This is a genomic window from Methylobacterium durans, assembly GCF_003173715.1.
Classification (GTDB): Bacteria; Pseudomonadota; Alphaproteobacteria; order Rhizobiales; family Beijerinckiaceae; genus Methylobacterium; species Methylobacterium durans.
Genome location: NZ_CP029550.1, coordinates 3,059,930 through 3,116,685, shown reverse-complemented (window position 1 = coordinate 3,116,685; position 56,756 = coordinate 3,059,930). Strand labels below are relative to the sequence as shown.

Annotated in this window: 45 protein-coding genes, 3 tRNA genes and 4 pseudogenes (2 of these 52 running past the window's edge); 16 read left to right on the top strand and 36 right to left on the bottom strand. The window is 69.2% G+C overall.

Annotated features, from left to right (window positions below):
* On the bottom strand, window positions 1–170 hold the 5' portion of the coding sequence (locus DK389_RS14370; protein ID WP_109890541.1) for an XdhC family protein. The gene continues 154 nt to the left of window position 1, outside the view; only the first 170 of its 324 coding nucleotides appear in the window; it begins with the start codon at window positions 168–170; the stop codon falls past the left edge of the window.
* 195 nt (window positions 171–365) lie between these two features.
* On the opposite strand from DK389_RS14370, the gene DK389_RS14365 reads away from it, so the two are divergent.
* Together DK389_RS14365 and infA are read left to right on the top strand one after the other, a co-directional pair.
* Window positions 366–1,478 (top strand): branched-chain amino acid ABC transporter substrate-binding protein, encoded by a 1,113-nt coding sequence (locus DK389_RS14365; RefSeq protein WP_109890539.1) that lies wholly within the window; start codon window positions 366–368, stop codon window positions 1,476–1,478.
* 201 nt (window positions 1,479–1,679) lie between these two features.
* A complete protein-coding gene (gene infA, locus DK389_RS14360) occupies window positions 1,680–1,952 on the top strand; it encodes a translation initiation factor IF-1 (RefSeq protein WP_109890537.1) in 273 nt (90 codons plus the stop codon).
* A 76-nt stretch (window positions 1,953–2,028) separates the two neighbouring features.
* Here infA and parC read toward each other — a convergent pair whose 3' ends face one another.
* Complete coding sequence (gene parC, locus DK389_RS14355) at window positions 2,029–4,275, bottom strand: DNA topoisomerase IV subunit A (RefSeq protein WP_109890535.1); 2,247 nt, start codon at window positions 4,273–4,275, stop codon at window positions 2,029–2,031.
* Window positions 4,276–4,324: 49 nt separating this feature from the next.
* Window positions 4,325–5,056 carry a DNA repair protein RecO gene (recO, locus tag DK389_RS14350; RefSeq protein WP_109890533.1) on the bottom strand — a complete coding sequence of 244 codons (732 nt, stop codon included), beginning with the start codon at window positions 5,054–5,056 and terminating at the stop codon, window positions 4,325–4,327.
* A gap of 102 nt (window positions 5,057–5,158) precedes the next feature.
* On the opposite strand from recO, the gene DK389_RS14345 reads away from it, so the two are divergent.
* Both DK389_RS14345 and DK389_RS14340 read left to right on the top strand, forming a co-directional pair.
* Window positions 5,159–5,581, top strand: a complete 423-nt coding sequence (locus DK389_RS14345; RefSeq protein ID WP_236960875.1) for a hypothetical protein — start codon at window positions 5,159–5,161, stop codon at window positions 5,579–5,581.
* A 44-nt stretch (window positions 5,582–5,625) separates the two neighbouring features.
* The gene (locus DK389_RS14340) at window positions 5,626–6,312 is read left to right on the top strand and encodes a gamma-glutamylcyclotransferase (protein ID WP_109896386.1); all 687 of its coding nucleotides are present in this window, start codon (window positions 5,626–5,628) and stop codon (window positions 6,310–6,312) included.
* Window positions 6,313–6,655: 343 nt separating this feature from the next.
* On the opposite strand, the gene dnaE is transcribed toward DK389_RS14340, so the two are convergent.
* The 23 genes and pseudogenes from dnaE to DK389_RS14225 form a co-directional block, all read right to left on the bottom strand.
* A complete protein-coding gene (gene dnaE / locus DK389_RS14335) occupies window positions 6,656–10,198 on the bottom strand; it encodes a DNA polymerase III subunit alpha (protein WP_109890531.1) in 3,543 nt (1,180 codons plus the stop codon).
* 463 nt (window positions 10,199–10,661) lie between these two features.
* A pseudogene (locus tag DK389_RS14330) lies at window positions 10,662–11,374 on the bottom strand (ABC transporter ATP-binding protein).
* A 21-nt stretch (window positions 11,375–11,395) separates the two neighbouring features.
* Window positions 11,396–12,703 carry a lipoprotein-releasing ABC transporter permease subunit gene (locus DK389_RS14325; protein WP_109890529.1) on the bottom strand — a complete coding sequence of 436 codons (1,308 nt, stop codon included), beginning with the start codon at window positions 12,701–12,703 and terminating at the stop codon, window positions 11,396–11,398.
* A gap of 7 nt (window positions 12,704–12,710) precedes the next feature.
* Complete coding sequence (gene proS / locus DK389_RS14320) at window positions 12,711–14,036, bottom strand: proline--tRNA ligase (RefSeq protein WP_109890527.1); 1,326 nt, start codon at window positions 14,034–14,036, stop codon at window positions 12,711–12,713.
* 542 nt (window positions 14,037–14,578) lie between these two features.
* Window positions 14,579–15,901, bottom strand: coding sequence for a sugar MFS transporter (locus DK389_RS14315; protein ID WP_109890525.1), 1,323 nt, complete (start codon window positions 15,899–15,901; stop codon window positions 14,579–14,581).
* 95 nt (window positions 15,902–15,996) lie between these two features.
* Complete coding sequence (locus DK389_RS14310; RefSeq protein ID WP_109896384.1) at window positions 15,997–16,320, bottom strand: DUF1467 family protein; 324 nt, start codon at window positions 16,318–16,320, stop codon at window positions 15,997–15,999.
* Window positions 16,321–16,337: 17 nt separating this feature from the next.
* Complete coding sequence (mce, locus tag DK389_RS14305) at window positions 16,338–16,742, bottom strand: methylmalonyl-CoA epimerase (protein WP_109890523.1); 405 nt, start codon at window positions 16,740–16,742, stop codon at window positions 16,338–16,340.
* Window positions 16,743–16,807: 65 nt separating this feature from the next.
* On the bottom strand, window positions 16,808–18,481 hold the full coding sequence (locus DK389_RS14300; protein ID WP_109896382.1) for a ribonuclease J: 1,674 nt from the start codon (window positions 18,479–18,481) through the stop codon (window positions 16,808–16,810).
* A 4-nt stretch (window positions 18,482–18,485) separates the two neighbouring features.
* Window positions 18,486–19,306 (bottom strand): annotated as a pseudogene (locus DK389_RS14295) (biotin--[acetyl-CoA-carboxylase] ligase).
* 7 nt (window positions 19,307–19,313) lie between these two features.
* A complete protein-coding gene (gene nuoN, locus DK389_RS14290) occupies window positions 19,314–20,759 on the bottom strand; it encodes an NADH-quinone oxidoreductase subunit NuoN (protein WP_109890521.1) in 1,446 nt (481 codons plus the stop codon).
* Window positions 20,760–20,773: 14 nt separating this feature from the next.
* Window positions 20,774–22,294, bottom strand: coding sequence for an NADH-quinone oxidoreductase subunit M (locus DK389_RS14285; protein ID WP_109890519.1), 1,521 nt, complete (start codon window positions 22,292–22,294; stop codon window positions 20,774–20,776).
* Between the two features lie 34 nt (window positions 22,295–22,328).
* Window positions 22,329–24,440: an NADH-quinone oxidoreductase subunit L gene (gene nuoL / locus DK389_RS14280; protein ID WP_109890517.1), complete on the bottom strand. Its 2,112-nt coding sequence runs from the start codon at window positions 24,438–24,440 to the stop codon at window positions 22,329–22,331.
* 77 nt (window positions 24,441–24,517) lie between these two features.
* Window positions 24,518–24,823, bottom strand: coding sequence for an NADH-quinone oxidoreductase subunit NuoK (gene nuoK / locus DK389_RS14275; RefSeq protein ID WP_003598182.1), 306 nt, complete (start codon window positions 24,821–24,823; stop codon window positions 24,518–24,520).
* 133 nt (window positions 24,824–24,956) lie between these two features.
* A complete protein-coding gene (locus DK389_RS14270) occupies window positions 24,957–25,577 on the bottom strand; it encodes an NADH-quinone oxidoreductase subunit J (protein ID WP_109890515.1) in 621 nt (206 codons plus the stop codon).
* 123 nt (window positions 25,578–25,700) lie between these two features.
* Window positions 25,701–26,189, bottom strand: coding sequence for an NADH-quinone oxidoreductase subunit NuoI (nuoI, locus tag DK389_RS14265; RefSeq protein WP_109890513.1), 489 nt, complete (start codon window positions 26,187–26,189; stop codon window positions 25,701–25,703).
* Between the two features lie 25 nt (window positions 26,190–26,214).
* Window positions 26,215–27,237: an NADH-quinone oxidoreductase subunit NuoH gene (nuoH, locus tag DK389_RS14260; RefSeq protein WP_109890511.1), complete on the bottom strand. Its 1,023-nt coding sequence runs from the start codon at window positions 27,235–27,237 to the stop codon at window positions 26,215–26,217.
* 11 nt (window positions 27,238–27,248) lie between these two features.
* On the bottom strand, window positions 27,249–29,330 hold the full coding sequence (gene nuoG, locus DK389_RS14255; RefSeq protein ID WP_109890509.1) for an NADH-quinone oxidoreductase subunit NuoG: 2,082 nt from the start codon (window positions 29,328–29,330) through the stop codon (window positions 27,249–27,251).
* A gap of 40 nt (window positions 29,331–29,370) precedes the next feature.
* On the bottom strand, window positions 29,371–30,672 hold the full coding sequence (gene nuoF, locus DK389_RS14250; RefSeq protein WP_109890507.1) for an NADH-quinone oxidoreductase subunit NuoF: 1,302 nt from the start codon (window positions 30,670–30,672) through the stop codon (window positions 29,371–29,373).
* Between the two features lie 17 nt (window positions 30,673–30,689).
* Entirely contained in the window at window positions 30,690–32,006 is a 1,317-nt protein-coding gene (gene nuoE, locus DK389_RS14245; RefSeq protein WP_109890505.1) for an NADH-quinone oxidoreductase subunit NuoE, read from the bottom strand.
* 14 nt (window positions 32,007–32,020) lie between these two features.
* Complete coding sequence (locus DK389_RS14240; protein WP_109890503.1) at window positions 32,021–33,211, bottom strand: NADH-quinone oxidoreductase subunit D; 1,191 nt, start codon at window positions 33,209–33,211, stop codon at window positions 32,021–32,023.
* 10 nt (window positions 33,212–33,221) lie between these two features.
* Window positions 33,222–33,869 carry an NADH-quinone oxidoreductase subunit C gene (locus tag DK389_RS14235; RefSeq protein ID WP_109890501.1) on the bottom strand — a complete coding sequence of 216 codons (648 nt, stop codon included), beginning with the start codon at window positions 33,867–33,869 and terminating at the stop codon, window positions 33,222–33,224.
* Window positions 33,870–33,881: 12 nt separating this feature from the next.
* Window positions 33,882–34,469, bottom strand: coding sequence for a NuoB/complex I 20 kDa subunit family protein (locus tag DK389_RS14230; RefSeq protein ID WP_109890499.1), 588 nt, complete (start codon window positions 34,467–34,469; stop codon window positions 33,882–33,884).
* A gap of 49 nt (window positions 34,470–34,518) precedes the next feature.
* Window positions 34,519–34,884, bottom strand: coding sequence for an NADH-quinone oxidoreductase subunit A (locus tag DK389_RS14225; protein ID WP_109890497.1), 366 nt, complete (start codon window positions 34,882–34,884; stop codon window positions 34,519–34,521).
* Window positions 34,885–35,230: 346 nt separating this feature from the next.
* Here DK389_RS14225 and DK389_RS14220 point away from each other — a divergent pair.
* A tRNA-Asp gene (locus DK389_RS14220) sits at window positions 35,231–35,307 on the top strand.
* Window positions 35,308–35,470: 163 nt separating this feature from the next.
* Here DK389_RS14220 and DK389_RS34240 read toward each other — a convergent pair.
* Both DK389_RS34240 and DK389_RS34235 read right to left on the bottom strand, forming a co-directional pair.
* Complete coding sequence (locus tag DK389_RS34240) at window positions 35,471–35,998, bottom strand: catalase (RefSeq protein WP_236960976.1); 528 nt, start codon at window positions 35,996–35,998, stop codon at window positions 35,471–35,473.
* 95 nt (window positions 35,999–36,093) lie between these two features.
* Window positions 36,094–36,453 (bottom strand): annotated as a pseudogene (locus tag DK389_RS34235) (catalase); the annotation flags it as partial.
* A 302-nt stretch (window positions 36,454–36,755) separates the two neighbouring features.
* Here DK389_RS34235 and DK389_RS14210 point away from each other — a divergent pair.
* A complete protein-coding gene (locus DK389_RS14210; protein WP_109890495.1) occupies window positions 36,756–37,256 on the top strand; it encodes a CAP domain-containing protein in 501 nt (166 codons plus the stop codon).
* 4 nt (window positions 37,257–37,260) lie between these two features.
* Here the strand turns inward: DK389_RS14210 and DK389_RS14205 are convergent, their stop codons facing one another.
* From DK389_RS14205 to DK389_RS14175, 7 genes are all read right to left on the bottom strand, one after another.
* Window positions 37,261–37,524, bottom strand: a complete 264-nt coding sequence (locus DK389_RS14205; protein ID WP_109890493.1) for a hypothetical protein — start codon at window positions 37,522–37,524, stop codon at window positions 37,261–37,263.
* A 137-nt stretch (window positions 37,525–37,661) separates the two neighbouring features.
* Window positions 37,662–37,737 (bottom strand) — tRNA-Val (locus tag DK389_RS14200).
* 142 nt (window positions 37,738–37,879) lie between these two features.
* Window positions 37,880–40,303, bottom strand: coding sequence for an endopeptidase La (gene lon, locus DK389_RS14195; protein WP_109890491.1), 2,424 nt, complete (start codon window positions 40,301–40,303; stop codon window positions 37,880–37,882).
* 282 nt (window positions 40,304–40,585) lie between these two features.
* Window positions 40,586–41,857, bottom strand: coding sequence for an ATP-dependent Clp protease ATP-binding subunit ClpX (clpX, locus tag DK389_RS14190; protein WP_109890489.1), 1,272 nt, complete (start codon window positions 41,855–41,857; stop codon window positions 40,586–40,588).
* A gap of 245 nt (window positions 41,858–42,102) precedes the next feature.
* Window positions 42,103–42,729: an ATP-dependent Clp protease proteolytic subunit gene (locus DK389_RS14185; RefSeq protein ID WP_109896380.1), complete on the bottom strand. Its 627-nt coding sequence runs from the start codon at window positions 42,727–42,729 to the stop codon at window positions 42,103–42,105.
* 127 nt (window positions 42,730–42,856) lie between these two features.
* Window positions 42,857–44,248 (bottom strand): trigger factor, encoded by a 1,392-nt coding sequence (gene tig / locus DK389_RS14180; protein WP_109890487.1) that lies wholly within the window; start codon window positions 44,246–44,248, stop codon window positions 42,857–42,859.
* 219 nt (window positions 44,249–44,467) lie between these two features.
* A tRNA-Leu gene (locus DK389_RS14175) sits at window positions 44,468–44,552 on the bottom strand.
* Window positions 44,553–45,064: 512 nt separating this feature from the next.
* Here DK389_RS14175 and DK389_RS14170 point away from each other — a divergent pair.
* A complete protein-coding gene (locus DK389_RS14170; protein WP_335645549.1) occupies window positions 45,065–46,264 on the top strand; it encodes a multicopper oxidase family protein in 1,200 nt (399 codons plus the stop codon).
* On the opposite strand, the gene DK389_RS14165 is transcribed toward DK389_RS14170, so the two are convergent.
* Entirely contained in the window at window positions 46,257–47,771 is a 1,515-nt protein-coding gene (locus tag DK389_RS14165) for an NAD(P)H-hydrate dehydratase (protein WP_109890485.1), read from the bottom strand. The genes DK389_RS14170 and DK389_RS14165 overlap by 8 nt on opposite strands.
* A 201-nt stretch (window positions 47,772–47,972) precedes the next feature.
* On the opposite strand from DK389_RS14165, the gene DK389_RS14160 reads away from it, so the two are divergent.
* From DK389_RS14160 to DK389_RS14120, 9 genes and pseudogenes are all read left to right on the top strand, one after another.
* On the top strand, window positions 47,973–48,311 hold the full coding sequence (locus DK389_RS14160) for a P-II family nitrogen regulator (protein WP_109890483.1): 339 nt from the start codon (window positions 47,973–47,975) through the stop codon (window positions 48,309–48,311).
* Between the two features lie 122 nt (window positions 48,312–48,433).
* Window positions 48,434–49,846, top strand: coding sequence for a type I glutamate--ammonia ligase (gene glnA / locus DK389_RS14155; protein ID WP_109890481.1), 1,413 nt, complete (start codon window positions 48,434–48,436; stop codon window positions 49,844–49,846).
* Window positions 49,847–50,557: 711 nt separating this feature from the next.
* Window positions 50,558–50,848: a hypothetical protein gene (locus tag DK389_RS32380; protein WP_162560650.1), complete on the top strand. Its 291-nt coding sequence runs from the start codon at window positions 50,558–50,560 to the stop codon at window positions 50,846–50,848.
* On the top strand, window positions 50,827–51,405 hold the full coding sequence (locus tag DK389_RS14145; RefSeq protein WP_109890479.1) for an NADPH-dependent FMN reductase: 579 nt from the start codon (window positions 50,827–50,829) through the stop codon (window positions 51,403–51,405). The genes DK389_RS32380 and DK389_RS14145 overlap by 22 nt, the downstream gene beginning before the upstream one ends.
* A gap of 64 nt (window positions 51,406–51,469) precedes the next feature.
* Window positions 51,470–51,814, top strand: coding sequence for a hypothetical protein (locus tag DK389_RS14140; RefSeq protein WP_109890477.1), 345 nt, complete (start codon window positions 51,470–51,472; stop codon window positions 51,812–51,814).
* 137 nt (window positions 51,815–51,951) lie between these two features.
* Window positions 51,952–54,250 (top strand): annotated as a pseudogene (gene rnr / locus DK389_RS14135) (ribonuclease R).
* A 187-nt stretch (window positions 54,251–54,437) separates the two neighbouring features.
* Window positions 54,438–54,866, top strand: a complete 429-nt coding sequence (locus DK389_RS14130; RefSeq protein ID WP_109890475.1) for a DUF983 domain-containing protein — start codon at window positions 54,438–54,440, stop codon at window positions 54,864–54,866.
* Window positions 54,811–55,566, top strand: coding sequence for an NUDIX hydrolase (locus DK389_RS14125; protein ID WP_109890473.1), 756 nt, complete (start codon window positions 54,811–54,813; stop codon window positions 55,564–55,566). The genes DK389_RS14130 and DK389_RS14125 overlap by 56 nt, the downstream gene beginning before the upstream one ends.
* 99 nt (window positions 55,567–55,665) lie before the next feature.
* Window positions 55,666–56,756 carry the 5' portion of an MFS transporter gene (locus DK389_RS14120; protein WP_109890471.1) on the top strand. It continues 82 nt past the right edge of the window, so the window shows 1,091 of its 1,173 coding nt (coding positions 1–1,091); the start codon lies at window positions 55,666–55,668; its stop codon lies off the right edge, out of view.

Sequence of the window (56,756 nt, the reverse complement as noted above, 5' to 3'; positions counted from 1 at the left end):
CCGCCCGAGACCGAACCCAGGAAATGGCCCGCGCCGTCGACGACGAGGTGGCTGCCGACCGGTCGCGGTGCCGAGCCCCAGGTCTCGATCACGGTGGCGAGGGCGACGTCGCGCCCGTCGCGCCGCCAGCTCTCGGCGGCGGCGAGGATGTCGGTGTCGGTGGCGAGCATGGCGCGGGATCCCGCAACGGGCGGCGGGCCGCCCTCCGGCCGCGCCCGAACGTGTGGACAGGCAGGCAGTTAGGCGGTCCGCCCGCGGGCGCAAGGCGATGAGGTCCCGCGATCCGGCAACACGTGCCTTTCCGCACCGCGCGGCAGGGATTATCACCCTTCATCGTCGGACAGATCTCAGCAGCGCGAGTATCGATGAGACACCTCGCAGCCGCCCTTCTCGCCCTCCTCGCGGCCTGCGCCCCGGCCCTCGCTCAGGCGCCCGTGAAGATCGGGCTGTCGCTGCCGCTGACGGGGCCCGACGCGGCCTACGGTCAGGGCCTGCGCCTCGGCGCGGAGCAGGCGGTGGCGGATCTCAACCGGAGCGGCGGCCGCAAGCTCGCCCTCGTGGTGGCGGACGATGCCGGCGATCCGAAGCAGGGGGCGGCCCTCGCCCGGAAATTCGCGGCCGAGGGCGTGAGCCTCGTCGTCGGCCCCTTCGCCTCCTCGGTCGCGGCCCTCGCGCAGCCGGCCTACGAGGAGGCCGGCATCGTGCTGGTGACCCCCGGCGCCACCTGGACGCCGCTCACCGGCCGCGGCGCCTGGAACCTGTTCCGCCTCGCCCCGAGCGATGCCCAGCAGGCTGCCTTCGCAGGATCCTACCTGGCCGACCGCTACGGCACGCGCCGCATCGGCCTCGTGCATGACCGCACCACCTTCGGACGGGGCCTCGCCGACGAGGTCGCCCGAACCCTGAAGGCGCGGGGCCGGCGCGAGGTCCTGTTCGAGAGCCTGCCCCGCGGCTCGAAGGACGCCGCCGACCTCGCCGAGCGGCTGAAGCGGGCGGCCGTCGAGGCCGTCTATTTCGGCGGCCTCGCGCCGGAGGCCGCCCTGCTGATCAAGGCGATGCGGGAGGCGGGCCTCGACGCGCCCCTCGTCGGCAGCGATGGCCTCCTCGACAAGGACTTCGCGCAGGCGGCGGGCCCCGGCGCCGAGGGCACGGTGATGACGATGGAGCCGGAGCCGCGCCGCCTGCCGGAGGTGCGGGGGACGAAGGCGCCGCCGCCCCGCACGCCCGAGGCGGAGGCCGTGGCGGCGCGCGCCTACGCGGCGGTGGAGCTCCTGGCACAGGGAATCGTCCGGGCGCGATCGACGCAAGGCCAGAAGGTCGCCGCGGCGCTGCGGCAGGAGGCTCCGATCCGGACGATCGTCGGCGACCTCGCCTTCGACGCGCAGGGCGACACGCGCTATCCCGATCTCGTCCTGCGGACCTGGCGCCGCACGCCGGACGGGCGGATCGACTATCTCGGGCCCGAGACCGGCCCCTGAGAGGCGCTTTCCTGTCGATGGCGATCCGCGACGGGGCGCACGCGCTTGCGTCGCCCGCCGCCCGCCACTACATGCGTGCTACGCTTGACGGCTTCGCGCATCCGACGGGATCGGACCCGCCGCCCCGGCGTTTTGCTGATTGGCTGGTGATTTTGGTCCCCGATCGCCGCGCATGTCGGGCGATCCGGCTGGAGTGGATGGATGGCGAAAGAAGAATTGATGCAGTTCGACGGTCTCGTTCTCGAGATCCTTCCGGATGCCCGCTACCGCGTGCAGCTCGACCAGGGTCACGAGATCGTGGCCTACACGGCCGGCAAGATGAAGAAGAACCGCATCAAGACCCTCGCCGGCGACCGCGTCACGGTCGAGATGTCGCCCTACGACCTGGAGAAGGGCCGCCTCGTCTTCCGTCACAAGGACGAGCGCTCCGGCCCCCGTCCGCCGGTCCGTGGCGGCCAGTTCCGGCGCCGCTGACGCGTCTTCCAGAACCAGCCCCGCCCCAGGCGCCGGCCCGCTCCCCGCGTGGCCGGCGTTGTCGTGTCCGGGTGCCTCAGCGCCCGAACCGCTCGAATTTCGGGAAGCTGCGCGTCATCAGGGTGCCGGCCTCGGCGCGGTGGCCCATCCACTTCTCGAGGATCTGCGCGTTGGCGAGCCGCGCCTGCCCCGAGCCGTCCCGCCAGGGCAGGCCCTCGGCGAGGGTGAAGATGCAGGCATCCGCGAGGCTCGCCGCCCGGCAGCGCTGCAGGCGCACGCCCTTGCCGCGGGCGAGTTCCGGCAGTTCCGAGACGGGGAAGACGAGGAGCAGCTTGTCCGAGGAGCAGACCGCCACGTGGTCGCCCTCGCCGGCCGGCACCAGCACGGCCGCCACAGCCGTGCCGTCGAGGCCGAGGATGCCCTTGCCCTTGCGGGTGTTGGCGATGAGCGCGTCCGCCGGCGCCAGGAAGCCGCGCCCGTCCGAGCCCGCGATCAGCAGCCGGCTGCCCGCCTGGTAGGGCAAGGCCGCGACGATCTCGGTGCCGTCGTCGAGATCGACCATCAGGCGGATCGGGTCGCCGAAGCCGCGCCCGCCCGGCAGCTTCGAGGCTTCGAGGGTGAAGACCTTGCCGTTCGAGGCGAGGACCAGGATCTTGGCCGTCGTCTCGGTGGGGAAGCCGATCTTGAGGCTGTCGTCGCCCTTGAAGGCGATGCCGGAGAGGTCGGCGACGTGGCCTTTCAGCGCCCGCAGCCAGCCCTTCTGCGAGACGATCACGGTGATCGGCTCGCGCTCGACCATCGCGGCCGTGAAGTCGATGCCGGCGGTGTCCGGCGGGTTCTCCAGGGTGGTGCGGCGGGCGCCGAGCTTGGTCTCCGGCCCGAAGGTCTTCTTCACCGCCCGGATCTGCTGGGTGATCGTCTTCCACTGGAGCGGTTCGGAGCCGAGCAGCCCCTCGAGCCCCTCCTTCTCGGCGGTGAGCGATTCGAGCTCGCGCTTCAGCTCCATCTCCTCCAGCTTGCGCAGGGAGCGCAGGCGCGTGTCGAGGATGGCGTTCGCCTGGATCTCGGTCAGCGTGAAGCGGGCGATGAGCGCCGCCTTCGGCTCGTCCTCCTCGCGGATGATGCGGATCACCTCGTCGAGGTCGAGATAGACGATGAGCAGGCCGCCCAGGATCTCCAGGCGCCGCTCGATCTGGCCGAGGCGGAAGCGCGAGCGGCGCTGGAGCACGACCCGGCGATGGTCGAGCCACTCGCGCAGGGCCTCGGCGAGGCCGATCACCCGCGGCACCTGCCCGCCCACGAGGACGTTCATGTTGAGCGGGATGCGGGCCTCGAGCTCCGAGAGCCGGAACAGCGATTCCATCAGCACGACCGGATCGACGCTGCGCGAGCGCGGCTCCAGCACGACGCGCACGTCCTCGGCCGATTCGTCGCGCACGTCGGCGAGGAGCGGCAGCTTGCGCTCCTGCAGAAGCTCCGCGAGCTTCTCGATCAGCCGCGCCTTCGGCACGCCGTAGGGGATCTCGGTGACGACGATGTTCCAGGTTCCGCGGCCGAGATCCTCCTTGGCCCAGCGGGCGCGCACGCGGAAGGCGCCGCGGCCGGTGCGGTAGGCCTCGGTGATGGTCTGGGCCGAGTCGATCAGGATGCCGCCGGTGGGGAAGTCCGGCCCCTTCACGAAGCTGTTGAGCTGCTCCGAGGTCGCCGCCGGGTGGCTGATCAGGTAGAGGGCCGCGTCGCAGAGCTCGGCCGCGTTGTGGGGCGGGATCGAGGTCGCCATGCCGACCGCGATGCCCTGGCTGCCGTTGGCGAGCAGGTTCGGGAAGGCCGCCGGGAGGACCGAGGGCTCCTCCTTCTCGCCGTTGTAGGAGGGCCGGAAATCGACCGTGTCCTCGTCGATCCCGTCGAGGAGGAGCCGCGCCACCTCGGTCAGCCGCGCCTCGGTGTAGCGGTAGGCGGCCGGGCCGTCGCCGTCGATGTTGCCGAAATTGCCCTGGCCGTCGACGAGCGGGTAGCGCTGCGCGAAATCCTGCGAGAGCCGCACCAGCGCGTCGTAGATCGCCTGGTCGCCGTGCGGGTGGAAATCGCCCATCACGTCGCCGACGATCTTGGCGCATTTCTTGTGCACCGTGTTCGGGTCGAGGCGGAGCAGGCGCATGCCGTAGAGGATGCGCCGGTGCACCGGCTTCAGGCCGTCGCGGGCGTCGGGCAGGGCCCGATGCATGATGGTCGAGAGGGCGTAGGCGAGGTAGCGCTCTTCCAGCGCGGTCTTCAGCTCGACGCTCTCGACGTCGCCGGTCGGCGGCTCGAAGGGCTGGCCCATGAAAGCTCCGGAGGGAATCGCTCAAAGAAAGAACATAGCACGAACAGACTCACGCGGGCGCGAGACCGAGTGCGACGAATCGCGTCCGCTCCTCGGGGACCGCGAGGCCGCGGGGCTCCCAGAGGTGGCGAGCCAGGAAATACCCCGTCAAGGTAAATCCCTGGCGAACGTCCTCCGGCCCGGGTACGCGGTTGGCGCCCACGCGCTCGCCGAGGAAGGCCGGAAGCGGCAGGAGGCGGTCGCGGTAGGGCTCGCCGGCCGAGGCGCTGACCGCGCGGCCGGTCTTGGGCGAGACGTAGATCAGGGCGTCGTTGCCGCCCGTCGCCGCGCAGGCGTCGAGATCGAGGCCGAAGCCGAGTTCGGACAGCACCGCGAGCTCGAAACGCACCATGAGCGCGGAAGCGATGGCCCTGTCGTCGAGGTGGTCGAAGAGCACCTGCGCCGCCTCGTAGAGGGCGGGGTGCGGGTCGCGCTCCGGCAGGAGCCGCAGCAGGCCCGCCATGTGGTTGACCCCGTAGAGGGCGAGGCCCGATCCGATCAGGCGGGAGGCGACGAGGTCGAGGGGCTCGACCACGTAGGAGCCGAGGCCCTCGTCGATCCGTGCGCGCCAGCTCACGCGAATGCGGTTGCCGGGCTGCAGGACTGGCTGCATCCGGCGCGAGCGGCCGCCATGGACGAGCCCGAGATGGCGCCCGTGCCCGGCCGTCATCGCTTCCAGGATCACCCCCGTCTCGCCGTGCCGGCGCAGGCCGATCACGAAGGCGTCGTCGCTCCAGTGCATGGGAGACAGATAAGCATCCGGACGCGAAAATGTGAGCGCCCGAACCGGTTTGATGGTTGCGCCGGCAACGGTATCGTCGCCGTTCGCCGGAGGCGAGCGCTCGTGATTGAAGATCATCCCACCGCCCATCTCGGCGCCGCCCTGGCCCTCTTCTGGCTCGGCGGCTGCACGGGCGCGTCGAGGCCACCGATCGCCGCGACGGAGGCGGTGCCGGCGGGCTTTCGGGAGCGCGTCGCGGCCGTGGCGCTCGCCCAAGTGCCATTCGGCGCCGTCTCGCTCCTGCCCGTCTCCTTCGAGAAGAGCCGCATCGCCGGCCCCTTCGAGGATGGCGGGCGCACCCTCTACTGCGTGACGAGCCGGATGCGGGGGCGCAGCCTCCTCGGCACCGAGCGCGCGAAGGTCGTGATCCGGGAGGAGATCGGCAGCGAGCGGCTGAGCGTGGTGCGGGACGAGCCGGAGGTCTGCGAGGGACACCGCTCGGTGCCCTTCCCCGAACTCGAAGCCTACGCGGCGCGGCGAAGCTGAGCCCGGGCTTGATCCTGCGCCGCGGCGATGGTCCCCTCGGGACCATGTCGGCCTCGAACCTCGCCCTCACCCTGGACCTAATCGCCCGCGCCCATCCCGAGCCCGTCGCGGACGATGCCACGGCGCTGCACCTCCTCACCGACGACGAATTGCGGCCCGGCCTCGCGAGCGCGGTCGGGGGCAAGCCCGGACCCGCCGACGAGATCTGGGTCTTCGCCTACGGCTCGCTGATGTGGCAGCCGGAATTCGCGGTGGCCGAGCGCCGGATCGGGCTGGTGCGGGGCTTCCACCGGCGCTTCTGCCTGCTGCAGCGGCGCTTCCGCGGCACGGTCGAGCGGCCGGGCTTCGTGCTGGCGCTCGACCGCGGCGGCACCTGCAAGGGCGTCGCCTTCCGCCTCGCGGGTACGGATCCGATGGCGACGCTGATGCCGGTCTGGCGCCGGGAGATGAAGGGCAACGGCTACGCGTCCCGCTGGCTGCCGGTCGAGACGGAGTGCGGCGTCGTCCACGCCCTCGCCTTCATCGTGAACCGCCTCGGCGACCGCTACGCGGGCCGGCTGAGCGAGCCCGAGATCGCCGAGAAGATCGCGGCGGCCTGCGGGCATCTGGGCCCCAGCGCCGAGTACCTGCTGCGCACGGCCCAGGCCTGCGCCGAACTCGGCATCCGCGACCGGCACCTGACGCGGCTGCAGGCGCTGGTGGCGGAGCGGCTGCGGGGGTGCGATGCCTGATCCCGGAGGATCGCGCGGCATGGCACACGCGTCACCTCTCCCGTCCGGGAGAGGTCGAGTCCGCAGGATGCGGACCGGGTGAGGGATGCAGGTCTGTCCGGAGCGGTCGCACCCCTCACCCCAACCCTCTCCCGAACGGGAGAGGGTGCGCGTCGTGCCTCCCGTGCCGACGGGGCGACGTCGTCGCCTGAGAAGCGGAACCCACCTCTCCCGTCCGGGAGAGGTCGAGTCCGCGGAACGCGGATCGGGTGAGGGATACAGGTCTGTCCGGAGCGGTCGCACCCCTCACCCCAACCCTCTCCCGAACGGGAGAGGGCGCGCGCAGCGCCAACCCGGCGCCCGCTCAGTTCACCTCCACCTGCACCACCCCGGGCACGGCCCGGAGGGCGCCGGCCACCTGCGGGCTCGCCTGGTACTTGCCCGGCAGCTTCACCTCCACCTCGCGCTCGCCCCCGTCGAGGATCAGGATCAGCGAGACCTCGCCCTCGCCCCGCAGGGACAGGCGCTGCTGCACGGAGCCGATCGGGCGCTCGTCGCGCAGGTAGATCCGCATGCCCTTCTGGTAGCGGGCCACTGCCTGGTCGAGGGGTTCGGCCGTCTGGATGCGGGCGCGCACGTCCTCGCCCTCCAGATTCGCCTGGAGCTGCAGCACCAGCGGGCGGCCGGGCTCCAGGATGTCCCGGTAATGGCCGAGCCCTTCCGAGAAGATGATCGCCTCGAAATGCCCGGTCTGGTCCGAGAGGGTGACGATGCCGAGCTTGTTGCCGGTCTTGGTGCGCCGCTCCGAGCGGTCGAGCACCGAGGCGGCGACGCGCCCGACGCTGGTGGAGCCGGAGCGCACAGCGCGGCAGAACTCGGCCCAGGTCTGGACGCGCAGCTTCTCCAGCAGGTGGCCGTACTCGTCGAGCGGGTGGCCGGAGAGGAAGAAGCCGATCGCGTCGTATTCCTTCTTCAGCTTCTCGGCCATCGGCCAGGGGTCATAGGCCGGGATGCGCAGGGACACGTCCGCCGAGGCGACCCCGCCGAACATGTCGGCGATGCCCGTCGTCTCGGCCTCCGCCGCCCCTTGCGCCAGCTTCATCATCGGCTCGACCGCCGCGAAGGCCCGGGCCCGGTCCGGCTCGATGCAGTCGAGGGCGCCGGCCGCGATCAGGTTCTCCAGCGTCCGCTTGTTGACGTGGCGCGGGTTGAGGCGGCGCGCGAGGCAGGCGAGGTCGCGGAACGGGCGGTTCCCGCGCGCCTCGACGATCGCCTCCACGGCCGCACGCCCGACGCCCTTGATCGCGGCCAGCGCGTAGCGGATGCGGCCCGCATCCTCGTCGACCTGGACCTCGAACACGACGCCGGACGAGTTGATCGAGGGCGGCTCGACCACGATCTTCAGGCGCTGCGCGTCCTGGCGGAATTCGGCGAGCTTGTCGGTGTTGTCGATGTCGAGGGTCATCGCGGCGGCGAGGAACTCGACGGGGTAATTCGCCTTCAGGTAGGCCGTCTGGTAGGTCAGCAGCGCGTAGGCCGCCGCGTGGCTCTTGTTGAAGCCGTAATCGGCGAACTTGGCCAGGAGATCGAAGATCTCGTCCGCCTTCGCCTTGGTCAGGCCCCGCTCCACGGATCCCTTCACGAAGCGGTCGCGCTGGGCGTCCATCTCCGCCTTGATCTTCTTGCCCATGGCGCGGCGCAGGAGGTCGGCGTCGCCGAGCGAATAGCCGGCCAGCACCTTGGCCACCTCCATCACCTGCTCCTGGTAGACGATGATGCCGAAGGTCTCCTTCAGGATCGGCTCCAGCTTCGGGTGCGGGTACCAGCTCGCCTCGTTGCCGGCGTCGCGACCGAGCTTGCGCTCGCAATAGACCGGGATGTTGGCCATCGGGCCCGGCCGGTAGAGGGCGACGAGGGCGATGATGTCCTCGAAGCGGTCGGCCTGCATCTCGCAGAGCGCCTTGCGCATGCCGGCCGATTCCACCTGGAACACGCCGACCGTCTCGCCGCGCTTCATCGGCTCGTAGGTCTTCGGGTCGTCGAGCGGCAGGCTCGCGAGGTCGACCTCGATGCCGCGCAGCTTCAGGAGGTCCGTGCAGCAGCGCAGCATGGTGAGCGTCTTGAGGCCGAGAAAGTCGAACTTCACGAGCCCCGCCTGCTCGACCCACTTCATGTTGAACTGGGTCACCCGCATGCCCGTCTTCGGGTCGCGGTAGAGGGGCACGAGCTGCTCCAGCGGCCGGTCGCCGATGACGACACCGGCGGCGTGGGTCGAGGCGTGGCGGTGCAGGCCCTCCAGCTTCTTCGAGATCTCCATGAGCCGGGCGACGATCGGCTCCTCCTCGATCGCGCTCTGGAGCTTCGGCTCGCCCTCGATCGCCTGGGCGAGCGTCACCGGGTTCGCCGGGTTCTGCGGCACGAGCTTCGTCAGCTTGTCGACCTGCCCGTAGGGCATCTCCAGCACGCGGCCGACGTCCCGCAGCACGCCGCGGGCGAGCAGCGTGCCGAAGGTGATGATCTGGGCGACCTGCGCATGCCCGTAGCGCTCCTGCACGTACTGGATGACGCGCTCGCGGCCCTCCACGCAGAAGTCGATGTCGAAATCCGGCATCGAGACGCGCTCGGGGTTGAGGAAGCGCTCGAACAGCAGGCCGAACCGGAGCGGGTCGAGGTCGGTGATGAGGAGCGACCACGCGACGAGGGAGCCGGCGCCCGAGCCGCGGCCCGGCCCGACCGGGATGTCGTGGTCCTTGGCCCACTTGATGAAGTCCGAGACGATCAGGAAGTAGCCCGGGAACTTCATCTTGACGATGACGTCGAGCTCGAAGGCGAGGCGCTCCCGGTAGACGTCCTCCGACATGCCCGGCGCGGTGCCGTGCTGCTTCAGGCGCAGCTCCAGCCCGGCCTCGGCCTGGCGCCGCAGCTCCGCCGGCTCGTCGAGGGCGATGACCTCGGCGACCGCGTTCGCGGCCTCGGCGCGGGCCTCCGCCGTCCCGGCGAGCGCGGCCTCCCTGTCGGCGGCGGCGACGCTGCCGAAATTCGGCAGGATCGGCTTGCGGGTGCGCACCCTATAGGCGCAGCGCATGGCGATCTCGACGGTGGCCGAGAGCGCATCCGGCAGGTCGCGGAACAGCTCCGCCATCTCGGCGCGGGTCTTGAAGGCGTGGCGCGGCGTCAGGCGCCGGCGGCGCTCGTCCGAGACGAGGCGGCCTTCCGCGATGGCGAGCAGCGCGTCGTGCGCCTCGTAATCGCCGGTCTTGCCGAAGAAGGGCTCGTTCGTTGCGGCGATGGGGAGCCCGTGGCGTTCGGCGAGGCGCAACAATTCGCGCTCGACCCGGCGCTCGTCGTCGAGCCCGTGGCGCTGCAACTCGACGTAGAGCCGATCCTCGCCGAAGGCCGCCAGGAGCTGCCCGAGACGCGCGGACGCAAGTTCAGGGCGGCCGGCGCGCAACGCCAGGTCGAGCGGACCGGTCGCGCCGCCGGTGATCGCGATCAACCCGTCGACGTCGTGTTTGAGATCGCTCGCCGAGACCCGCGGCGCCTCGCCGAGCGGCCCGTCGAAATAGGCGCGGCTCGCCAGCCGCAGCAGGTTGCCGTAGCCCGCCTCGTCCTGGGCCAGGATGACGATGTTGCAAGCGGGCACGCTCAGGCGGGCCAGCGGGTCCGGCGCCTCGAAGGCGACCGAGAGCTGCATGCCGGCGATCGGCTGGATGCCGGAACCCGCCGCCTTCTCGGAAAACTCCAACGCGCCGAACAGGTTGTTGGTGTCGGTCAGCGCCAGGGCGGGCTGCCGGTCGGCGATGGCCGCCTTCACGAGGTCGCCGACCTTGAAGGCGCCCTCGAGCAGGGAATAGGACGAGTGAACGTGGAGGTGGACGAATCCGACCTCCCTGAGCTGGCGCGCCATGACCGACCTTGTTCGTGGTCGGCCAGGATTCCGGCTCGGGCTTAAGGTGTCATCCGCAAAGGCGGGGCTCTTCGCAGATGTCCACCGCCATGTGCCCTCCGGGCATCACCGGCCCCGCCGATCCGCCCGAAACCGCACCTCACGCGCGCTTTCCTGTGGGCGGCACCCGTGGGGCGGGAACTTTTCGCGAACGGAGAGGGGCCGTTAATGCAGCGGCGCCAAGGCTACGGCCCAGAGCGCCACCGCGCTCGACAGGAGCCCGAAGGCCGTGAACTCGATCAGCCCCGTCAGGACGTTCCGCTTCGTGCTCGTCGCGTGCATCTGCGCCTCCTTCTGATGGCCTGAGTTTTGTTCCTGTTTTGTTCTAAGTAAAGCGGGGATAGCGGGCAGACGCGCGGGGTGGTTAGCAGAAGGTTAAACGTCCGAGACCGCCTGGCTCGGGCGGCGCGCCGGTTTAATCTCTTCAGGCCAGCTGTTCGATCAGCCCGTCTCGGATCGTGACCCGCCGGTCCATGCGGGCGGCGAGGTCGAGGTTGTGGGTCGCGATCAGCGCGGCGAGACCGGAGGCCCGCACCAGCGCCGTCAGGATCGAGAAGACGTGGTCGGCCGTGTGCGGGTCGAGGTTGCCGGTCGGCTCGTCGGCCAGCAGCAGGCGCGGGCCGTTGGCGACCGCGCGGGCGATGGCGACGCGTTGCTGCTCGCCGCCGGACAACTCGGCCGGGCGGTGCTGCAGGCGGTCCTTGAGGCCGAGGAAGCTCAGGAGCTCGGCCGCCCGCGCCTTCGCTTCGGCCCGCGACAGGCCGCGGATGAGCTGGGGCATCACCACGTTCTCCTGCGCCGAGAACTCGGGCAGCAGGTGGTGGAACTGGTAGACGAAGCCCATCTCCTCACGGCGCAGCCGCGTGCGCTCGCCATCCCCATCGCGGCGGTGGGCTGGCCGCCGATATAGACCTCGCCGCCGTCCGGCTTCTCGAGGAGGCCGGCGACGTGCAGGAGCGTCGACTTGCCGGCACCCGAAGGGGCCACCAGGGCGACGAGCTCGCCCGGCCAGATCGCGAGGTCGGCGCCCCGCAGGATCTCGAGGGCGCCCTCGGCCTGCGGGTAGCGCCGCTCCACGCGGGCGAAGAACAGGGCCGGCACCGGCTGCGCGCCGGCGGGCTCGGGCGTCGTACTCATGACCGTGACCCCTCTCGCGCCTCAGCCGTACCGCAACGCCAGGACCGGATCGAGCCGGGCGGCGCGCCAGGAGGGATAGAGCGTCGCGGCGAGCGACAGCAGGAATGCGGTGATGACGACCACCGTGATCTCGGTGGCGTTCATCTCGGCCGGGATCTCGGCGAGGAAGCGCACGGTCGGGTCCCAGGCGGAGGGGAAAAGGAAGCGCTGGATCGGCTTGATGTTGAGCGTGATCAGGATGCCGAGCCCGAGGCCCGAGAGCGTGCCCACGAGGCCGATCAGCGCGCCGTTGATCAGGAACACCCGCATCACGGTGCCGGGCGTGGCCCCCATGGTGCGCAGGATCGCGATGTCGCTCGACTTGTCGCGCACCAGCAGGATCAGGCCGGAGATGATGTTGAGCGTCGCCACCACCACGATCAGGCTGAGGATCAGGAACATCACGTTCCGCTCCACCTCCAGGGCGCCGAAGAAGGTGCGGTTGCGCTGGCGCCAATCGGTCAGGAGCACCGGACGCTCGGCCGCCATCTCCAGGGGCTCGCGCATCTCGGCGACTGCGTCGGCGTTGTCGAGGTAGATCTCGATGAGGCTGACGTCGCCCTCGCGGTTGAAGAAGGCTTGCGACTCGGCGAGCGGCATGAACACGAAGGTCGCGTCGAACTCCGTCATGCCGATCTCGAACACCGCCTTGACGGTGTAGGCCTTGGTGCGCGGTGCCGTGCCGAAGGGCGTGGTCGCCCCCTTCGGGGTCGAGAGGGTGATCTGGTCGCCGGCCTGGAGCCCGAGGGATTCCGCGAGACGCCGGCCGATCGCGACGCCTGCCCCGTCGTCGAAGCCGTTGAGCGTGCCGCCGCGCAGGTTCTTGGAGATTGCGGCGATGCCGTCGAGGTCCTGCTCGCGCACGCCGCGCACCAGCACGCCGCTGCCTCCGTAGGGTGAGGAGGCGAAGGCCTGCCCCTCGACGAGGGGAATGGCCGCGCGCACGCCCGCGACCTTCGAGAGGCGGTCCGAGAGGTCGGTGTAGTCGGTGAACAGCTTGTCGATCGGCGTGACGAAGACGTGGCCGTTGATGCCGACGATCTTCGAGAGGAGTTCCGCCCGGAAGCCGTTCATCACCGAGAGCACGATGATCAGCGTCGCGACGCCGAGCGCAATGCCGAGCACCGAGAAGAACGCCACGACCGAGACGCCGCCGCCCCGGCGGCGGGCGCGCAGATACCGGCCGGCGATGATCCACTCGAAGGGCGCGAAGGGCGCCGTCGAGCCGGCGCGCAGGGTGGCGCCGACACCCCGCACCCGATCACCCAATCTCCCCGCGAGCCCCGACATCGCCGCCTCAGATCCGCTTGAGGCGGGCAAGGAGATCGACCGGCGCCAGCGTCTCGCGCTCGCCCGTGGCGCGGCGCTTCAGCTCCACCCTGCCCTCCGCGAGTCCCTTCGGCCCGACGATGACCTGCCAGGGCAGGCCGATCAGGTCGGCGGTGGCGAATTTGGCGCCCGGCCGCTCGTCGCGATCGTCGTAGAGCACGCTCATCCCGGCGGCCTCGAGCTGGGCCTGGATCTCGGCGCAGGCGCCATCGGTGGCGGCATCACCCACCTTCAGGTTGATCAGCGCCACGTCGAAGGGCGCCACCGCGTCCGGCCAGACGATGCCGGCCTCGTCGTGGCTCGCCTCGATGATCGCGGCGACGAGGCGGCTCGGCCCGATGCCGTAGGAGCCCATGTGCACCGGGCGCTCGATACCGTCCGGCCCGGTCACCTTGGCGCCCATCGGCTCGGAATACTTGGTGCCGAAGTAGAAGATGTGCCCGACCTCGATGCCGCGGGCCGAGAGGCGGCTCGCCTCCGGGACCTCGGCGAAGGCGTCGGGCTCGTGCATCTCGTCGGTCGCCGCGTAGTGGGAAGTCCAGGCATCGACGATGCCCTGCAGCCCGGGAACATCCTCAAAATCGGTCGTGGCCGGCGGGATCTCGAAATCGAGATAGGCGCGGTCGCAGAAGACCTCGCTCTCGCCGGTGCTCGCCAGAATGATGAACTCGTGGCTGAGGTCGCCGCCGATCGGCCCGGTATCGGCCCGCATCGGGATCGCCTTGAGCCCGAGCCCGGCGAAGGTGCGCAGATACGCCACGAACATGCGGTTGTAGGCGTGCCGCGCCCCGGCCTGGTCGAGGTCGAACGAGTAGGCGTCCTTCATCAGGAACTCGCGCGAGCGCATGGTGCCGAAGCGCGGACGCACTTCGTCGCGGAACTTCCAGGAAATCTGGTAGAGGTTCTTCGGCAGGTCCTTGTAGGAGCGCACGCTCGCCCGGAAGATCTCGGTGATCACCTCCTCGGCGGTGGGGCCGTAGAGCATCTCGCGCTCGTGCCGGTCGGTGATGCGGAGCATCTCCTTGCCGTAGGCCTCGTAGCGGCCGGATTCCCGCCAGAGCTCGGCCGACTGAACGGTCGGCATCAGGAGCTCGACCGCGCCGGAGCGGTCCTGCTCCTCCCGGATCACCGCGCAGACCTTGTTCAGCACGCGCAGGCCCAGCGGCAGCCACGCATAGATGCCGGCCGATTCCTGGCGGACGAGGCCCGCGCGAAGCATCAGCCGGTGCGAGACGATCTCGGCTTCCTTCGGCGTCTCGCGCAGGGTGGGCAGGAAATAGCGGGAAAGGCGCATGGGAAGCCCAAGTCGTGTCCGAAAGCTCGCTGGCCGGGGGTGTCCCCGGCGCGCCGGGGCACACAACACATTGCATCGGGAAAACACAAGCGCCGCAGACGCCTGCGAGGGCCGCCGGCCGCGCCGGGGCGGCCAGTCGCGATCCGGACTCGGCCTTTGTTCGCGGTCCGGATGGTTGCTTCGGGACGGTTTGCCGCATCGCCGGCAAAAAAACGCAGATTTCTGCTCCAGCCCCCGTGACAGCACGAAATCTTATTCCTATAAGCGACGCCGCGATGGTCGCGCAGCCGTCCAGAGGCAGCGCACGGTCCGAGTCTTGGGAGGAACATTCAGCCGCCACGCAGGCAATGCGTAGGATAATTCAAGGCTGAGACGAGCAACAGCTCTTCAAGCAAGGCGTATCGCCTTGCTTTTTTGTTTTTCGGGCCCCCTCGACCTAGCCTGCCGACCTGACCGGCACCTCCCTTTTGCTTGAATCCGAGCGGCCGCCGCAATTTCAGCGGGCGCGGGGCCGTCCCGACCTTGGAGCCGGGGCCACCGCGTCAGGCGATCGCCCCGCTCGGCGACGTGGCGCCCTCCTGCGCGGGCTCACGCAGGTTGGCGAGGGCGTAGGCCGCGATGCAGAGATAGCAGAGAACCGGCGCGCCGAGCGCGAAGCTGAGGCCGACGTGGTCGGCGAGATACCCTGTCACGACGGGGATGATGGCGCCTCCGACGATGGCGACGCAGACGATGCCCGCGCCCTGCGCCGTGCGCTCGCCGAGCCCGTCGATCGCCAGAGCGAAGATCGTCGGGAACATGATGGCGTTGGCGAGCCCCACGGCGAGCAGCGTCCAGGCGGCGAGCGGCCCCTCGGACAGGCCCGACACGGTGGCTAGCAACCCCGCTGCGACGGCGCAGGCCGCGAGCGCGGCGCCGGCCCGGACGTAGCGCAGGGCGAAGCTGCCGACGATGCGCCCGACGAGCGCCCCACCCCAGTAGAAGCTGAGGAGGTGACCGGCGGTCGCGGGGTCCGCCCCGAGCACCCGCGGCTGCTCGAGGTAGCTCACCATCAGCGTGCCGATCGCGACCTCGGCGCCGACGTAGAGGAAGATGGCCGCCGCCCCGAGGGCGAGGCGCGGCCTCCGCAGGAGGTCGAGGCCGAGCCCGCGCACCGACCCGGCCTGCACGTCCTCCCGGACCCAGGAGCGCACGGACCAGAACAGGATCGCGAGGCCGATCAGGCCGCCCGCGATGACGAGGAACGGCGTCTGCAGCACGGCGGCCTCCGCCTGCCGCGCTGCGGCGAGTGCCTCGGGCGCGAGCGCCGCCGGGTCGGGCGGCGTCGCCGGCCCGTGCGAGAGGATCGCCCAGGCGCCGATCGCCGGACCGACCGTGGTGCCGAGCGAGTTGAAGGTCTGGGCGAGCGTCAGCCGGCTCGGCGCCTGTGCGGCGGGGCCGAGCTTCGTCACCAGGGGGTTGGCCGCCACCTGCAGGACGGCGATGCCGGAGGCCATCACGAAGAGGGCGAGGAGGAAGAGCGGGTAGAGCCCGACCCTCGCGGCCGGCGCGAACATCAGTCCGCCCGCCGCCATCACGACGAGGCCGAGCACGAGGCCGCGCATGTAGCCGATGCGGGCGACGAGCAGGCCCGCCGGCAGGGAGACGATGGCGTAGGCGAGGAAGAAGCAGAACTGGGTGAGCGTCGCCTCGGCGTAGCTCAGGGCGAACAGGCTCTTCAGCTTCGGCGTGATGATGTCGACGAGGACGGTGGCCAGCCCCCAGGTGAAGAACAGGGCCAGCATGGTGGGCAGGAGCCAGCGCCTACGTCCCGCGCCGGCCTCGCCCGCTTCGCTGCTCCGCACCTGTCCGGCCTGCGGCAGCATAGGCTCCTCCCGATCCACGTGACGCGTCGGGTGCACCCGCACGTCTTGTCATGGGTTGTCGGGAGGGCCTTGCGGCCTGTCAATCGAAGGGCCGGTTACAAACCCGCGAGCGGGAAGACGGCCAGCGCCGCGAGGAAGGCCCCGCCCGCGAACAGGCTCGTCCAGATCGCCTTCTCGCGCAGCCGCGGCAGGGCCGGCGCGCCGGGATCCTGGCCCGGCACGATGTGCTCGGGCCGGGTCTCGGGCTGGTTGCGGATGGGCAGGATTGCGAAGAGCAGCGTCCACCACAGCACGAAGTAGAGGGCGGCCGCACCGCCGATCGTGAGCTTGAACAGGCTCACGGCCAGCGCCACGAAGCCGCTGGCCAGCACCATCACGGCCGCGACGGTGAGCGGCGTCGAGCGGCTCAGCGCGTGCATCGTCCCGCCCACCGCTCTCAGACCTGCTCCAGCTCGACGAGGGTGCCGAGGAAGTCCTTGGGGTGCAGGAACAGCACGGGCTTGCCGTGCGCGCCGATGCGCGGCTCGCCGGTGCCGAGCACCCGCGCGCCCTGGCCCTTGAGGCGGTCCCGGGCCGCGATGATGTCGTCCACCTCGTAGCAGACGTGGTGGATGCCGCCGCCCGGATTGCGCTCGACGAAGCTCTCGATCGGCGAGCCCTCGCCCAGCGGCTCCATCAGCTCGATCTTGCTGTTGGGCAGCTCCACGAACACGACGGTGACGCCGTGCTCGGGCTGCGGCAGCGGCTCGGAGAGCTTGGCGCCGAGCGTGTCCCGGTAGACGGCCGAAGCCGCTGCGAGATCGCGCACCGCGATGGCCACGTGGTTGAGCCGCCCGATCATGTCGTTTCCTCCCGGTCCCAGATTCCGCCCTCCCCGCAAGGGGGAGGGGGTTCATCGCTTTCCTATCACACCTCGACCACCTGCACGTGGCAGGCGGGCTTCTTGCCCCAGGCCTCGTTGACGCCGGAGCGGATGGCGCGATCGACCGCCTTCTCGACCGCGTCGGCGTCCCGGCGCTTGCCCTTCGAGAGGCCGGACAGCGTCCGCGAGACGATGTCGACCACCGTGTCGATCAGGGGCTCGCCGTCGCGGCCGCGGTTCGGCAGGCCGATGATGTCGACGGCCGGCTCGCCCGCGACGTCGCCGTCCTCGTCGATGGCGATGGCGACCGAGACCAAGCCGGCCATCGCGAGCTTGCGCCGCTCGGGGATCGCCCGGTCCTTGTCGTCGACGAGGACGTTGCCGTCCTTGAACAGGCGCCCGGCCTTGACGTGCTCGACCACTTCGGGCGTGCCGGGCGCGAGGCGGATCAGGCTGCCGTTGCGCGCCTTGACCACATTTTGGACGCCCTGCGCCCGGGCGAAGCGGGCGTGCTCGTCGAGGTGGAGCGCCTCGCCATGGACGGGGATTGCGGTGCGCGGCCGGGTCCAGGCGTACATCTCGACCATCTCCTCCCGGCGCGGATGGCCGGAGACGTGGACGAGCTCGGTCCGGTCGGTCACCACCTCGACGCCCTGCTCGATCAGGTCGTTGATGATCGAGCCGACGTCCCGCTCGTTGCCGGGGATGGCACGCGAGGAGAAGATCACCCGGTCTCCGCCCGCGAGCGTGACGTTCGGGTGATCCCGACGGGAGACCCGCGCCAGCGCCGCCCGCGCCTCGCCCTGCGAGCCCGTGAGCAGAGCGACCACCCGGTCTCGGGGAATGTTGCCGTAGGAATCCTGGTTCAGGAAGTCGGGCAGGCCGTCGAGGTAGCCGCATTCCCGGGCGACGGCGATGACGCGGTCCATGGCCCGGCCGACCGCGACCACCTGGCGCCCGCAGGATTGCGCCGCCTCCGCCACCGCGCGGATGCGGGCGACGTTCGAAGCGAACGTCGTCACCGCGACCCGGTGGGGCGATTCCGTGATCAGGCGCTTCAAGGTCGCGGCGACTTCGGCCTCGCTCGGAGAGCGGCCCTCGCGCACGACGTTGGTCGAATCGCAGACGAGTGCCAGGATGCCCTCGTCGCCGAGCTTGCGGAACGAAGCCTCCTCGGTGACGTCGCCGAGGATCGGCGTCGCGTCGAGCTTCCAGTCGCCCGTGTGGACGACGAGACCGTGGGCGGTGCGGATCGCCACCGCGTTCGACTCGGGGATCGAGTGCGAGACCGGCACGAACTCGATGTCGAAGGGGCCGACCGTGACGCGGCGGCCCGGCACGACCTCCTTGAGCTCCACCTTCGGAGCGCCCGGCTCGCCGAGGCGGCGCGTCTCCAGGAGGTTCTTGGCGAAGCGGGTGGCGTAGACCGGCGCGCGCAGGCGCGGCCACAGCTCGCTGATTGCCCCGATGTGATCCTCGTGCGCGTGCGTGATGAAGATCCCGAGGAGATCGGCCTTGCGCTCCTCGATGAAGCTGAGATCGGGGAACATGAGGTCGATGCCCGGCATCGCCTCCTCGCCCGCGAAGCCCATGCCGCAATCGACCATGATCCATTTCCGGCGCTTCTCCGGGCCGAACCCGTAGAGCCCCGCATTCATCCCGATCTCGCCCACGCCGCCGAGCGGCAGGAAGACGAGCTCGTCTTGCCCTGTCGTCATCAAGTCAAACCCAAACTCTCGCCGCCGTCGCGGCCGTCCCGAAATGCACCTCGCCCGCCGTCACGGTCCTGCGCGTGCCGTCCGGGGCGAGGATCACGAGCCGCCCCCCCTCGTCGATCGTGTCGAACAGGCCTTCCAGCGTCTCGGCGCCGGTACGGACCGCGATCCGCGATCCGAGCCCGGCCGCCCGCGCCAGCCAGCGCGCGCGAATGCCCGCAAAATTCCGTCCGCCCTCCCAGAGGCGCGCCGCCTCGGTGACATGGCCGGAGAGGAATTCAAGAACTTTCTCCGCCCCGGCCCCGCTTCCCAGTGCGGAGAGCGACGTCGCCGCGTAGGGCAGGCCTTCGGGGAAGCCGCGACGTTGACGCCGAAGCCGATCACTACCGCCCGCCGCCCGCCGGGCAGCACCTCCGCCTCGAGCAGGATGCCGGCGAGCTTGGCGCCCTTCGCCAGCACGTCGTTCGGCCATTTCAAGGCGATAGATCGGGAGCCGCCGTCCGAATCGCAGCCCGGCACGGTGCCGCAGGCATCCGCGATCGCGGCCGCCAGCGAGACGCCGGCCACGAAACCGAGGGTCGCGACCCTGTCCGGCTCGACGCCCGCGACCGGCCAGAGCAGGCTGGCGGCGAGGTTGCCGGGCAGCGTCGTCCAGGCATTGCCGCGGCGGCCGCGCCCGGCCTCCTGACGGCGGGCGACGACCCAGAGTGGGCCGGTCTCGCCCGCGCGCGCACGCTCCAACGCCTCCGTGTTCGTCGAGCCGAGGCTCTCGTGGACGTGGAGGCGATGCCCCGCCGCCCGGGCCGCCTCGCTGAGCCGGTAGCTCAACGGAGGCTCAGAACAGCGACTTCGCCGCGGCGTCCGCAGCGCCCCGGAGAGGGCCCGGCAGCAGGAAGAACAGGATCACGACGACGCTGGAGATGGCGAGCACGATCCGGAGACCCGGCGCCATCGATTCGTAGGGCGCCTTCGCCTCGTCGAAATACATCACCTTGACGATGCGCAGGTAGTAATAGGCGCCGACCACGCTCGTCACCACGCCGATCACGGCGAGGGTCACGAGGCCCGCCTTGATGGCGGCGGCGAAGACGTAGAACTTCGCGAAGAAGCCGGCGAGCGGCGGGATGCCGGCGAGCGAGAACATCATCATCGCGAGGCAGAAGGCGAGCACCGGGTGCGTGCGCGAGAGCCCCGAGAGATCGTCGATCGTCTCGAACATCTCGTCGCGCCGCCGCAGCGAGAGGATGATCGCGAAGGCGCCGAGCGTCATGGCAAGGTAGATGATCATGTAGATCACCACGCCCTGCACGCCCTCCTGGGAGCCGGCGGCGAGGCCGATCAGCGCGTAGCCGATGTTGCCAATCGACGAGTAGGCCATCAGGCGCTTGATGTTGCGCTGGCCGATCGCCGCGAAGGAACCGAGCGCCATCGAGGCGATCGCGACGAACACGATGATCTGCTGCCAGATCGCGGTGACGTCCGGGAAGGCGCCGATGAAGACGCGCACCGTCATCGCGACCGCGGCCATCTTGGGCGCGGAGGCGAAGAACGCGGTCACCGGCGTCGGCGAGCCCTCGTAGACGTCGGGCGTCCACATATGGAACGGCACCGCCGACATCTTGAAGGCGACGCCCGCGGCCACGAACACGATGCCGAGGACGATGCCGAAGCCCGCCTCGCCGTGCAGCGCCGAGACGATGCCCGGGAAGGAGACGGTGCCGGTGAAGCCGTAGACCAGCGAGGCGCCGTAGAGCAGCATGCCGGAGGAGAGCGCGCCGAGCACGAAGTACTTCAGCCCGGCCTCCGTCGACCGCAGGTTGTCGCGGTGGAAGGCGGCGATGACGTAGGCGGCGAGCGATTGAAGCTCCAGACCGAGATAGAGGGCGATGAGGTCGTTGGCCGAGGCCATCACCATCATGCCGATCGTGCACAGGACGATCAGGATCGGGTACTCGAACCGGTCGATGCGCTCGCGCTGGAAATAGTCGCGCGAGAGCAGGATCGTGGCGGACGATCCGAGCAGGATCAGCCCCTTCATCACCCGCGAGAAGGCGTCCGAGATGAAGGCGCCGGACAGCGTCGTAACCTTCATGCCGGCGGGCTGCGAGACCACCACGAAGAAGGCCAGCAGCAGCAGGAGCAGCGCGCCGACGTTGACGCCCTCCACCGAGCGCTCGCCGCGAAAGGCGCCGTAGAGGATCAGCACCATGACGCCGATGGCGAGGATCAACTCGGGCAGGAGCGGCGCGAGGGTCGGAAGGACGGTCTGGGCGGCGGTCATGATTCCGTTTGCCTTCAGCGCGCGACGGGCAGCGCGGCGGCCGCGGTCTGCGTGTTCGAGAGGGCGGTCTTGATGCTCGCCATCAGCGCCTCGGTGGAGGGCGCGAACGTGTCGAGGATCGGGGCCGGGTGCACGCCGTAATAGATCGTCAGCGCGACGAGCGGCGCGAGGATCAGCTTCTCGCGGTTGTCGAGATCGAGGATGCCCTTGAGCGAGGGCTTCTCGAGATTGCCGTAGATCACCCGGGCGTAGAGCCAGAGCGCGTAGCCCGCCGACAGGATGATGCCGAAGACCGAGAAGAAGGCGACCGTCGGATTCGCCTTGAAGGCGCCGGTCATCGCCAGGAACTCGCCGACGAAGCCCGACGTCCCCGGCAGGCCGACATTGGCCATCGTGAAGACCATCATGGCCACCGCGTAGAGCGGCATCCGGTTCACGAGGCCGCCATAGGCAGCGATCTCGCGGGTGTGCATCCGGTCGTAGATCACGCCGACGCAGAGGAAGAGCGCGCCGGACACGATGCCGTGCGAGATCATCAGGAACAGCGCGCCCTGGATGCCCTGCTCGTTCATCGTGAAGAGGCCCAGCGTCACGAAGCCCATATGGGCAACCGACGAGTAGGCGATCAGCTTCTTGATGTCGGTCTGCATCATCGCGATCAGCGAGGTGAAGATGATCGCGATCACGGAGAGGGCGAACACGAGGGGCGCGAAGCTCTGCGAGGCGTCCGGGAACATCGGCAGCGAGACCCGGATGAATCCGTATCCGCCCATCTTCAGGAGGATGCCGGCCAGGATCACCGAGCCCGCGGTCGGCGCCTCGACGTGGGCGTCGGGGAGCCAGGTATGGACCGGCCACATCGGCATCTTCACGGCAAACGAGGCGAAGAAGGCGAGCCAGAGCCAGGTCTGCATCTGCGTCGGGAAGCGCGTCTGCAGGAGCGTCGGGATGTCGGTGGTGCCGGCGTGCCAGTACATCGCCATGATGGCGAGCAGCATCAGCACCGACCCGAGCAGCGTGTAGAGGAAGAACTTGAAGCTCGCGTAGATGCGCCGCTTGCCGCCCCAGATGCCGATGATCAGGAACATCGGGATCAGGCCGGCCTCGAAGAACAGGTAGAACAGCACCAGGTCGAGGGCCTGGAACACGCCGATCATGGTCGTCTCGAGGACCAGGAAGGCGACGAAGTACTCCTTCACCCGGCTCTCGATCGCGTGCCACGAGGCGCCAATGCAGAACGGCATCAGGAAGGTCGTGAGCAGGATCAGCGGCATCGAGAAGCCGTCGACGCCGAGCTTGAAGCGGATCGTGTCAGTGAGCCATGCGTGGCTCTCGACGAGTTGGAAGCTCGACGAGGTCGCGTCGTAGCGGCCCCAGGCCACGAGCGAGAGGAGGAACGTGACGATCGTCGTCGCGAGCGCCGCCCAGCGGGCGTTGCGCTTCACGCTCTCCTCGTCGCCGTTCAGCGTGAGGATGAAGGCCGCGCCGGCGAGGGGCACGATCAGCAGGCCGGAGAGGATGCCGAGGCCGAACATCAGCGGAGGTTCCCGTTCTTCTCGTTGACGGCCATCAGTGCCCGCCCTTCGGCAGGCCGGACATCAGGTACCAGCTGATCAGGCCGGCGACGCCGACGAGCATCACGAAGGCATAGTGGTAGACGTAGCCGGTCTGGAGGCGGACCACGCCGCGAGTCACGTCCACCACGCGGGCGGCGATGCCGTTCGGGCCCATCCCGTCGATGACGCGGCCGTCGCCCTCCTTCCAGAGGAACAGGCCGAAATCCTTGGCCGGCCGCACGAAGATGCGGTCGTAGATCTCGTCGAAGTACCACTTGTTGAGGAGGAACCGGTACAGGACCGGCTGCTGCGCGGCGAGGCGGCCCGGCAGTTCCGGCCGGCGGATGTACATCCAGAAGGCGAGCAGGAAGCCGAGCACCAGCATGATGAAGGGCGAGGACACGACCCAGCCCGGGACGTGATGCATCTCGTGCATGATGTGGTTGTCCGGCCCGTGCGCGAGCGCGTGGCCCCAGAACGCCTCCATGCCCTCGCCGATGAAGCGGTCCTTGAAGATCAGGCCGGCGAACAACGCCCCGAAGGCGAGGATCGCCAGCGGGATCGTCATCGTGAGCGGGCTCTCGTGCGGCGTGTGCGGGTGGTGGTCGTGGTGCTCGATGGCGCTGTGCGAGGCGGGCTCGACGTCGTGGCCCTTATCGTCGTGCGCGACGCCCTCGTGATGGCCGGGCAGCCCGTCCGCCTGATGCGCGTCGGCATGGCCGTGAGCGCCCGCATGCGCGACGGCCGCGTGGTGGTCGTCATGCCCGTGCGCGCCGTGGTCGACCCAGCGGGCCGGGCCCTCGAAGGTCATGAAGAACAGGCGCCAGGAATAGAACGAGGTGAAGAAGGCGGCGATCACGGTCGCCATGAAGGCCAGCGTGTGGCCCGGCCGCGTCGAGGCGTAGGCCGCCTCGATGATCGCGTCCTTCGAGTAGTAGCCGGCCGTGAAGGGGAAGCCGATCAGAGCGAGCGTGCCGATCGCCATCATGGCGGTGGTGAAGGGGATGTAGGGACGCAACGCCCCCATGTTCCGCATGTCCTGCTCGTGGTGCATCGCGTGGATGACCGAGCCGGCCCCGAGGAAGAGCAGCGCCTTGAAGAAGGCGTGCGTGAACAGGTGGAAGATGCCGACCGAGTAGGCGCCGACGCCCAGCGCCACGAACATGTAGCCGAGCTGCGAGCAGGTCGAGTAGGCGATGACCCGCTTGATGTCGTTCTGCACGAGGCCGACGGTCGCGGCGAAGAAGGCGGTGATGCCGCCGATGACCGTGACGACGATGAGCGCGTTCGGGGCGAGCTCGAACAGCGGCGAGAGGCGCGCCACCATGAAGACACCGGCCGTCACCATAGTGGCGGCGTGGATCAGCGCCGAGACCGGTGTCGGTCCCTCCATGGCGTCGGGCAACCACGTGTGCAGCAGGAACTGCGCCGACTTGCCCATCGCGCCCATGAACAGGAGCAGGCAGGCGAGCGTCAGGGCGTGCCAATCGTAGCCGAGGAAGTGGAAATGCGCGTCCTTGAGCTCGTTCACGCGGGGGAAGATGCCGTCGAAGGCGACCGAGTTGAACAGAACGAAGACGAGGAAAATGCCGAGGGAGAAGCCGAAATCGCCGACGCGGTTGACGATGAAGGCCTTCATCGCGGCGGCGTTCGCGGAGGGCTTCTCGTACCAGAAGCCGATCAGCAGGTAGGAGGCGAGTCCGACGCCTTCCCAGCCGAAGAACATCTGCACGAGGTTGTCGGCCGTCACCAGCATCAGCATGGCGAAGGTGAACAGCGACAGGTAAGCGAAGAAGCGCGGCCGGTGCGGATCCTCCTCCATGTAGCCGATGGAGTAGAAGTGCACGAGGGTCGAGACCGTGGTGACGACGACGAGCATCACCTTGGTCAACGTGTCGATGCGGAAGGCCCAATCGACGACGAGGTCGCCTGCCGTGAACCAGGTCGCGACCTGCACGCGCGTCGCGTGGTCGCCTCCCTCGAAGAAGACGCCCCAGGAGAGCAGCGCCGCGAAGGCGAGGCAACTCGTGGTGATGTACTCGCAGACCCGCGCGCCGAGGTAGCGGCCGAACAGGCCGGCGACGAGCGCGCCGATGAGGGGGAAGAAGACGATCGCGTGATACATCGTTCTCTAGCGTCCGGCCTCGCGCGGCGTCGTCGGCCGCGCGTCGAGTCCAAGGGGGTCCAGGCGGCGACTTCGCGTCAGCCCTTCATCATGCTCACGTCCTCGACCGCGATGGAGCCGCGGTTTCGGAAGAACACGACGAGGATGGCGAGGCCGATGGCGGCCTCCGCGGCGGCGACCGTGAGGACGAACAGCGCGAAGACCTGCCCCGTGATGTCATTGAGATGGGTGGAGAACGCCACGAGGTTGATGTTCACGGCGAGCAGGATCAGCTCCACCGACATCAGGATCACGATGACGTTCTTGCGGTTGATGAAGATGCCGAGCACGCCGAGCGTGAACAGGATCGCGGCGACCGTGAGGTAGTGGCTCAGTCCGATCATCGTTTCCTCAAGCTCCGACCTGCTCTCCTCCCCCTGCGGGGGAGGCGGAGGCGGGGATCGTTTTCGGAGGCACCGCCGAGCCTCGTCCGGCGCCGCCACCCTTCGGTCCCTCCCCGCACGGGGAGGGAGGATTTCAGACCTCGACGCCCTGGCGCGAGGGCACCTTGCGGGTCTCGACGGCCATGCCCTGCGTGCGAGCGTTCTGGACCGCGATGTTCTGGCGCTTCACGCCCGGCCGGTCGCGCAGCGTCAGCACGATCGCGCCGATCATCGCGACGAGGAGCACGAGGCCCGCGATCTGGAAGAAGTAAGCGTATTCCGTGTAGAGCACGCGGCCGAGCGCGGCGGTGTTCGTGAAGCTCTCGCCCGCCGCGACGTTGCCGAGCGGCGCCTGGACGAGGCCGGGATCGATCGTCCAGGAGCCGACCACGAGGACGAGCTCGATCAGGAAGATCGCGCCGATCAGCGCACCGACCGGCAGGTATTGCTGGAAGCCCTGGCGCAGCTCCGCGAAGTCGACGTCGAGCATCATCACGACGAACAGGAACAGCACCGCGACCGCGCCGACGTAGACGACGACGAGAATCATGGCCAGGAACTCGGCGCCCATCAGCACGAACAGACCGGCCGCGTTGACGAAGGCCAAGATCAGGAACAGCACCGAGGCGACGGGATTGCGGGAGGCGATCACCATGAAGCCCGAGGCGATGGCGACGCTCGCGAACAGGTAGAAGAAGGCGGCGGCTGCAGTCATCGGATTGTCGGCGTCAGCCGCGTGGCGCGGCCCCTTCTGCCTCGTGAACGATCAGGTCGCGCGGGCGGCCCGTCTATAGGCCCCGCTGCTGCACGGCACAACAGCGTGGGCTTCGGTTTGGCTCTAGCGATAGGGGGCGTCCATCGCGATGTTGCGAGCGATCTCGCGCTCCCAGCGGTCCCCGTTCAGGAGCAGCTTCTCCTTGTCGTAGAGAAGCTCCTCGCGGGTCTCGACCGAGAACTCGAAATTCGGCCCCTCGACGATGGCGTCCACCGGGCAGGCCTCCTGGCACATGCCGCAATAGATGCACTTCACCATGTCGATGTCGTAGCGCGTGGTGCGCCGCGTGCCGTCGTTGCGGCGGGGGCCCGCCTCGATGGTGATGGCCTGGGCCGGGCAGATCGCCTCGCAGAGCTTGCAGGCGATGCAGCGCTCCTCGCCGTTCGGGTAGCGGCGCAGCGCATGCTCGCCCCGGAAGCGCGGGCCGCGGTGGCCCATCTCGAAGGGGTAGTTGATCGTGGCCTTGGGCTTGAAGAAGTACTTCATGGCGAGGGCGAACCCCGACACGAACTCCTTGAGCAGAAGGCCCTTGGCGACCTGATCGAGCTTCATGGCGCGATCTCCGATTGGCTGTGGCTCAGGCGCCCGGCGCGAGGCCGGTGAGCTTGAGGACGAAGGCGACGACGACGACCGAGATCAGCGAGAGCGGCAGGAAGACCTTCCAGCCCAGCCGCATGAGCTGGTCGTAGCGATAGCGGGGCACCATGGCCTTCACCATGGCGATCATGAAGAACAGGAAGCTCGCCTTGATCGCGAACCAGATCACGCCCGGCACCCAGGTGAAGGGCGCGAACGGGATCGGCGAGAGCCAGCCGCCGAGGAAGAGCACGGTGCCGAGCGCGCACATGGTCATGATCGCCACGTACTCGCCGAGCATGAAGAGCAGGTACGGGGTGGAGGAGTATTCGACCATGTAGCCGGCCACGAGCTCGGATTCGGCCTCCGGCAGGTCGAAGGGCGGGCGGTTCGTCTCGGCGAGCGCCGAGATGAAGAACACCACGAACATCGGGAACAGCCAGAGCCAGTACCAGCCGAGGATGCCGAGGCTCGTGTCCTGCGCCATCACGATGCGCGAGAGGTTGAGGCTTCCCGCGCAGAGCAGCACGCAGATGATCACGAAGCCGAGGGAGACCTCGTAGGAGATCATCTGGGCGGCCGAGCGGAGCGCGCCGAGGAAGGCGTATTTCGAGTTCGAGGCCCAGCCACCCATGATGACGCCGTAGACGCCGAGCGACGAGATCGCGAAGATGTAGGTGATGCCGACGTTGATGTCGGCGATGGCCCAGCCCTCGGCCAGCGGGATCACCGCCCAGGAGGCGAGCGCCAGCGTCGCGAAGACGAGGGGCGCCAGGAGGAAGATGGCCTTGTTGGCGCCCGCCGGGATCACGGGCTCCTTGAGGACGAACTTCAGCAGGTCGGCGAAGGATTGCAGCAGGCCCCAGGGCCCGACCACGTTCGGGCCGCGGCGCAGTTGCACGGCCGCCCAGATCTTCCGGTCGGCCAAGAGCGCGTAGGCGATGAAGACGAGGAGCGCGGCGAGCAGCACGAAGCTCTTCAGCGCGATCAGGAGGACGGTGCCGAGCACTTCCCAGAAGGTCATCGGTGCGGGCCTTATTCCGCGGCCTCGAGCGCGCGCCCGCGGGCGAGGCTCGAGCACTCGGCGAGCACCCGCGAGGCGCGGGCGATCGGGTTGGTGAGGTAGAAGTCGAGGATCGGCGAGCGGAACGGCTCGCGACCGGGCGTGCCGCCGAGACCGGCCAGGGTATCGACCGCAGCGACTGCGTCGGACGGCTCCACCGCGTCGACCGCCGCGAGATGCGGGTGGTCGGCGTAGAGCGCCCGGCGGAGCGCGGTCAGCGAGTCGTAGGGCAGGCGTTGGCCCAGCACGTCGGAGAGGGCGCGCAGGATCGCCCAATCCTCACGGGCGTCGCCCGGCGGGAAGGACGAGCGGTTCGCCCATTGCACGCGGCCCTCGAGGTTGACGTAGGTCGCGTTCTTCTCGGTGTAGGCGCCGCCCGGCAGGATCACGTCGGCGCGGGAGGCGCCGCGGTCGCCGTGGGTGCCCTGGTAGACCACGAAGGCGCCCGCGCCGATCTCGACCTCGTCGGCGCCGAGATTGAAAATCACGTCGAGGGCGCCGGGCGCGACCATCCCGGCGACGTCGAGGCCGCCATCGCCCGGCACGAAGCCGAGATCGAGGGCGCCGACGCGGGCGGCCGCCGTGTGCAGCACACCGAAGCCGTGCCACTCCGGGCTCACCGCGCCGACATCCTTCGCCAGTGCCGCGGCGGCGGCGAGGATCGCGGCGCCGTCCGGGCGCGCGAGCGCGCCCATGCCCACGATCACGACCGGCTTCGCGGCCGCCTTCAGCGTCTCGGCGAAGCTGTGCCTGCCCGCGGCGATGTCGGCCAGCGTCTCAGGGCCGGCGCCGAGTTGGATGTGGGGATAGGTGAGGTCCGCCGGCTCGCCGATCAGTCCGACCGGCAGCGGGCCCATGCGCCAGCGCTTGCGGATGCGGACGTTGAGGAGCGACGCCTCGAGGCGCGGGTTGGCGCCGACGAGCAGGATCGCATCCGCCTCCTCGATGCCGGGAATGGTCGGCCCGAACGTGTAGGCGGCCCGGCCCCAGGCCGGATCGAGCTTCTCGCCCGCCTGCCTGCAGTCGAGGTTCGCCACGCCCAGTGCCGTCATCAAGGCCTTCAGCGCGAAGGTCTCCTCCACGGCCGCGAGGTCGCCGACGAGGGCGCCCACCCGCTTCGGGTCCGCACCCTTCATCCGGGCGGCGATGGCGCCGAAGGCCTCGCCCCAGGTGGCGGGACGAAGCCGCCCGTTCTCGCGCAGATACGGTCGGTCGAGGCGCTGCAGGCGCAACCCGTCGACGGAGTGGCGGGTCTTATCGGAGATCCACTCCTCGTTGATCGCCTCGTTGACGCGCGGCTCGATCTGCATGACCTCGCGGCCGCGGGAATCGACGCGGATCGCCGAGCCGACCGCGTCCATCACGTCGACCGAGTCGGTCTTGGTCAGCTCCCAGGGGCGGACGTTGTAGCTCTGCGGCTTGTGCACGAGCGCGCCCACCGGGCAGAGGTCGGCGACGTTCCCCTGCAGCTCGGAATGCATCGCCTGCTCAAGGTAGCTCGTGATCTCCATGTCCTCGCCGCGGCCGATCGCGCCGAGATCCGGAACGCCGGCCACCTCCGCGAGGAAGCGCACGCAGCGGGTGCAGTGGATGCAGCGGTTCATGGCCGTCCGCACCAGCGGGCCGATGTACTTCTCCTCGACGGCGCGCTTGTTCTCGCCGTAGCGGGTCGAGTCGACGCCGTAGGCCATCGCCTGATCCTGCAGGTCGCAATGGCCGCCCTGGTCGCAGATCGGGCAATCCAGCGGGTGATTGATGAGGAGGAACTCCATCACCCCCTCGCGGGCCTTCTTGGTCTGGCCGGAGCGCGTCAGCACCTCCGGCGGCTCGCCGTTCGGGCCCGGCCGGCAATCCTTCACCGCGTAGGCGCAGGAGGCGACCGGCTTCGGCGCGCCTTTCAGCTCCACGAGGCACATGCGGCAATTGCCGGCGATCGACAGCCGCTCGTGGAAGCAGAAGCGCGGGATCTCCGCGCCCGCGACCTCGCAGGCCTGGAGCAGGGTGTACTCGGCCGGGACATCGACCTCGGTGCCGTCGACGACGATCTTGGTCATACGTGCTTCTCAGTCTCGAACTGCATCGCGGCGGGCGTGATCACTCCGCCGCCATCGGCACGGGGTCGCTGTGCGGGTTGGCGCTGTAGCGGTCGATCCGCTTCTCGATCTCGGGACGGTAGTGCCGGATCAGGCCCTGGATCGGCCAGGCCGCGGCGTCGCCGAGCGCGCAGATCGTGTGGCCCTCGATCTGCTTCGTCACGTCGAACAGCATGTCGATCTCGCGCTTCTGGGCGCGCCCTTCCGCCATGCGCAGCATCACGCGCCACATCCAGCCCGTGCCCTCGCGGCAGGGCGTGCACTGGCCGCAGCTCTCGTGCTTGTAGAAATAGGCGATGCGGGCGATCGCCTGGACGATGTCGGTGGATCTGTCGAGGACGATCACCGCCGCGGTGCCGAGGCCGGAGCCGAGGTTGCGCAGGGTGTCGAAGTCCATCTTGGCGTCGATGATCTGCTCGGCCGGCACCAGCGGCACCGAGGAGCCGCCGGGGATCGAGCAGAGCAGGTTGTCCCAGCCGCCGCGCATGCCGCCGCAATGCTTGTCGATCAGCTCGCGGAAGGTGATCCCGAGCTCCTCCTCGACGTTGCAGGGCTTGTTGACGTGGCCGGAGACGCAGAACAGCTTCGTGCCGGTGTTGTTCTTGCCCCCGAGGCCCGCGAACCACGCGCCGCCGCGGCGCAGGATGGTGCCGGCCACCGCGATCGACTCGACGTTGTTGACCGTCGTGGGGCAGCCATAGAGGCCCATATTGGCCGGGAACGGGGGCTTGAGGCGCGGCATGCCTTTCTTGCCCTCGAGGCTCTCGATGAGCGCCGTCTCCTCGCCGCAGATGTAGGCGCCCGCCCCGTGGTGGACGTAGATGTCGAAGGGGTAGCCGTGCACGTTGTCCTGGCCGACGAGGCGGGCCTCGTAGGCCTCGTCGACGGCGCGCTGCAGGGCATGCTTCTCGGCGACGTACTCGCCGCGGATGTAGACGTAGCAGGCATGCGCGTTCATCGCGAACGAGGCGAGCATGCAGCCCTCGATCAGGAGATGCGGGTCGTGCCGCATGATCTCCCGGTCCTTGCAGGTGCCCGGCTCCGACTCGTCGGCGTTGACCACGAGGTAATGCGGGCGCCCGTCGGACTTCTTGGGCATGAAGGACCATTTGAGCCCGGTCGGGAAGCCGGCGCCGCCGCGGCCGCGCAGCCCCGAAGCCTTCATCTCCTCGATGATCCAGTCGCGGCCCATTTCCAGGAGGAACTTGGTGCCGTCCCAGGCCCCGCGCTGCTTGGCAGCCTCCAGGCCCGGCGAGTGCAGGCCGTAGAGGTTGGTGAAGATGCGATCCTGATCGGAGAGCATGTCGACGTCCCCCTGCCCTAGCGGCTCAGCGCCTTGGCCTGCCCCACCCAATCCTCGCGGTCGATCCGGCCGGGGAAGGCGAGGTAGGTGCCGACCCAGGCGATCTCGTCACGGGTCCAAGCGGCGATCTGGTCGAAATGGTAGATACCGAGCGCGTGCAGGCGGCGCTCGTTGCCGGGTCCGATGCCCCTGATGCGCGTCAGCGCGTCGGGCTGACCGGCCCGCGCCGCGTCGAGACCCGCGGGCCTCGTGCCGACGGCATCCGCCCTCTGCTCGGGGCTCGCGTCCTTCGGCAGTTCGGCGAGCTTCGCCTCGATGCGGCTCTCCTCGGCCTCGGCCGCGATCTCGCCCTCGCTCGCGCCGGAGGCGGCAGGCTGGGGCGGAACCTCGTCGCGCCTGAGGGCCGATTGCGCGCCGGCCTCGGCCGCCGCCGGCTCGTCCGCGGCGGCGCGCTCAGCCGGCTTCGCTGCCCCGTGCTGGGCGGTCGATTGCGACCGGTCGGCCGCATCCGCCTGATCACCGGATTTCACGGGCGTCTCACCCTCGGCGGCACGCTGGGCGGGCGCGTCGGCGATCGGCCGCTCGACTGGCCGGCCGGCATCGGGTTTCGCCGGCTTCGGCTCGCTGGCGGCCCGATGCTCGCTGGAGGCGGCCTCGTCGTTGGCCGCGATGCCGTCGTGGCCGTTCTCGAAGCGCTTGCGCCACGCGCCGATGCGGGAACCGTCGAAGAGGCCGGGGTCCTGCAGCGTGTTCACCGCGCCCTGCGGCTCGGACGAGGTGCGCCCGATCTGCGAGCCCACCTTCACGGGGCGCCCGGCCGCGAGATCGTCCATCAGCTTGCCGAGGGATTCGGGCGTCAGATCCTCGAAATAGTCGTGGTTGATCTGCGCCATCGGCGCGTTGCAGCAGGCGCCGAGGCACTCGACCTCGAGCCAGGAGAAGTTGCCGTCCGGGCTCACGTGGCCGGGAGGCCCGAGCCGCTCGTGCAGCATCGCCTTCAACTCGCGGGAGCCGCAGGAATCGCACGGCACCGTACCGCAGACCTGGATCCAGTAGCGGCCGACCGGCTCCAGCGCGAACATCGTGTAGAAGGTCGCGACTTCGAGCACGCGGATATGCGGCATGCCGAGCTGGTCCGCGACCGACTCGATCGCGGCTCGGGGCAGCCAGCCGCCGTTCTGCTCCTGCGCCTTCCAGAGGAGCGGGATGACGGCGGAGGCCTGGCGGCCTTCCGGGTACTTGGCGATCTGCCCCTGCGCCCACTCGGCGTTCTCCGGGGTGAACGCGAAGCTCGCGGGCTGCTCGGCGGCGGGGGCTAGTCTGCGGTTTGCCATCTCTCAAATAGCCTTCAGCGGTCCACTTCGCCGAACACGATGTCGAGCGTGCCGAGCACGCAGGAGACGTCGGCCAGCATGTGGCCGCGGCACATCCAGTCCATCGCCTGGAGATGGGCGAAGCCGGGCGCGCGGATCTTGCAGCGGTAGGGCTTGTTGGTGCCGTCGGAGACGAGATAGACGCCGAACTCGCCCTTGGGCGCCTCGACGGCGGCGTAGACTTCACCCTCCGGCACGTGGAAGCCCTCGGTGTAGAGCTTGAAGTGGCGGATGAGCGCTTCCATCGAGCGCTTCATCTCGCGCCGCGGCGGCGGCGCCACCTTGCCGTCGAGGGCCGCGATCGGACCCTGGCCGGCAGGCTCGCGGAGCTTGGCGATGCACTGCTTCATGATGCGCACGGATTCGCGCATCTCCTCCATGCGGATCACCTGGCGATCGTAGGTGTCGCCGTTCTTCCCCACGGGGATGTCGAACTCCATCTCCTCGTAGGCCTCGTAGGGCTGCGATTTGCGCAGGTCCCACGGGATGCCGGAGCCGCGCACCATCACGCCCGAGAAGCCCCATTGCATCGCCTCGTCCACCGTCACGATGCCGATGTCGACGTTGCGCTGCTTGAAGATGCGGTTGGCCATGACGAGGTTGTCGAGGTCGTCGACGACCTGCGGGAAGGTCTCGCAGAAGGCCTCGATGTCGTCGATGAGCTTCGGCGGCAGGTCCTGGTGCACGCCGCCCGGCCGGAAGTAATTGGCGTGGAGCCGCGCGCCTGAGGCTCGCTCGTAGAAGATCATCAGCTTCTCGCGCTCCTCGAAGCCCCACAGGGGCGGCGTCAGCGCGCCGACGTCCATCGCCTGCGTGGTGACGTTGAGGAGATGGGAGAGCAACCGCCCGATCTCGCAGAACAGCGTCCGGATGAGCTTCGCCCGCCGCGGCACCTCGAGCCCGAGGAGCTTCTCGATGGCGAGGCAGAAGGCGTGCTCCTGGTTCATCGGCGCGACGTAGTCGAGCCGGTCGAAATAGGGCGTCGCCTGCAGGTAGGTCTTGTACTCGATCAGCTTCTCGGTACCCCGGTGCAGGAGCCCGATATGCGGGTCGACGCGCTCGACGATCTCGCCGTCGAGCTCGAGCACGAGGCGCAGCACGCCGTGCGCGGCCGGGTGCTGCGGCCCGAAATTGATCGCGAAGTTGCGGATGTTGTGCTCGGTCATCGGGATCTCCTCAGACCGACTTCTTCTCGTCGCCGGGGAGCACGTACTCGGTGCCCTCCCACGGCGACAGGAAGTCGAAGTTGCGGAATTCCTGGGTGAGCTTCACGGGCTCGTACACGACGCGCGCCTCGTCCTGGTCGTAGCGGACCTCGACGAAGCCGGTCAGCGGGAAGTCCTTGCGCAAGGGGTGTCCCTCGAAACCGTAATCGGTCAGGAGGCGGCGCAGGTCCGGGTGGCCCGAGAACAGGATGCCGTAGAGGTCGTAAGTCTCGCGCTCGTACCAGTTGGCGGCCGGGAAGACCTCGATCACGGAGGGGACCGGCGTCGTCTCGTCGGTCTGAACCTTCACGCGGATGCGGCTGTTATGCCGGAGCGAGAGCAGGTGGTAGACGACGTCGAAGCGCTTCGCGCGGGCCGGATAATCGGCGCCACAGATGTCGATGAAGCAGCGGAAGGCGCAGGCCGGGTCGTCGCGCAGGTAGGTCAGCGCGTAGACGATGTCGCTCGCCTGCACGATCAGGGTCAGCTCGCCGAAGGCGATGCGCCGCTCGACGATCGCGGGGCCCAGCGCCGCCGCGACGCGGTCGCTGAGGGCCTGGAGCGCGGCGTCGCCGCTCTCCGGCTGGGTGTGCGGAAGGATCGAGATGCCGTTCGTCATCGCGGCCGTGCCTCAGCGCTCGATCGTGCCGGTGCGGCGGATCTTCCGCTGCAGCAGGAGCACGCCGTAGAGCAGCGCCTCCGCGGTCGGCGGACAGCCGGGCACGTAGATGTCGACGGGCACGACGCGGTCGCAGCCGCGCACCACCGAGTAGGAATAATGGTAGTAACCGCCGCCGTTCGCGCAGGAGCCCATCGAGATAACGTAGCGGGGCTCCGGCATCTGGTCGTAGACCTTGCGGAGCGCGGGAGCCATTTTGTTCGTGAGCGTGCCCGCCACGATCATCACGTCGGATTGGCGCGGCGAGCCGCGGGGCGCGAAGCCGAAGCGCTCGCAATCGTAGCGCGGCATCGACATCTGCATCATCTCGACCGCGCAGCAGGCGAGCCCGAAGGTCATCCACATCAGCGAGCCGGTGCGGGCCCAGTTGATCAGCTCGTCCGCCGAGGTGACGAGGAAGCCGCGATCGGCGAGCTCGCTGTTGATCGACAGGAAGGTCGGGTCGTTCTCGCCGATCGGCCGGCCGGTGGCGGGATCGATGATGCCCTTGGGCTGCGGCGCGATCGTGGGGGCGCGGGAGAAGTCGGTGGTGAGGGCCATGAATGCCTCGGAGGGTGTGCGGCTCGGGTGCTGGTCTCTCAAATCCGGCTCAGTCCCACTCGAGGGCGCCCTTGCGCCACTCGTAGACAAAGCCGACCGTCAGCACGCCGAGGAAGACCATCATCGACCAGAAGCCGTACCAGCCAAGCTCCCCGAAGGTGATGGCCCAGGGGAACAGGAAGGCCACTTCGAGGTCGAAGATGATGAACAGGATGGCGACCAGATAGAAGCGCACGTCGAACTTCATGCGCGCGTCGTCGAAGGCGTTGAAGCCGCACTCATAGGCCGAGAGCTTTTCCGGATCGGGGCTGTTGTAGGCCACGAGGAAAGGCGCCACGAGCAGCGCCACCGCGATGAACAGCGACACGCCGATGAAAACGATGAGCGGAAGATAATCCGCCAGCAGGCCGGTCATGCGAGGCCTCTCGTGCTCGTGTGGGACCGCGGGCGCTCCCGTCATCCTCGGCGAATGGAATTTCTCCAATGCCAGAGAGCGCACGGCGCGAGGCTTAGACGAGCGGTTCGGGTGAAACAAGAGCGTTGCGCGTCGCACAACGCTCCGCCCCCGTGACATGGTATACCAGCAACGGCGCGGGAGATGGCAGATCGGCGCAGGAGGCCTTGTCGCGGGCGCTGACCGGGCGCGTCCGGCGAATCTTCCGTCCTGCGCGAGCCGGGCCGTGATTCTGCCGCCGGCTGCTTGACAGCCCCCGGCCGCGCACCTAAACCCCGGCCGTCGCCGCATGAGGCGGCCACGCCACGCGGGCGTAGCTCAGTTGGTTAGAGTGCCGGCCTGTCACGCCGGAGGTCGCGGGTTCGAGCCCCGTCGCCCGCGCCACGTTTTCCGAACATCAGAACCGGACTTCGCTTCAGCCTCTCGCTTCGTCGAGCGGGCGCCGCGATCGTTCGAACCGCACCGTCGGGTCCGCGAACCGCCTTCAAGCCCCTTTGAGAAGCGGCAGCGCTGAGCGAAGCCGGTGCGGTCGCGCGCCAGTCCCGCCTCAGTTCGTCCGGCGGAACAGGGAGACGGCGTAGGCGGGCGAGCGGATCGCGAACATCGGATCGTCAGCCGGTCCGGCGACGCCCTCGGGCAGGTCCACGACCGGATCGAAGGTCCCGGCATCGCAGGTCGCATCCGGCTCCAAGGCGGTGATCGCCACGGTGCCGAGCTTCACCGTCTTCCGGTTCTCCTCGGGCCACGCGACGGTCGGATCGTTGGTGGTATCGCCCGTTTCCGCCAGCACGGCGACGAGGTCGAAGCGTGCGGGACCCTGAGAGAGGCGCTCCTTCAACTCGTCGGCGTAGAAGCTGTCGGGTTTCGCCTTCGCCTCGTCGTCGCTCAGGCCGAGTTGCCCGGCCGCCGCCACCCATTTCAGCTTCGCGACGGTCGCATCGCCGTTGGCGTTGGTCAGCGTGTAGGCATGCACGCCCCAATAATCGACGCCGGCGAAGCTCGCCGGGACGGGACGTGCATTGAGCCAGGCAGCCTGGCGCGTCGTCTCCGGGTTCGCTGCGCCGAAGGCCTTGATCCTCTCCGCGTCGGGCTTTCCGTCGGGCCGGGGGCGCGCACCGTCGCGAATTCAAGGAGTTGCTGCGGCGTCCGCGTCGAGAAGACCGGCGCCGAGATGACGACGAAGACCATGTCGCCGGCCGGGTCGCTCAGGCGCATCGCGAAGCCTCGCGTGATCGGCTTGGCCTTGTCCGACACTTTGGGGTTGCTGCCGCCCATCGAGAAACGGGCCGTCAGCGGCACGGCCTTGGCGAAGTGCGGCGCCTTCGAGAGGCCCGCGGCCTCGGCCGTCGGCGTGAAGCTGCCCTTGACGCAGACGCCCTTGGCCCCGCTCGCCCGCACCTTCGGCTGATTGCCGCCGGCCGCGACCAGCGCGTTCACGATCGCGCCCGGATCCGCGTCCTGAGCGGACACCGGCCCGGCCAGGACGCAACTGGCGAGGATGGGGGCGCTGAGGAGGACAGACCGCAGCATGGGGACCTTCCGGTGATGGGCCGAGAGCCGGCCGCCCCGAACCGGGAGGGCCGCGCGGGCGAGTCGCGGAACCATTTTAGATTGCGCACAATCCGCAGACAAGGCGCGCCCGGGAACCCGGCCTCGGAGGCCCGATGGCGGGGCGCGTCCCGCGGACAAAGCTCCTCTCCGCCGCTCTCCTCGCAGCGTGCCCCGCCGGCCACAGGATGGCTGCGCGATGGACGCCGCCGGTCTCCCGCCCCGCTTTCGCCGCATCGCGCCCGAAAGGCGGTGGCAGTTCCACACGCTTCCCCGCACGGCCGATGCCCCACCCCTCCTCCGTCCCCCTCCGTACGGCCCTTCTCGCGGCCGCGATCCTCTCGCTGGCCGGCTGCGGCTCGCCGTCGATCCTGCCAGGGGCGGATGCGCCGACGAGCCTCGTGATCCTCGACGAGCAGGCGGCCGCCGCCGCGATCTCCCGCTACCGGGCCCTGCACGGGCTCAGTCCCGTTACCGTCGATGCCGGCCTCGTGAAGGCGGCCTCGTACCAAGCCACCGCGAACGCGCGCGCCGGCCGCCTCAGCCACGATCTCGGCGGCACCTTCACCTCGCGGATGTCGCAGGCCGGCCTCGGCCGCGCACACGCCGCCGAGAACCTGTCCGCCGGGTCCGAAACCTTCGAGGACGTCTTCGCCCGCTGGAAGGCCTCGCCCGAGCACAACCGCAACATGTTGATCCCGCAGATCCGGCGCATCGGCATCGCCCGCTCCGACGCTCCCACGACCCGCTACCGGCGTTACTGGGCTCTGGTGATGGGCGGCTGACGCGTCAGAGGGACGGGCGCGGCCCGCTCTTCTGCCCGGCCGCGCGGCGGTCGCCGTTCAAGACGGCGGCGGCCCGCCGGAGCGTCGCGAGGGTCGAGGCGGGAAAGCCCCGTCGCACGGCCTCGTCCTCGAGCGCGCTCAGGACGCGGACCGACAGCGCGGGCGGTGCCGCTGAGCGCGGAGAGACGTGCTCCGTCAGGAGCGCGATGACCTGCTCCAGCGTCCGGCAACGCGCCACCAGCGCCTCGATCGAGTCGTTGTCGTTCACGCCATCACCCGCGCCGCGACCGGAGGGGTGCCGGTTCGGTTAATTCTATCCTAAGTTAGGAATAGGGCGACACAGACAAGCTTGGGATGCGCAGAAACTGCGTACGGTCCGGTCCGAGCGGTTCCGTGCCCCGGGGCTGGTGGGCGGTGAGGGACTCGAACCCCCGACCCTCTCCGTGTAAAGGAGACGCTCTACCAACTGAGCTAACCGCCCGCGCCGCACGGGTTAAGCAAGCCGCCCCGGCCGCGCAAGCACTTCGTGCGCGATCCACCGCGGCAGCTGTCCCCGAAACGGGAACGGCCCCCGCGAGCCGAGGCTCCGGGGGCCGTCCGTTCGTCGTCCAGGCGCGATCCCGTCAGTGGGCGACGAGGCTCGCCCCGTCGTCATCGGACCGTGCGGGCTTCGCCGCGGGGATCGGCTCGTCCCACTCGATCGGCTCGGGCTGGCGCACAAGGGCGCGGGCCAGAACCTGATCCATCCGCGAGACGGGCACGATCTCGAGGCCGTTCTTCACGCTGTCGGGCACCTCAGCGATGTCCTTGGCGTTCTCCTCGGGGATCAGCACCGTCTTGATGCCGCCGCGGAGCGCGGCGAGCAGCTTCTCCTTGAGGCCGCCGATCGGCAGCACCCGGCCGCGCAGCGTCACCTCGCCCGTCATCGCCACCTCGCGGCGCACCGGGATGCCGGTGAGCGTCGAGATGATCGCGGTCGCCATCGCGATGCCAGCCGACGGCCCGTCCTTCGGGGTCGCCCCCTCCGGCACGTGGACGTGGATGTCCCGGCGCTCGAACAGCGGCGGCTCGATGCCGAAATCGATGGCCCGCGAGCGGACGTAGCTCGCCGCCGCCGAGATCGACTCCTTCATCACGTCGCGCAGGTTGCCCGTGACCGTCATCTTGCCCTTGCCGGGCATCATGACGCCCTCGATCGTCAGCAACTCGCCGCCGACCTCGGTCCAGGCGAGCCCCGTGACCACGCCGACCTGATCGTCCGGGTCGATCTCGCCGTAGCGGAACTTCGGCGGCCCCAGGAACTCGGGCAGGTTGTCCGGCGTCACCGTGACGGCCTTCACCTTGGTGATCAGGATCTCCTTCACCGCCTTGCGGATCAGGTTCGAGATCTCCCGCTCCAGGTTGCGCACGCCCGCCTCCCGCGTGTAGCGGCGGATGAGCATGAGCAGGCCCTCGTCGGTAACGGACCATTCCTTCGCGTCGAGCCCGTGCTTCTTCAGCGCGCCCGGGATCAGGTGGCGGCGGGCGATCTCCAGCTTCTCCTCTTCGGTGTAGCCGGCGATGCGGATCACCTCCATCCGGTCCATGAGCGGGGCCGGGATGTTCAGGGTGTTGGCCGTCGTCACGAACATCACGTTCGACAGGTCGTAATCGACCTCGAGGTAATGGTCGTTGAAGGTCGCGTTCTGCTCGGGGTCGAGGACCTCGAGGAGCGCGGCCGACGGGTCACCCCGGAAATCCATGCCCATCTTGTCGATCTCGTCGAGCAGGATGAGCGGGTTCGAGGTCTTGGCCTTGCGCATGGACTGCACGATCTTGCCGGGCATCGAGCCGATATAGGTCCGGCGGTGACCGCGGATCTCGGCCTCGTCCCGCACGCCGCCGAGCGACATGCGCACGAACTCGCGCCCCGTCGCCTTGGCGATCGACTTGCCGAGCGAGGTCTTGCCCACGCCCGGAGGGCCGACGAGGCACAGGATCGGGCCGGTGAGCTTGTTGGCGCGCTGCTGCACGGCGAGGTACTCGACGATGCGCTCCTTCACCTTGTCGAGGCCGAAATGGTCCTCGTCGAGGAGCACCTGGGCGCCGAGCAGGTCCTTCTTGATCTTCGAGCGCTTGCCCCACGGGATGCCGAGCATCCAGTCGAGGTAGTTGCGCACCACCGTGGCCTCAGCCGACATCGGCGACATCTGACGCAGCTTCTTCAGCTCGGCCTGCGCTTTCTCGCGGGCCTCCTTGGAGAGCTTCGTCTTCTCGATCTTGTCCTCCAGCTCGGCCAGCTCGTCGCGACCGTCCTCGTCGCCGAGTTCCTTCTGGATCGCCTTCATCTGCTCGTTGAGGTAGTACTCGCGCTGGGTCTTCTCCATCTGCCGCTTGACGCGGGTCCGGATGCGCTTCTCCACCTGGAGCACGGAGATCTCGCTCTCCATCAGCGACAGCACGCGCTCCAGGCGCTGCGCCACCGTGGGGATCTCCAGGATCGCCTGCTTGTCGGCGATCTTGACGGCGAGGTGCGAGCCGACCGTGTCGGCGAGCTTGGAGGGCTCGTCGATCTGCGTGACGGCTGAGACGACCTCGGGCGAGATCTTCTTGTTGAGCTTCACGTAGTTCTCGAACTCGGACACGACCGAGCGCGCAAGCGCCTCCGCCTCGACGCGGTCACCGAGATCGTCGGTCAGCGTCTGGGCGCGCGCCTCGTAGAACTCCTCCGACGTCTCGAAGCCGAGGATCTTGGCGCGGCCGGCGCCCTCGACCAGAACCTTCACGGTGCCGTCGGGCAGCTTCAGGAGCTGCAGGACGCTGGCCAGCGTGCCGATCGTGTAGATCGCGTCGGTGGCCGGATCGTCGTCGCCCGCGTTGATCTGCGTGGCGAGCAGGATGTGGCGATCGGTGCGGACCGCCTCCTCGAGGGCGCGGATCGACTTTTCGCGGCCGACGAAGAGCGGCACGATCATGTGCGGGAAAACGACGATGTCGCGCAGCGGCAGGACGGCGTAAGCGCCCGTCGAGCCCGGGACGACCGGCTGACGCGATTTCGACTGAGTCATGGCTGACTTCCTCATGATGGACGCCGGGCAGTCGCTCCTCCGTCGTCAGGAGCAAGCATCCTGCCAGGGACCGACCGGGCCGCGAGGGTCGGAAACGATGCGGGGACTTTGCGGCTGGTGGCGCGGCACCGCACCTCAATGGGAGCGTACGGCCACTGCGCTGTCCCTCAATTGGCCCTGGGAGGCGCCTGTTTCAAGCGGCGCCTCCGGGCCTTTCCGGCTGTCGGGCCCTGCGGAATCCGCATGCCCGACCAGCGACTTAGCGCACGTTGCGGCGTGCGCTCACGCACTCACGCTGGCGGGTGCGTCCTTGTTGCGGTCGCCGTGGATGAAGAGCGGGCGGGACTTGCCCTCGACCACCTCGGGACCGATCACGACCTGCTCGACCGAGTCGAGGCCCGGCAGGTCGTACATCGTGTCGAGGAGGATCGTCTCTAGGATGGAGCGCAGGCCGCGGGCGCCGGTCTTCCGCTCGATCGCCTTGCGGGCGACGAGGGAGAGGGCCTCCTCCTGGAAGGTCAGGTCGACGTTCTCCATCTCGAACAGGCGCTGATACTGCTTGACGAGCGCGTTCTTCGGCTCCTGCAGGATCCGCTTCAGCGCAGCCTCGTCGAGGTCCTCCAGCGTCGCCAGCACCGGCAGGCGGCCGACGAATTCGGGGATGAGGCCGAACTTGAGCAGGTCCTCGGGCTCGACCGAGCGGAAGATCTCGCCGGTGCGGCGGTCGTCGGGGGCCTGCACGGTCGCGCCGAAGCCGATCGAGGTGCCCTTGCCGCGCTGGGAGATGATCCGCTCCAGCCCCGCGAAGGCGCCGCCGCAGATGAACAGGATGTTCGTGGTGTCGACCTGCAGGAACTCCTGCTGCGGGTGCTTGCGGCCGCCCTGGGGAGGCACCGAGGCGACGGTGCCCTCCATGATCTTCAGGAGCGCCTGCTGCACGCCCTCGCCCGAGACGTCGCGGGTGATCGAGGGGTTGTCCGACTTGCGGGAGATCTTGTCGATCTCGTCGATGTAGACGATGCCGCGCTGCGCCCGCTCGACGTTGTAGTCGGAGGCCTGGAGCAGCTTGAGGATGATGTTCTCGACGTCCTCGCCGACGTAGCCGGCCTCGGTGAGCGTCGTCGCGTCCGCCATCGTGAAGGGCACGTCGAGGATGCGGGCGAGCGTCTGCGCGAGCAGCGTCTTGCCCGAGCCCGTCGGCCCGATCAGCATGATGTTGGACTTCGCCAGCTCGACGTCGTTGTGCTTCGAGGCGTGGGCGAGGCGCTTGTAGTGGTTGTGCACCGCCACCGAGAGGACTTTCTTGGCGAAGTCCTGGCCGATGACGTAGTCGTCGAGGACGCGCCGGATCTCCTTCGGCGTCGGCACGCCGTCGCGCGACTTCACCAGGGAGGATTTCGACTCCTCGCGGATGATGTCCATACACAGCTCGACGCACTCGTCGCAGATGAACACCGTCGGGCCCGCGATCAGCTTGCGGACCTCGTGCTGGCTCTTGCCGCAAAACGAGCAGTACAGCGTGCTCTTCGAGTCGTTGCCGCCAGTCTTGCTCATATCGGTCTCCGATTCGTGCGCGCGGTGCCAGCCAGGGGCGCACGCGCATCGTTCAAACGTAATGACATCCGCTTAAAGAAACAGTCACCTGCGCGCCTATGCCGGGCCCTCGGGCCAGAATCGCGATGCAAACACGCTGCTGCCGCGCGATCAAGCCGTTAGTCCAACGCCCGACCCCTCCGTATCGACGCATGGAGGGAAAGGTGTGGCCGGGGTGCATCGGAGTTATCCCCGGCCGGACACCGTCAGGCCGCCGCCGGCTCGGGCCGCTTCTGGATGACCTCGTCGATGAGGCCGAACTCCTTGGCGGCGTCCGCGGTCATGAAATTGTCGCGCTCGAGCGCCTGGTGGATCGTGTCGTAGTCCCGGCCCGTGTGCTTCACGTAGATCTCGTTGAGGCGCTTCTTGAGGGCCTCGATCTCGCGGGCGTGGATCAGGATGTCGGTGGCCTGGCCCTGGAAGCCGCCGGAGGGCTGGTGGACCATGATGCGGGCGTTCGGCAGCGCGAAGCGATGGCCGGGCTCGCCGGCGGTCAGGAGCAGGGAGCCCATCGAGGCGGCTTGGCCGACGCAGAGCGTCGTCACCGGGCAGCGGATGAACTGCATCGTGTCGTAGATCGATAGGCCCGAGGTCACCACGCCGCCGGGCGAGTTGATGTAGAAGGAGATTTCCTTCTTGGGGTTCTCGGCCTCGAGGAACAGGAGCTGCGCGACGATCAGCGACGCGCCGTAATCCTCGACCGGGCCGGTGAGGAAGATGATCCGCTCGCGCAGCAGGCGCGAGTAGATGTCGAAGGCGCGCTCGCCGCGGCTCGACTGCTCGACCACCATGGGCACGAGCGCGCTGTTATAATAATCGACCGGATCTCTCATCATCGTGCCCCAGGGCTTCAAGGGGCCCGGCCGAGCGAATCAGGCTTGGCCGGGCGAAATTCAGCGAACACCGGCGACGCTTAACGCCGCCTCACCGATGGCCGCCGTCCCTTGAAGGAGGGGCGGCTCAATCGGCCTTCTGGTCGGTGGCCGGCTTCTCGTCGGCGTCTGGCTCACCGTCCTCGTCGGAGAACAGCGCCTCCTTCGAGACGGGCTCCTCGACCAGTTTGACCTGCGCGAGGACGTGGTCAACCACCTTCTCCTCGAACAGCGGCGCCCGAAGCTCGGCGAGCGCCTGCGCGTTCTTGCGGTAGAAGTCCCAGACCTGCTGCTCCTGGCCCGGGAACTGCCGGACCCGGGCGATGAGGGCCTGGTTCACCTCCTCGTCGGAGACCTTGATATCGGCGCTCTCGCCGACCTGCGCAAGCACCAGACCGAGGCGAACGCGGCGCTCGGCGATCTTGCGGTATTCTCCTTGCGCCTTCTCCTCCGTGGTGTCCTCGTCCTCGAAGGTCTTGCCGCGGTTCTTGAGGTCCTGCTCGACCTGCGCCCAGACTGAGGCGAATTCCTGGTGCACGAGGCTCGGGGGCAGGTCGAAGGCGTACTTGCCGTCCAGCGCGTCGAGGAGCTCCTTCTTGAGCTTGCGGCGGGACGCCGCCTCGTAGTCGCTGCCGATCGCGTTCGAGACGGCCTCCCGCAGCTTCTCCAGCGAGTCCATGCCGAGACCCTTGGCGAACGCGTCGTCGACCTCCGCCTCGCCAGGCGCCTGGATCTTCTGCACGGTCACGTCGAACTCGGCGTCCTTGCCGGCGAGCTGCTCGGCGCCGTAGGCCTCCGGGAAGGTCACCTTGACGAGGCGGCTCTCGCCGACCTTGGCGCCGACGAGCTGATCCTCGAAGCCCGGGATGAAGCTGCCCGAGCCGAGTTCCAGGTCGATGCCCTCGCCCTTGCCGCCCTCGAACTCGGTGCCGTCGATGCGGCCCACGAAGTCGATGGTGACGCGGTCGCCGCTCGCGGCGGCGGCGCCCTCGTCCTTGTCGGCGAAGGGCCGGTTCTGGCCGGCCATGCGCGTGAGGGCCTCGTCGATCTCGGCATCCGAGGGCTTGGCCACGAGCTTCTTGAGGCTGACGTCCGAGAGGTCGGCGAGCTCGAAGCTCGGCAGCACCTCGACCGCGACCTTGAAGGCGAGGTCGGCCTTGGCGTCGAGGGCCTTGTCGACCACCGCCTTGTCCTCGGGGAACTCGACGCGGGGCTCGAGGGCGAGCTTCAGCCCGTTGTCGGCCACGATCTTCTGGTTGGCCTCGTTGACGGCGTTCTGCAGCACGTCGGCCATCACGGAGCGGCCGTAGACCTTGCGCAGATGCGCCACCGGCACCTTGCCGGGGCGGAAGCCCTTGAGCTGCACCTTGTCCTTGAGGCCGGAGAGCTCGTTCGTCAGGCGATCCTCGAGCTCCTGGGCGGCCAGGAGAACCTGAAACTCGCGCTTCAGCCCCTCGGAATGTGTCTCGGTCACCTGCATCGTCGTATATCCGCTCTCAAGTCCGTGTCGTCAAAATCTGCGAAGGCCCGCGCGGACCGACCTCGCGGCGGTCCGTGGGCCAGTGCGGGGAAGCGCCGTGAGGCCGGCCCAAGGAGGCGATCCGAGGGGCCCGGACCCGTGCCGATGTCCGGCCGGGTCAGAGCGGCTGGGCGGGCCGGCCTTCCGATGGGGGAGCCAATCCGTTCCCGACGGCGGCACTGGTGCGGGCGGAGGGGCTCGAACCCCCACGTCTTGCGACACTGGAACCTAAATCCAGCGCGTCTACCAGTTCCGCCACGCCCGCGCGCGCCGACACCCGGCGCGCTTCCGGCCGCCGGAGGGCGGCTCTATAGCATGCGGGACCGGGGCCGCAGCAAAAAACTTCATCGCCTTCCGCCGCCTGCCGGCCCGATGCTGCCGGAACGCGGCTGCCGGCGCGAGCCCGGCCGGCAGTAGCCTCGGCAGGGTGGCGCCGCTACAAGCGTCCGCCCTCCCAGCCCTCCGATCCGCCCGAGGAGCCATGCCGCACGTCGATCCCGCGCCCGAAGCCGATTCCGTGTCGGTCGCCGATCCGCCCGCGGCCCGGCCCTCCCGCCGCACCCTGCTCGGCGGCGCGGCCCTGCTCGGGCTGATGCCCGGGCCGCGGCGGCGCAGGGCTCGCCGAAGCCCGACGCCCCGGCCGCCCAGGCGGCCCCGCAGACGGGCGCGCAAGCCGAGCCGCGGGCGCTCGCCGCGCAGCCGGCGAAGCTCCGCCTGCGCCCGGAGCCCGCGCCCGAGACGGCCATCTGGTCCCTCGACGGAACGGGGCTGCCGCCGGTGGTCCGGGTCAAGCTCGGCGAGACCGTGCGGCTCAAGGTCGAGAACCGGACCGAGCGCCCGCTCGCGCTGCACTGGCACGGGGTGCGCAACCAGAACCCCATGGACGGGGTCGGCGGCGTGACGCAGCCACCGATCCAGCCGGGGGCGAGCTTCACCTACGTCTTCACCCCGCCCGACGCCGGCACCTTCCTGATCCGGCCCCTCGTCGTCGGCGGATCGAGCGAGCCCTCGGGCCGCGGGATCGCGGGCTTCCTCGTCGTCGAGGAGAAGGCGCCGCCGGCCGTCGAGCGCGACGTACCGCTGCTGATGCAGGACTGGCGCCTGCAGGACGATTCGAGCCTCATGCCCTTCGGCCAGGCCCTGTTCGCGGCCTCGAACGGGCGCCTCGGCAACATGATCGCGATCAACGGCCGACCGGTGCCGGAGATGATCGCTGCGCGGCCCGGCTCGCGCCTGCGCCTGCGCCTCGGCAACGCCTGCAACGCGCGGGCGACGCGCATCCGCTTCGACGGCATGAAGGTCTACGTCGCGGCGGTGGACGGTCAGCCGACCGACACGTTCGAGCCCCTGCGCGCCACCCTCCCCTTCCCGCCAGGCACCCGCTACGACCTCCTCCTCGACCTGCCCGCGGAGGCGGACGCCAAGGGCAGCATCACGGCGCTGGTCGGCGGCGGCCTCGTCCTCGCGAGCCTCGTCACTCAGGGCGAGCCGGTCACCGGGAAGCGCCCGCCGATCGCGCCCATCGGTGACAACAAGCTGCTGCCCGCCGAGGTCAAGCTGCAGAACGCCGTCCGCCGCGACATCACGATCACCGGCGGCGCCACCCTCGACAAGGAGAAGCCGGAGGCCGAGCCCGTCTTCAAGGGCGACCCGACCCGGATCTGGGCCGTCAACGGCGCCAGCGGGATGGCGGGCGTGGCCCCGCTCTTCACGGTCAAGCGCGGCCAAGTGGTTGTCCTGGCGATCAAAAACGACACCGCCTTCGCGCAGGCGCTGCACCTGCACGGGCATGTCTTCCGCCTGCTCCACCCCCTCGACGACGGCTGGGAGCCCTACTGGCTCGACACCTTCCAGCTCCTCGAAGGCCGCACCGCCCGCATCGCCTTCCTGGCCGACAACCCGGGCCGCTGGCTCCTCGGCTCGACGGTGCTGGAGCGCTTCGACACCGGGCTCTGGACCTCGTTCGAGGTCACCTGAGGCGCGATTCCAGCGCCCCGAGAACCCGCGGCATCAGCTCCGGCAGATCCTCCGCGATCAGTCCCGGACCGTGGCGGCGACCGGCATCCCCGTGGAGCCATACGCCGGCCGCCGCGGCCTCGAAGGGCGGCATGCCCTGAGCGAGGAGGCCGGCGATCAGCCCGCCGAGCACGTCGCCGGAGCCCGCGGTGCCGAGATGGGGTGTGCCGTGATCGTTGATGGCGAGGCGCCCGTCCGGGTCCGCGATCACCGTGTCGGCCCCCTTGAGCACGACGACGGCGCCCGACAGCGCCGCCGCCCGCCGGGCGCGCTCGACCTTGCCGAGCCCCTCGTCGGCCGCCTCGGTCCCGCCGAAGAGCCTCGCGAACTCGCCCGCGTGGGGCGTCAGGACAGCCGCGGCGTCCCCCTCCGCCAGATGCCGTGCGAGCGTCGCCGCCTCTCCCTTGAAGCTCGTCAGCGCGTCGGCGTCGAGGACGAGGTTCCGGCCGGACGAGGCCGCCACCGCGACGAGATCGCGGGTCGGCTGGCCGGTGCCGAGACCGGGGCCGACGAGCACCACGTTGAGGCGCTCGTCCACCAGGAGGTCGTCGAGGTCGTCGGCGTTCTCGCAGGCGCGCAGCATGATCGCGGTGAGGTGCGCCGCGTTCTCGGCCAGAGCCGACGCGGGCGAGGCCACCGTGACGAGGCCTGCCCCAACCCGCAGCGCCCCGCGCGCGGCGAGGCGCGCCGCGCCCGTGCGACAGGCCGGCCCCGACAGGACGAGGGCATGGCCCCGCGTGTATTTGTGGCTGTCCGCGGCGTGGCGCGGGAAGGCCGCGCCCCAGAGCGCCGGCCCGTTGCGATAGAGGGGCGGCTCGCAGGCGGAGAGCCCCTCGGCCAGGGCGGCCTCGCCCGTGCCGATCTCGGCGACGTGGAGGGTCCCGCAATGCGCAGAGCCCGGCTGGAGCAGGTGCCCGGGCTTGAGGGCGACGAAGGTGACCGTCTCCCGCGCCCGGATCGCGGCACCGCGCACCGCGCCGGTATCCCCGTCGATGCCGCTCGGGACGTCGACCGCGAGCACCGGGCAGGCGGCTGCAGCGACCCGCTCCACGAGAGTGCGCGCCGTGCCGTCGAGATCGCGCGAGAGACCCGCACCGAACAGCGCGTCGATCGCGAGGTCGAACCGGGCGAGATCGTCCGGGCCGATCCCCTCGGTCACGTCGCCCCGCCACTCGGCGGCGGCGAGCGCCGCATCGCCCGAGAGGTCATCGCGCCGCCCGAGCAGGCGGATCTCGACCGGCAGGCCCGCTTCCGCGAGGATGCGCGCCGCCACGAAGCCGTCGCCGCCGTTGTTGCCCGGCCCGCAGAGCACGAGTACGGAGCCGCCCTCCGGCAGCAGCGCGCGGGCGCGCTCGGCAACCGCGGCGCCGGCGGCCCGCATCAGCGCGATCCCCGGCGTCCCAGCCGCGATCGCCGCGGCATCGACCCGCCGCATCGCCTCAACCGTGAGCAGCCGCCCCTGTCCCATCCGCGTCTCCGTCGAACTGCCCGAAGGCCGGACATGCCCTGCCCGGATTAAGACTCCCTGACCGGAAAATGCCTAAACGATGTGCAGATGATGCCCATTGACGAGGCAGTTTGGACAGGATCCCCGAGAAAACAGCGTGGCGGAGCCCGGACCGGGATGTTAGAAAACGGCTCAGCGCAGCGCAGGTCAGGCCCCTTCGGCATGAAGAAGATCGAAGCGATCATCAAGCCCTTCAAGCTCGACGAGGTGAAGGAGGCTCTCCAGGAGGTCGGCCTCCAGGGCATCACCGTGATCGAGGCGAAGGGCTTCGGGCGGCAGAAGGGACACACCGAACTCTACCGCGGAGCGGAATATGTGGTGGACTTCCTGCCCAAGGTGAAGCTGGAGATCGTGCTCGCCGACGCCATGGTCGAGGGTGCGGTGGAGGCGATCCGCAAGTCGGCCCAGACCGGCCGCATCGGCGACGGCAAGATCTTCGTGTCCACCATCGAAGAGGCGATCCGCATCCGCACCGGCGAAACGGGCGCCGACGCCATCTAGCGCCGGACCGGACCGCCGCGATACGCCCCCCCAGAGCCTGACAGAATCAAAAGAACCGCGGGCTGTACTCGGTCCGCGGCACAACCACGGCTACGTGCCGCCAGAAGAGGAGAACACTCGGGATGGCAAAGACAGCGACCGAAGTCCTGAAGGAGATCAAGGACAACGACGTCAAGTACGTCGACTTCCGCTTCACGGACCCGCGCGGCAAGTGGCAGCACGTCACCTTCGACGTCTCCCTCGTCGATGAGGAGATCTTCTCCGAGGGCACGATGTTCGACGGCTCCTCGATCGCCGGCTGGAAGGCGATCAACGAGTCCGACATGCTGCTGATGCCCGATCCCGCCACCGCCTGCATGGACCCGTTCTTCTCGGCCTCGACCATGTCGATCGTCTGCGACGTGCTCGAGCCCTCGACGGGCGCCCCCTATTCCCGCGATCCGCGCGGCACGGCCAAGCTCGCCGAGGCCTTCCTCAAGTCGTCCGGCATCGGCGACACGATCTACGTCGGTCCCGAGGCCGAGTTCTTCGTGTTCGACGACGTGAAGTTCGCCGCCGACCCCTACCAGACCGGCTTCAAGCTCGACTCGACGGAGCTGCCGATCAACGGCTTCACCGAGTACGAGGGCGGCAACCTCGGACACCGGGTGCAGATGAAGGGCGGTTACTTCCCCGTGCCGCCGCAGGATTCGGCGCAGGACATGCGCGGCGAGATGCTGGCCGCTATGCAGTCGATGGGCGTCAAGGTCGAGAAGCACCACCACGAGGTGGCGAGCGCCCAGCACGAGCTCGGCATGAAGTTCGACACGCTGACGCTGCTCGCCGACCACATGCAGATCTACAAGTACTGTATCCACAACGTGGCGCAGAGCTACGGCAAGACCGCGACCTTCATGCCCAAGCCCGTCTACGGCGACAACGGCTCGGGCATGCACGTCCACCAGTCGATCTGGAAGAACGGCAAGCCGCTCTTCGCCGGCGACAAGTACGCGGATCTCTCCCAGGAATGCCTCTGGTACATCGGCGGCATCATCAAGCACGCCAAGGCGCTGAACGCCTTCACCAACCCGTCCACGAACTCCTACAAGCGCCTCGTGCCGGGCTACGAGGCCCCCGTGCTGCTGGCCTACTCGGCCCGCAACCGCTCCGCCTCCTGCCGCATCCCGTGGACGACCTCGCCGAAGGCCAAGCGCGTCGAGGTCCGCTTCCCCGACCCGATGGCGAACCCCTACCTCGCCTTCGCGGCCCTGTTGATGGCCGGCCTCGACGGCATCATCAACAAGATCGATCCGGGCCCGGCCATGGACAAGGATCTCTACGACCTGCCCCCGCGCGAGCTGAAGAAGATCCCGACCGTCTGCGGCTCGCTCCGTGAGGCCCTACAGAACCTCGACAAGGACCGCGCCTTCCTCAAGGCCGGCAACGTCTTCACGGACGATCAGATCGACTCCTTCATCGAGCTGAAGATGACCGAGGTGCTGCGCTACGAGATGACACCGCACCCGATCGAGTTCGTGCAGTACTACTCGCTCTGAGGCGGGGGCCGGGCGGCAGCGCTCGGTTCGACGTGGGTTCGATGTGACCTGAGCGCCGGTGCCTCGCAGGAGGCTCCGGCGCTTCCGCACATGGAACAAATCGGAAACATGGATTGCTATTCGGATAGTTTTCCTATATGAGCCTCCATTCGCTTGCGCGGGGTGAATCCATGTCGACAAGGGAAGCCGTCATCCTTCGGGTCCGATAGCAGGTGGCGGCCTTGCAGGTGAAGTTGAGCCTGCTGCGCCTCGGCCTCGTCCTACACGCCTACAATCTTGGCCAGCCGCGAGTACCCGCGGGCAATCCGGACGGTGGTCGGTGCCATTTGTCACTGTTGGGCGCCGAAGGGCCGGAAGCTTTCCATCTCGTGAAACCGCCAACGATCTCGTCAACCGGACGCTCGAACGCAACACGTCACTGGTAGATGCCGTTGCGGAAGGTAGACAAGACACGGCATTCCTGAAAGCGCGGTTCGGTCACCGGACGGGTCGAGAAGCTTATAGACCCTCGGATGCATCTCCTTTTATCCGCGAGACGTAAGGCGTTGGCGCCTACATCGTACATGATTCACAATCTTCGCGTGGTTACTGTGTGCAAACTGCATATCCGCGCAACGATGGAGATTGATAAAATTAATTCCACACCAGAGTTCGATAAGTTTTCACTGTATTTTTTGCAAGATATAGATATTTTTTACTACGGAGGAGGAAATGTATGATTTTGTATTGAAACATTTTGATAGTCACGAACGAGAACGCCTGCGCGTATTCCTGACAGCAGCAACAGAAAACAGCGTCTCGGACGCAGAACTTGATCAGCTTTGGCACAATTCGGAATCCGATCTCGATTTCGGGGGAGGAGCGGGCGTCCGCATCATGTTCAAGCGTGTGCTCGAACGTTTTAATGGAGCGGGTCACATTGCCCGGCACCGGGCTGGGCGCCATGATGCGTCCCGCTCACCCAGCACAGCGAGCCCGCCATGTCCCTCCTCTGCCCCGTGATCCTCGGCTCGGTCCGCTCCGACCGGCAGGGCATCCGTGCCGCCCGCTTCGTCGTCCGGGCGCTGGAGGCGCGGGGGCACGGGGCGCCCCTCGTCGACCCAGCCGAGTTGAAGCTGCCGCTCCTCGACCGGATGTACAAGGAATACCCGAAGGGCGAGGCGCCGAAGGTGCTGGAGGATCTGGCGGGGCTCCTGCGGCGGGCCGACGCCTTCGTGATCGTCTCGGCCGAGTACAACCACTCGATCCCGCCCGCCCTCTCGAACACCCTCGACCACTTCCTCGAAGAGTATTTCTGGCGCCCTTCGGCGATCTGCTGCTACTCGGCCGGCGCCTTCGGGGGCGTGCGCGCCGCGATGCAGCTGCGGGCGATGCTCTCCGAGCTCGGCACCCCAAGCATTCCCTCGCTGCTGCCGATCCCGCAGATCCACAAGGCCCTCGACGAGGAGGGCAAGCCCGCCGAGGAGCGGCTGGCCCGCAACGCCGGCAAGTTTTTCGACGAACTGACTTGGTACGCCGAGGCCCTGCGCGCGCGGCGGGCCTCGGGCACGCCCTACTGAGCCGCCCCGCTTGGCACCGCCCTTGCCCGGCTCGAGCGCAACCACAGGCGGTGACGGACGCATCATGGGTCAGGACGGAACGGGACGGACGGTTCGCACGCTTCTGGCGAACCTCGTGAAGGCGGCCCTGATGTCGGAGGACCGGGCGAGCCTCCTCTGGCGCGAGGAAGCCGCACAGGCGCTCGCGAGCCTTCGGGCCGACCCGGAGGGTCTCACGGGTCTCAAGATCGACGGGCTCTGGAGCCTCGCCGTGCAGGAGGCCGAGGCGCCGGATCTGCGCGCGGAGGAAGGACGGGTCTCCTTCACCCTTCCGGCGAACTGCCCCTTCGCCCTCGACGAGCTGGGCGCGCCCGGCTTCGACATCGACGAGGCCGTGGAGCGCGTCCGAAAATCCGCCGCGACGGGCTGAGGGCGCGGCCTGTTGAGGACGGGCGGCCGGACGTTGTCCGGAGGGGCACCGCACACCATGTTGGAAGAAGCAACGGGCGACCCGCCCCTCCCTCCTCAGGACGCCGCCTGCCCAGGGCGCCGCCGCGAGCCCGCCTCTTGGCCAGACGTACCGCTTCCCCCACGGGGCCCGCCCCGCTTCCCACCCGCGAGCAGATCCTCGCCTTCATCGAGACGTCGACGGTCAAGGTCGGCAAGCGCGAGATCGCCCTGGCCTTCAACCTGAAGGGCCAGGACCGGGTCGCCCTGCGCAAATTGCTGCGCGAGATCGAGGAGGAGGGCGCGATCGAGCGCGGGCGCAGCGGCCTGTCCCCGGCCGGGCGCTTGCCGCCGGTGGTGCTCGCCGACATCCGCTCGCGCGATCGGGACGGCGAGTTCCTGGCTATCCCCGCCAATTGGGAGGCCGAGCACGGCAAGCCGCCGACGATCGTGCTGACGACGCCCCGCGGCAGCCGCAAGCCCACACGTCCGATGCCCGGCATCGGCGACCGCGCCCTGATCCGCGTCGAGCCGGAGCCCGGCGCACCGGGGCGCTACACCGGCCGTGTCATCAAGGTGGTCGGCAAGAACAAGGCCGAGGTCGTCGGCGTCTTCCGTGCGAGCGCGCAGGGCGGCCGGGTCGAGCCCGTCGAGAAGCGCGCGCAGGGGCGCGAGGTCCTGATCCCGCCGGGCGAGGAGGGAGAGGCGCGCGACGGCGATCTCGTCAGCGTCAGCGTCGAGCGCGAGACCCGTTTCGGTCCCCCCGCGGCCGGGTGCGCGAGCGCCTCGGCTCGCTCGGCTCCGAGAAGGCGGTGAGCCTCATCGCGCTCCACCTCCACAACATTCCCCACGTCTTCGCGGCCGAAACCCTGGCGGAGGCCGACGCGGTCAAGCCCGCCGCCCTGAAGGACCGCGAGGATTGGCGGACGCTGCCCCTCCTCACCATCGATCCGCCCGACGCGAAGGATCACGACGACGCCGTGTTCGCGGAAACCGATCCCGATCCCAGCAATCCGGGGGTTTTCGCATCACGGTCGCGATCGCGGATGTCGCGGCCTATGTCCGGCCCGGCAGCGCCCTTGACCGCGAGGCGCTCCTGCGCGGCAACTCGGTCTACTTTCCCGACCGGGTCGTCCCGATGCTGCCCGAGCGCATCTCGAACGACCTCTGCTCCCTGCGGCAGGACGAGGATCGCCCGGCATTGACCGTGCGCCTCGTCATCGGCGCGGACGGCGCCAAGCGGAGCCACAGCTTCCACCGGATCATGATGCGCTCGCGCGCCAAGCTCGCCTACGCCCAGGCGCAGGCCGCGATCGACGGCTATCCGGACGAGCGCACGGGCCCGCTCCTCGACGGCGTCCTGCGCCCGCTCTGGGCGGCCTACGGGGCCTTGAGGACGGCGCGCGACAAGCGGGGTCCGCTGGCCCTCGACCTGCCCGAGCGCAAGGTGCTGCTGACGCCGGACGGCGGGGTCGACCGGGTGATCATGCCCGAGCGCCTCGACGCCCACCGGCTGATCGAGGAATTCATGATCCAGGCGAACGTCGCCGCGGCCGAGACCCTGGAGAGTGCGCGCCAGCCCCTCGTCTACCGCGTCCACGACGAGCCGGCGCTTGAGAAGATGCGGGCGCTCGGTGAGGTGCTGGCCTCGGTCGGCATCAAGCTGCCGAAGGAGGGCGCGTTGCGCCCGGCCCTGTTCAACCGCATCCTCGGTGCCGTGGCCGAGACCGAGCACGCGACCTTCATCAACGAGGTGGTGCTGAGGAGCCAGGCGCAGGCCGTCTACGCGGCGGAAAACCTCGGTCATTTCGGGCTGAACCTGCGCCGCTACGCGCATTTCACCTCGCCGATCCGCCGCTACGCCGATCTCATCGTGCACCGGGCCCTGATCACCGCCTGCCGGCTGGGCAAGGACGGGATCTCGCCGGACGTCTCGGTCGGCGAACTCAACCAGATCGGCGAGCAGATCTCGGCCGCCGAGCGCCGGGCCATGGCGGCCGAGCGCGAGACGATCGACCGGCTCATCGCCCATCACCTCGCCGCGCATGTGGGCGCGAAATTCACGGGCCAGATCGCGGGCGTGACCCGCGCCGGCCTGTTCGTGAAGCTCGACGAGACGGGGGCCGACGGCTTCGTGCCGGTCTCGACCATCGGCGCCGATTATTACCGCCACGAGGAGGCCCGCCACGCTCTCGTCGGCGAGCGCTCGGGCGAGACCTACCGCCTCGGCGACCGCGTCGAGGTGAAGCTCGTGGAGGCGGCGGCCGTGGCCGGCGCCCTGCGCTTCGAACTGCTTTCGGAGGGGCGCAGCGCCGCCAAGGGCACCAAGGGCCCGATGCGCGGCCGCAGGCAAGGCCTGCGGGGACGCCCCGCCGGCATCAAGGCAGGTGGGACGCGGCACCGCGGCTCGCGGCGCTGACATCGCGGAACATGCGCCTCAGAGCCTCTTGCCGCACGTGCGACGATCACTCTTCGGAGGTGGGGACGAACCTGTGGTAGGGGTGCAGCACCAAGTCGGCCTGCAACAGCCCTCCGCCGGCTGAGGTTCTCAGTATGGATGATGCAACCCTGCACCCCCCGCCACGCGCACCGGCCTGATCCGCTCGATGGCCCGCGGCTTCCTCGGCCGCTGCCCGCATTGCGGCGAGGGCCGGATCTTCGGCCGCTACCTCAAGGTGCGGCCCGAATGCGCGCATTGCGGCCTGCAGATGCATCATCACCGCGCCGACGATCTGCCCCCCTACGTCGTGATCTTCGTGGTCGCCCACATCGTCGGCTACCTGATCCTGGAGCTGGAGATGGGCTACGACGTGCCGCTCTGGTTCCAGTTGACCTTCTGGCCGCTGGCGACGCTCGGGATGGCGCTCGCCCTGCTCCAGCCCGTCAAGGGCGCGGTCGTCGGGCTGCAATATGCCCTTGGCATGCACGGCTTCGCCACGCTACCGAGCGCGGGCAGCGAGGGGCCGGAGGAGTCGCGTTTTGGACCAGCGGACGAACGAGACCCCGACGCGCGAGCCGGTCTCCGCCGCGCCTGACCCGGCCCGCAAGGCGGCCGCGCTGCGCCCGCGCGACGCCGCGACGCTGATCGTCCTCGACCGGCGCGGGCGCACGCCGAAGGTCCTGATGGGACGGCGCAATCCCGGTCTCGTCTTCATGCCGGGCAAGTTCGTCTTTCCCGGAGGCCGCATCGAGGCCGGCGACCGGCACATGCCCGTCGCCGGCGCGCTCAGTGCCCGCGACGAGGCGGCGCTCGAAGCGCGCGTCACGCGGCCCCCCCGCCATCTCGGGCGCGTGCTGGCGCTCGCCGCGATCCGGGAGACCTACGAGGAGACGGGCCTTCTGCTTGGCACCCGTGAGTACGGGCCGCCCGAGCGGGTCCCCGAGGGGGCCTGGCAAGCCTTCGGACGCCAAGGTGTCCTGCCGGATCTTGAAACCCTGAACCTCGTCGCCCGGGCGATCACCCCGCCGGGACGCCCGCGCCGCTTCGACACGCGTTTCTTCGCAGTGGACCGGACGTCCGTGGCCGCGGAGCAGCCCGGCATCGTCGGCGAGGCGGCGGAGCTCGTGGAACTCGCCTGGGTGCGCCTGCCCGACGCGCGCAAGCTCGACCTGCCCTTCATCACCAACCTGATCCTCGACGAGTTGGAGGAGCAGTTGAAATCGGATTTCGCGCCCCATCGGCCGATTCCCTTCCACACGATGCAGCACGGAAAGCGGGTGCGAACGGTCCTCTGAGGCGCCGCGGGCAATTGTCCGCGCCACTCCTTCCTCCATCCGATCCGCCGCCCTCCCCTCAGGATTGACGCTCCGCCAAGGGGGCGCGCCGACGACACGATGCTCGATCAAACGCCCAGCCTCGCCGACGACCGCACCCGCTTCGCCGCCATCGGCGCGGCCATCACCTGCGTCGCGGTGGTCGGAATCGGCCTCAGCCTGTCGATCCCCCTCCTCTCGATCGAGATGGAGCGGATGGGCGCGTCGAGCACGCTGATCGGCGTGAACACCGCGGTCGCGGGGCTCGCGAGCATCGTGGTGGTGCCCTTCGTGCCGCGCCTCGCGAGGGATCTCGGCGTGGTCCGGCTCCTGATGATCGCGATCATCCTCGGCGCGGCGAGCCTCGTCGGCTTCCGGCTCCTGCCGGACATCGCGTGGTGGTTCCCCTTGCGCTTCGTGTTCTCCGCGAATCTCGGCATTCTCTTCGTGCTGTCCGAGTTCTGGATCAACGAGGCCGCCCCGCCGGCCCGGCGCGGCCTCGTGATGGGCGTCTACGCGACCGTGCTGGCGCTCGGCTTCGCGATCGGTCCGACGCTGCTCGCGTTCCTGGGTACGCAGGGATTCCGGCCCTACCTCACGGGCGCCGCCCTGTTCCTGACGGGCCTCGTCCCGCTCGCCCTCGCCCGCAACCTGTCGCCGCGCATCGACGCGACGCCGAGCCGACGCCTCCTCGGCTACGTGCGCCTCGCCCCCGCGGCGACCCTCGCCGCCCTCGTCTACGGCGCGGTTGAGACCGGCGGCTTCGCGATCCTGCCCCTCTACGGCCTGCGTCTCGGCCACGACGCGGAGATCGCGGCCGGCCTCGTCAGCGTGATCTCGCTCGGGAACGTGCTGTTCCAGATCCCCTTCGGCTGGCTCGCCGACCGGATGGACCGGCGCAAGGTCCTGCTGATCTCCGCCCTCGGCGGCGCGCTCGGGGCCGCCCTCATCCCGGCCTCCTCGGCGTCCTTCCCGGCGATGATCGCGCTGCTCTTCGTCTGGGGGGGCATCGCCGGCACGCTCTACACGGTCGGCCTCGCCCATCTCGGGGCGAGCGTCCGCGGCGCGGAGCTCGCGGGGGCCAACGCCGCCTTCGTCGTGCTCTACAATATCGGCCTGATGCTCGGCCCGCCGGTCATCGGCGGCAGCATGGATCTCGTGCCGCCCCAGGG

What these genes read in the sequence shown, in the direction of transcription:
- DK389_RS14225 (WP_109890497.1), bottom strand. Translation starts at nt 34,884, where the DNA reads ATGACCGGCCTGCTGGCGGATTATCTTCCGCTCATCGTTTTCATCGGC.
- nuoN (WP_109890521.1), bottom strand. Translation starts at nt 20,759, where the DNA reads ATGACCGCCGCCCAGACCGTCCTTCCGACCCTCGCGCCGCTCCTGCCC.
- infA (WP_109890537.1), top strand. Translation starts at nt 1,680, where the DNA reads ATGGCGAAAGAAGAATTGATGCAGTTCGACGGTCTCGTTCTCGAGATC.
- nuoG (WP_109890509.1), bottom strand. Translation starts at nt 29,330, where the DNA reads ATGACCAAGATCGTCGTCGACGGCACCGAGGTCGATGTCCCGGCCGAG.
- nuoH (WP_109890511.1), bottom strand. Translation starts at nt 27,237, where the DNA reads ATGACCTTCTGGGAAGTGCTCGGCACCGTCCTCCTGATCGCGCTGAAG.
- DK389_RS14300 (WP_109896382.1), bottom strand. Translation starts at nt 18,481, where the DNA reads ATGACGACAGGGCAAGACGAGCTCGTCTTCCTGCCGCTCGGCGGCGTG.
- nuoF (WP_109890507.1), bottom strand. Translation starts at nt 30,672, where the DNA reads ATGCTCTCCGATCAGGATCGCATCTTCACCAACCTCTACGGCCTGCAC.
- mce (WP_109890523.1), bottom strand. Translation starts at nt 16,742, where the DNA reads ATGATCGGGCGGCTCAACCACGTGGCCATCGCGGTGCGCGATCTCGCA.
- DK389_RS32380 (WP_162560650.1), top strand. Translation starts at nt 50,558, where the DNA reads ATGTATGATTTTGTATTGAAACATTTTGATAGTCACGAACGAGAACGC.
- tig (WP_109890487.1), bottom strand. Translation starts at nt 44,248, where the DNA reads ATGCAGGTGACCGAGACACATTCCGAGGGGCTGAAGCGCGAGTTTCAG.
- parC (WP_109890535.1), bottom strand. Translation starts at nt 4,275, where the DNA reads ATGGGCCAGCCCTTCGAGCCGCCGACCGGCGACGTCGAGAGCGTCGAG.
- DK389_RS14140 (WP_109890477.1), top strand. Translation starts at nt 51,470, where the DNA reads ATGGGTCAGGACGGAACGGGACGGACGGTTCGCACGCTTCTGGCGAAC.
- DK389_RS14165 (WP_109890485.1), bottom strand. Translation starts at nt 47,771, where the DNA reads ATGGGACAGGGGCGGCTGCTCACGGTTGAGGCGATGCGGCGGGTCGAT.
- DK389_RS14325 (WP_109890529.1), bottom strand. Translation starts at nt 12,703, where the DNA reads ATGTCGGGGCTCGCGGGGAGATTGGGTGATCGGGTGCGGGGTGTCGGC.
- DK389_RS14235 (WP_109890501.1), bottom strand. Translation starts at nt 33,869, where the DNA reads ATGACGAACGGCATCTCGATCCTTCCGCACACCCAGCCGGAGAGCGGC.
- nuoL (WP_109890517.1), bottom strand. Translation starts at nt 24,440, where the DNA reads ATGTATCACGCGATCGTCTTCTTCCCCCTCATCGGCGCGCTCGTCGCC.
- DK389_RS14185 (WP_109896380.1), bottom strand. Translation starts at nt 42,729, where the DNA reads ATGAGAGATCCGGTCGATTATTATAACAGCGCGCTCGTGCCCATGGTG.
- DK389_RS14145 (WP_109890479.1), top strand. Translation starts at nt 50,827, where the DNA reads ATGTCCCTCCTCTGCCCCGTGATCCTCGGCTCGGTCCGCTCCGACCGG.
- DK389_RS14270 (WP_109890515.1), bottom strand. Translation starts at nt 25,577, where the DNA reads ATGACTGCAGCCGCCGCCTTCTTCTACCTGTTCGCGAGCGTCGCCATC.
- nuoK (WP_003598182.1), bottom strand. Translation starts at nt 24,823, where the DNA reads ATGATCGGACTGAGCCACTACCTCACGGTCGCCGCGATCCTGTTCACG.
- DK389_RS14310 (WP_109896384.1), bottom strand. Translation starts at nt 16,320, where the DNA reads ATGCACGCGCTGAGCCGCTCGACGCCGCTCACCGTCGCGGCCGTGATG.
- DK389_RS14210 (WP_109890495.1), top strand. Translation starts at nt 36,756, where the DNA reads ATGCCCCACCCCTCCTCCGTCCCCCTCCGTACGGCCCTTCTCGCGGCC.
- DK389_RS14365 (WP_109890539.1), top strand. Translation starts at nt 366, where the DNA reads ATGAGACACCTCGCAGCCGCCCTTCTCGCCCTCCTCGCGGCCTGCGCC.
- DK389_RS14160 (WP_109890483.1), top strand. Translation starts at nt 47,973, where the DNA reads ATGAAGAAGATCGAAGCGATCATCAAGCCCTTCAAGCTCGACGAGGTG.
- nuoE (WP_109890505.1), bottom strand. Translation starts at nt 32,006, where the DNA reads ATGGCAAACCGCAGACTAGCCCCCGCCGCCGAGCAGCCCGCGAGCTTC.
- glnA (WP_109890481.1), top strand. Translation starts at nt 48,434, where the DNA reads ATGGCAAAGACAGCGACCGAAGTCCTGAAGGAGATCAAGGACAACGAC.
- dnaE (WP_109890531.1), bottom strand. Translation starts at nt 10,198, where the DNA reads ATGGCGCGCCAGCTCAGGGAGGTCGGATTCGTCCACCTCCACGTTCAC.
- DK389_RS14230 (WP_109890499.1), bottom strand. Translation starts at nt 34,469, where the DNA reads ATGGCCCTCACCACCGACTTCTCCCGCGCCCCCACGATCGCGCCGCAG.
- DK389_RS14130 (WP_109890475.1), top strand. Translation starts at nt 54,438, where the DNA reads ATGGCCCGCGGCTTCCTCGGCCGCTGCCCGCATTGCGGCGAGGGCCGG.
- DK389_RS14340 (WP_109896386.1), top strand. Translation starts at nt 5,626, where the DNA reads ATGTCGGCCTCGAACCTCGCCCTCACCCTGGACCTAATCGCCCGCGCC.
- lon (WP_109890491.1), bottom strand. Translation starts at nt 40,303, where the DNA reads ATGACTCAGTCGAAATCGCGTCAGCCGGTCGTCCCGGGCTCGACGGGC.
- nuoI (WP_109890513.1), bottom strand. Translation starts at nt 26,189, where the DNA reads ATGAAGCTCGATCAGGTCGCCAAGGGCCTTCTGCTCAAGGAGTTCGTG.
- DK389_RS14240 (WP_109890503.1), bottom strand. Translation starts at nt 33,211, where the DNA reads ATGACCGAGCACAACATCCGCAACTTCGCGATCAATTTCGGGCCGCAG.
- recO (WP_109890533.1), bottom strand. Translation starts at nt 5,056, where the DNA reads ATGCACTGGAGCGACGACGCCTTCGTGATCGGCCTGCGCCGGCACGGC.
- proS (WP_109890527.1), bottom strand. Translation starts at nt 14,036, where the DNA reads ATGCGCCTTTCCCGCTATTTCCTGCCCACCCTGCGCGAGACGCCGAAG.
- DK389_RS14315 (WP_109890525.1), bottom strand. Translation starts at nt 15,901, where the DNA reads ATGCTGCCGCAGGCCGGACAGGTGCGGAGCAGCGAAGCGGGCGAGGCC.
- DK389_RS14285 (WP_109890519.1), bottom strand. Translation starts at nt 22,294, where the DNA reads ATGTTCGGCCTCGGCATCCTCTCCGGCCTGCTGATCGTGCCCCTCGCC.
- clpX (WP_109890489.1), bottom strand. Translation starts at nt 41,857, where the DNA reads ATGAGCAAGACTGGCGGCAACGACTCGAAGAGCACGCTGTACTGCTCG.